Annotated in this window: 45 protein-coding genes and 2 pseudogenes (1 of these 47 cut by a window edge); 22 read left to right on the forward strand and 25 right to left on the reverse strand. The window is 72.6% G+C overall.

Annotated elements, in window-relative coordinates; all coding sequences use genetic code 11:
* From ACIF9R_RS16025 to gndA, 12 genes are all read right to left on the reverse strand, one after another.
* Nucleotides 1-1,227, reverse strand: partial view of a TOMM precursor leader peptide-binding protein gene (locus tag ACIF9R_RS16025; protein WP_399979995.1) — the 5' portion only. Its footprint begins 699 nt before the window's first position; only the first 1,227 of its 1,926 coding nucleotides appear in the window; the start codon lies at nt 1,225-1,227; its stop codon lies off the left edge, out of view.
* A gap of 29 nt (nt 1,228-1,256) precedes the next feature.
* On the reverse strand, nt 1,257-2,012 hold the full coding sequence (locus ACIF9R_RS16030; protein WP_399979779.1) for an ABC transporter permease: 756 nt from the start codon (nt 2,010-2,012) through the stop codon (nt 1,257-1,259).
* A complete protein-coding gene (locus ACIF9R_RS16035; protein ID WP_399979782.1) occupies nt 2,009-2,980 on the reverse strand; it encodes an ATP-binding cassette domain-containing protein in 972 nt (323 codons plus the stop codon). The genes ACIF9R_RS16030 and ACIF9R_RS16035 overlap by 4 nt, the downstream gene beginning before the upstream one ends.
* Nucleotides 2,981-3,028: 48 nt before the next feature.
* Complete coding sequence (locus tag ACIF9R_RS16040) at nt 3,029-4,273, reverse strand: metalloprotease (protein WP_399979784.1); 1,245 nt, start codon at nt 4,271-4,273, stop codon at nt 3,029-3,031.
* Nucleotides 4,270-5,400 carry a lantibiotic dehydratase C-terminal domain-containing protein gene (locus ACIF9R_RS16045; protein ID WP_399979786.1) on the reverse strand — a complete coding sequence of 377 codons (1,131 nt, stop codon included), beginning with the start codon at nt 5,398-5,400 and terminating at the stop codon, nt 4,270-4,272. Before ACIF9R_RS16045 ends, ACIF9R_RS16040 begins: the two co-directional genes overlap by 4 nt.
* Complete coding sequence (locus tag ACIF9R_RS16050; protein ID WP_399979789.1) at nt 5,388-8,273, reverse strand: lantibiotic dehydratase; 2,886 nt, start codon at nt 8,271-8,273, stop codon at nt 5,388-5,390. The genes ACIF9R_RS16045 and ACIF9R_RS16050 overlap by 13 nt, the downstream gene beginning before the upstream one ends.
* Before the next feature lie 18 nt (nt 8,274-8,291).
* Nucleotides 8,292-9,914, reverse strand: coding sequence for a nitroreductase family protein (locus ACIF9R_RS16055; protein WP_399979791.1), 1,623 nt, complete (start codon nt 9,912-9,914; stop codon nt 8,292-8,294).
* 75 nt (nt 9,915-9,989) lie between these two features.
* A complete protein-coding gene (locus ACIF9R_RS16060; RefSeq protein WP_399979794.1) occupies nt 9,990-11,945 on the reverse strand; it encodes a TOMM precursor leader peptide-binding protein in 1,956 nt (651 codons plus the stop codon).
* Complete coding sequence (locus ACIF9R_RS16065) at nt 11,935-14,217, reverse strand: TOMM precursor leader peptide-binding protein (protein ID WP_399979797.1); 2,283 nt, start codon at nt 14,215-14,217, stop codon at nt 11,935-11,937. The genes ACIF9R_RS16060 and ACIF9R_RS16065 overlap by 11 nt, the downstream gene beginning before the upstream one ends.
* 97 nt (nt 14,218-14,314) lie before the next feature.
* Complete coding sequence (locus ACIF9R_RS16070) at nt 14,315-16,198, reverse strand: BTAD domain-containing putative transcriptional regulator (RefSeq protein WP_399979799.1); 1,884 nt, start codon at nt 16,196-16,198, stop codon at nt 14,315-14,317.
* Between the two features lie 338 nt (nt 16,199-16,536).
* Nucleotides 16,537-16,707, reverse strand: coding sequence for a thiazolylpeptide-type bacteriocin (locus tag ACIF9R_RS16075; protein WP_031128743.1), 171 nt, complete (start codon nt 16,705-16,707; stop codon nt 16,537-16,539).
* A 154-nt stretch (nt 16,708-16,861) separates the two neighbouring features.
* Complete coding sequence (gndA, locus tag ACIF9R_RS16080; RefSeq protein WP_399979801.1) at nt 16,862-18,301, reverse strand: NADP-dependent phosphogluconate dehydrogenase; 1,440 nt, start codon at nt 18,299-18,301, stop codon at nt 16,862-16,864.
* A 441-nt stretch (nt 18,302-18,742) separates the two neighbouring features.
* Between gndA and ACIF9R_RS16085 the strand changes: the two genes are divergently transcribed.
* The gene (locus tag ACIF9R_RS16085) at nt 18,743-20,020 is read left to right on the forward strand and encodes a transglycosylase family protein (protein ID WP_399979803.1); all 1,278 of its coding nucleotides are present in this window, start codon (nt 18,743-18,745) and stop codon (nt 20,018-20,020) included.
* On the opposite strand, the gene ACIF9R_RS16090 is transcribed toward ACIF9R_RS16085, so the two are convergent.
* Nucleotides 20,010-21,173 carry a DMT family transporter gene (locus ACIF9R_RS16090; RefSeq protein ID WP_399979806.1) on the reverse strand — a complete coding sequence of 388 codons (1,164 nt, stop codon included), beginning with the start codon at nt 21,171-21,173 and terminating at the stop codon, nt 20,010-20,012. The genes ACIF9R_RS16085 and ACIF9R_RS16090 overlap by 11 nt on opposite strands.
* 325 nt (nt 21,174-21,498) lie before the next feature.
* Between ACIF9R_RS16090 and glgA the strand changes: the two genes are divergently transcribed.
* The 4 genes from glgA to ACIF9R_RS16110 all read left to right on the forward strand — a co-directional run bounded on the left by glgA (nt 21,499) and on the right by ACIF9R_RS16110 (nt 27,238).
* Nucleotides 21,499-22,650 carry a glycogen synthase gene (gene glgA, locus ACIF9R_RS16095; protein WP_399979809.1) on the forward strand — a complete coding sequence of 384 codons (1,152 nt, stop codon included), beginning with the start codon at nt 21,499-21,501 and terminating at the stop codon, nt 22,648-22,650.
* A gap of 50 nt (nt 22,651-22,700) precedes the next feature.
* Nucleotides 22,701-23,921, forward strand: coding sequence for a glucose-1-phosphate adenylyltransferase (gene glgC, locus ACIF9R_RS16100; RefSeq protein ID WP_399979812.1), 1,221 nt, complete (start codon nt 22,701-22,703; stop codon nt 23,919-23,921).
* 292 nt (nt 23,922-24,213) lie between these two features.
* The gene (locus ACIF9R_RS16105) at nt 24,214-25,641 is read left to right on the forward strand and encodes a wax ester/triacylglycerol synthase family O-acyltransferase (RefSeq protein ID WP_399979815.1); all 1,428 of its coding nucleotides are present in this window, start codon (nt 24,214-24,216) and stop codon (nt 25,639-25,641) included.
* Between the two features lie 103 nt (nt 25,642-25,744).
* The gene (locus ACIF9R_RS16110) at nt 25,745-27,238 is read left to right on the forward strand and encodes an SDR family NAD(P)-dependent oxidoreductase (protein ID WP_399979818.1); all 1,494 of its coding nucleotides are present in this window, start codon (nt 25,745-25,747) and stop codon (nt 27,236-27,238) included.
* 22 nt (nt 27,239-27,260) lie between these two features.
* On the opposite strand, the gene ACIF9R_RS16115 is transcribed toward ACIF9R_RS16110, so the two are convergent.
* The gene (locus tag ACIF9R_RS16115; RefSeq protein WP_399979998.1) at nt 27,261-27,713 is read right to left on the reverse strand and encodes a hypothetical protein; all 453 of its coding nucleotides are present in this window, start codon (nt 27,711-27,713) and stop codon (nt 27,261-27,263) included.
* Between the two features lie 469 nt (nt 27,714-28,182).
* On the opposite strand from ACIF9R_RS16115, the gene ACIF9R_RS16120 reads away from it, so the two are divergent.
* On the forward strand, nt 28,183-28,356 hold the full coding sequence (locus ACIF9R_RS16120) for a hypothetical protein (protein ID WP_399979820.1): 174 nt from the start codon (nt 28,183-28,185) through the stop codon (nt 28,354-28,356).
* Nucleotides 28,357-28,454: 98 nt separating this feature from the next.
* On the opposite strand, the pseudogene ACIF9R_RS16125 reads toward ACIF9R_RS16120, so the two are convergent.
* Nucleotides 28,455-28,679 (reverse strand): annotated as a pseudogene (locus tag ACIF9R_RS16125) (VOC family protein); the annotation flags it as partial.
* Between the two features lie 159 nt (nt 28,680-28,838).
* On the opposite strand from ACIF9R_RS16125, the gene ACIF9R_RS16130 reads away from it, so the two are divergent.
* Entirely contained in the window at nt 28,839-31,853 is a 3,015-nt protein-coding gene (locus ACIF9R_RS16130; protein ID WP_399979823.1) for an alpha-mannosidase, read from the forward strand.
* A 50-nt stretch (nt 31,854-31,903) separates the two neighbouring features.
* On the opposite strand, the gene ACIF9R_RS16135 is transcribed toward ACIF9R_RS16130, so the two are convergent.
* Nucleotides 31,904-33,325: a lipase maturation factor family protein gene (locus ACIF9R_RS16135; protein ID WP_399979826.1), complete on the reverse strand. Its 1,422-nt coding sequence runs from the start codon at nt 33,323-33,325 to the stop codon at nt 31,904-31,906.
* Nucleotides 33,326-33,472: 147 nt separating this feature from the next.
* Between ACIF9R_RS16135 and ACIF9R_RS16140 the strand changes: the two genes are divergently transcribed.
* Both ACIF9R_RS16140 and ACIF9R_RS16145 read left to right on the forward strand, forming a co-directional pair.
* Nucleotides 33,473-35,569 (forward strand): SpoIIE family protein phosphatase, encoded by a 2,097-nt coding sequence (locus ACIF9R_RS16140; RefSeq protein ID WP_399979828.1) that lies wholly within the window; start codon nt 33,473-33,475, stop codon nt 35,567-35,569.
* Between the two features lie 50 nt (nt 35,570-35,619).
* The gene (locus ACIF9R_RS16145; protein ID WP_399979830.1) at nt 35,620-36,483 is read left to right on the forward strand and encodes an Fpg/Nei family DNA glycosylase; all 864 of its coding nucleotides are present in this window, start codon (nt 35,620-35,622) and stop codon (nt 36,481-36,483) included.
* Nucleotides 36,484-36,550: 67 nt separating this feature from the next.
* Here ACIF9R_RS16145 and ACIF9R_RS16150 read toward each other — a convergent pair whose 3' ends face one another.
* From ACIF9R_RS16150 to ACIF9R_RS16160, 3 genes are all read right to left on the reverse strand, one after another.
* Nucleotides 36,551-37,213: a zf-HC2 domain-containing protein gene (locus ACIF9R_RS16150; RefSeq protein WP_399979832.1), complete on the reverse strand. Its 663-nt coding sequence runs from the start codon at nt 37,211-37,213 to the stop codon at nt 36,551-36,553.
* Nucleotides 37,214-37,363: 150 nt separating this feature from the next.
* Nucleotides 37,364-37,885: a hypothetical protein gene (locus tag ACIF9R_RS16155; protein WP_399979835.1), complete on the reverse strand. Its 522-nt coding sequence runs from the start codon at nt 37,883-37,885 to the stop codon at nt 37,364-37,366.
* Nucleotides 37,886-38,021: 136 nt separating this feature from the next.
* Entirely contained in the window at nt 38,022-38,567 is a 546-nt protein-coding gene (locus ACIF9R_RS16160) for a sigma-70 family RNA polymerase sigma factor (protein ID WP_399979837.1), read from the reverse strand.
* Nucleotides 38,568-38,778: 211 nt separating this feature from the next.
* On the opposite strand from ACIF9R_RS16160, the gene ACIF9R_RS16165 reads away from it, so the two are divergent.
* Nucleotides 38,779-39,927, forward strand: a complete 1,149-nt coding sequence (locus tag ACIF9R_RS16165; protein ID WP_399979839.1) for a CapA family protein — start codon at nt 38,779-38,781, stop codon at nt 39,925-39,927.
* A gap of 232 nt (nt 39,928-40,159) precedes the next feature.
* Nucleotides 40,160-40,996, forward strand: coding sequence for a polysaccharide deacetylase family protein (locus ACIF9R_RS16170; RefSeq protein WP_399979841.1), 837 nt, complete (start codon nt 40,160-40,162; stop codon nt 40,994-40,996).
* A gap of 29 nt (nt 40,997-41,025) precedes the next feature.
* On the opposite strand, the gene ACIF9R_RS16175 is transcribed toward ACIF9R_RS16170, so the two are convergent.
* The gene (locus tag ACIF9R_RS16175; RefSeq protein WP_399979843.1) at nt 41,026-41,691 is read right to left on the reverse strand and encodes a class F sortase; all 666 of its coding nucleotides are present in this window, start codon (nt 41,689-41,691) and stop codon (nt 41,026-41,028) included.
* A gap of 334 nt (nt 41,692-42,025) precedes the next feature.
* Between ACIF9R_RS16175 and ACIF9R_RS16180 the strand changes: the two genes are divergently transcribed.
* Nucleotides 42,026-42,523: a hypothetical protein gene (locus tag ACIF9R_RS16180; RefSeq protein ID WP_399979846.1), complete on the forward strand. Its 498-nt coding sequence runs from the start codon at nt 42,026-42,028 to the stop codon at nt 42,521-42,523.
* A gap of 93 nt (nt 42,524-42,616) precedes the next feature.
* Here the strand turns inward: ACIF9R_RS16180 and ACIF9R_RS16185 are convergent, their stop codons facing one another.
* Nucleotides 42,617-43,381, reverse strand: coding sequence for a DUF4239 domain-containing protein (locus ACIF9R_RS16185; protein ID WP_399979848.1), 765 nt, complete (start codon nt 43,379-43,381; stop codon nt 42,617-42,619).
* 36 nt (nt 43,382-43,417) lie between these two features.
* Nucleotides 43,418-43,546 carry a hypothetical protein gene (locus ACIF9R_RS16190; RefSeq protein ID WP_399979851.1) on the reverse strand — a complete coding sequence of 43 codons (129 nt, stop codon included), beginning with the start codon at nt 43,544-43,546 and terminating at the stop codon, nt 43,418-43,420.
* Between the two features lie 644 nt (nt 43,547-44,190).
* On the opposite strand from ACIF9R_RS16190, the gene ACIF9R_RS16195 reads away from it, so the two are divergent.
* The 3 genes from ACIF9R_RS16195 to ACIF9R_RS16205 all read left to right on the forward strand — a co-directional run bounded on the left by ACIF9R_RS16195 (nt 44,191) and on the right by ACIF9R_RS16205 (nt 48,417).
* Nucleotides 44,191-45,135 carry an SCO0930 family lipoprotein gene (locus ACIF9R_RS16195; RefSeq protein ID WP_399979854.1) on the forward strand — a complete coding sequence of 315 codons (945 nt, stop codon included), beginning with the start codon at nt 44,191-44,193 and terminating at the stop codon, nt 45,133-45,135.
* A 331-nt stretch (nt 45,136-45,466) separates the two neighbouring features.
* Nucleotides 45,467-46,279, forward strand: coding sequence for an SAM-dependent methyltransferase (locus tag ACIF9R_RS16200; RefSeq protein ID WP_399979856.1), 813 nt, complete (start codon nt 45,467-45,469; stop codon nt 46,277-46,279).
* Nucleotides 46,276-48,417 (forward strand): putative bifunctional diguanylate cyclase/phosphodiesterase, encoded by a 2,142-nt coding sequence (locus tag ACIF9R_RS16205; RefSeq protein WP_399979859.1) that lies wholly within the window; start codon nt 46,276-46,278, stop codon nt 48,415-48,417. The genes ACIF9R_RS16200 and ACIF9R_RS16205 overlap by 4 nt, the downstream gene beginning before the upstream one ends.
* 449 nt (nt 48,418-48,866) lie before the next feature.
* Here ACIF9R_RS16205 and ACIF9R_RS16210 read toward each other — a convergent pair whose 3' ends face one another.
* On the reverse strand, nt 48,867-49,757 hold the full coding sequence (locus ACIF9R_RS16210) for a LysR family transcriptional regulator (protein WP_399979862.1): 891 nt from the start codon (nt 49,755-49,757) through the stop codon (nt 48,867-48,869).
* Between the two features lie 120 nt (nt 49,758-49,877).
* On the opposite strand from ACIF9R_RS16210, the gene ACIF9R_RS16215 reads away from it, so the two are divergent.
* The 6 genes from ACIF9R_RS16215 to ACIF9R_RS16240 all read left to right on the forward strand — a co-directional run bounded on the left by ACIF9R_RS16215 (nt 49,878) and on the right by ACIF9R_RS16240 (nt 56,116).
* Nucleotides 49,878-50,549: a succinate dehydrogenase gene (locus ACIF9R_RS16215; protein WP_399979865.1), complete on the forward strand. Its 672-nt coding sequence runs from the start codon at nt 49,878-49,880 to the stop codon at nt 50,547-50,549.
* A gap of 2 nt (nt 50,550-50,551) precedes the next feature.
* Nucleotides 50,552-52,501, forward strand: coding sequence for a fumarate reductase/succinate dehydrogenase flavoprotein subunit (locus ACIF9R_RS16220; protein ID WP_399979867.1), 1,950 nt, complete (start codon nt 50,552-50,554; stop codon nt 52,499-52,501).
* Nucleotides 52,498-53,247 carry a succinate dehydrogenase/fumarate reductase iron-sulfur subunit gene (locus ACIF9R_RS16225; RefSeq protein WP_399979869.1) on the forward strand — a complete coding sequence of 250 codons (750 nt, stop codon included), beginning with the start codon at nt 52,498-52,500 and terminating at the stop codon, nt 53,245-53,247. The genes ACIF9R_RS16220 and ACIF9R_RS16225 overlap by 4 nt, the downstream gene beginning before the upstream one ends.
* Before the next feature lie 176 nt (nt 53,248-53,423).
* Nucleotides 53,424-54,200 carry a GNAT family N-acetyltransferase gene (locus ACIF9R_RS16230; RefSeq protein ID WP_399979872.1) on the forward strand — a complete coding sequence of 259 codons (777 nt, stop codon included), beginning with the start codon at nt 53,424-53,426 and terminating at the stop codon, nt 54,198-54,200.
* The gene (locus ACIF9R_RS16235) at nt 54,197-55,033 is read left to right on the forward strand and encodes a lysophospholipid acyltransferase family protein (RefSeq protein WP_399979874.1); all 837 of its coding nucleotides are present in this window, start codon (nt 54,197-54,199) and stop codon (nt 55,031-55,033) included. The genes ACIF9R_RS16230 and ACIF9R_RS16235 overlap by 4 nt, the downstream gene beginning before the upstream one ends.
* A gap of 102 nt (nt 55,034-55,135) precedes the next feature.
* Nucleotides 55,136-56,116 carry a DUF2382 domain-containing protein gene (locus tag ACIF9R_RS16240; protein WP_399979876.1) on the forward strand — a complete coding sequence of 327 codons (981 nt, stop codon included), beginning with the start codon at nt 55,136-55,138 and terminating at the stop codon, nt 56,114-56,116.
* Between the two features lie 67 nt (nt 56,117-56,183).
* On the opposite strand, the pseudogene ACIF9R_RS16245 reads toward ACIF9R_RS16240, so the two are convergent.
* Nucleotides 56,184-56,699 (reverse strand): annotated as a pseudogene (locus tag ACIF9R_RS16245) (hypothetical protein); the annotation flags it as partial.
* On the opposite strand from ACIF9R_RS16245, the gene ACIF9R_RS16250 reads away from it, so the two are divergent.
* A complete protein-coding gene (locus tag ACIF9R_RS16250; protein ID WP_399979879.1) occupies nt 56,686-57,177 on the forward strand; it encodes a hypothetical protein in 492 nt (163 codons plus the stop codon). The pseudogene ACIF9R_RS16245 and the gene ACIF9R_RS16250 overlap by 14 nt on opposite strands.
* A gap of 13 nt (nt 57,178-57,190) precedes the next feature.
* Here the strand turns inward: ACIF9R_RS16250 and ACIF9R_RS16255 are convergent, their stop codons facing one another.
* A complete protein-coding gene (locus ACIF9R_RS16255; protein WP_399979882.1) occupies nt 57,191-57,406 on the reverse strand; it encodes a dodecin in 216 nt (71 codons plus the stop codon).
* Between the last annotated feature and the right edge of the window lie 97 nt (nt 57,407-57,503).

Raw genomic sequence — 57,503 nt, forward strand, 5'->3', positions numbered from 1 at the left:
GCCGACCGTCTCCAGGTCGATGCGGGGCAGCCGGACCGCGCCGTACCAGCCGATCAGGAACGAGTCGCGCTCGACGAGTTCGAGCAGGCCGCCGAGGACCGCCTCCTCCAGGCAGCCGCCGATCGCGCAGCCGTTGGAACACTCGAAGACGAAGTCGTCCCCGGCCGTCGGGAGGCTGTAGTAGACCAGCCGCGACGGCACCAGCACCGGACGTTCGTCGCGCAGCGACCACCCCCACTCCCAGGGGATGGCCCGGTCCGGGTCGAAGGGCGTGACCGACGGGTCGGTGCGGTAGGTCTCCGCGCTGTAGAGACCGCACACGGCGGGGTCGACCGCGTCGGCTCTCAGCTCGGCGTACGAGCCGACGACCGGTGCGACACCGCCGCGCCGGTGGGTGCCCGCGAACCGTTCCAGGCCCTCCAGGAAGGCCAGCCGGCGGCTGGTGGCGAAGGAGTTCTCCTGCCCGCTCCAGGTGACGTCGTGGAGCCCGGCGTACCCCCGGATGAACGCACTGCCCGCCACCGGGGCGGTGGTGGACGAGGTGACGTCGGTCCAGGTGCCGGCCCCCAGCGCACCGCAGACCGGATTGGCCAGGGCGTCGGTGGGCAGCGGGTGGGCGGACGCCGGGCGGAGCCGGTAGCCGCCGGGGTCCGGCTTGGGGCGGGGGAGCGGGGTGAGCGGCGGGACGCTCTCCCGGGTCTGTGCCCGGGGCGGCGGGCCGCAGTCGGGGCAGAGCGGGTCGGCGAGCAGCGGATACGTCCTGACCAGCAGGTCCGCCAGACCGATCCGGGTCACCTGGGGCAGCGCGCGGTCCGCCGGGTGGGTGGCGGGCGGGACCGGGCGGGGCCCGTGCCGCAGGGCCTCGCAGAGCGCGGCGACGGTGTCCTGCACCGGGTCCGGCAGCAGGGGCCAGTCGCCGGCCGGGCGGGGCCCGTCGGGGCCGCCGGTCTCCAGCGCGTTGCGTTCGCTGCGGCTGCGCAGCCGCTGCCACCGTACGGCGAGACACGTGCCGCAGGCGGGGGCGCTGCCGTCGCCTCCCCAGGGGCCGAGCAGGATCGCCGAGGCGCTGACATGGATCAGCGCCGTCGGCCGGTCCGCCGCCCAGGGGTCCGGCGCCGCGCCCGCCCCGGCTCCGGCACCGACGGCACCGAGCGGCACGACACGCGGGGCACCGGGGCCGAAGCGGCCGTCCAGGAATGTCTGCAGCGTGTCCCGGGCCCGCGCCATCGGCTGCGGCAGCGCCCGGGTCGCGGTGCTCACGAGGTCTTCGTCCAGCGGAAGGTGCGCACCGCGAGGGCACCGAAGAGCGCGGCGAACACGAGGAGACCGAGGCAGCCCAGGCCGATGTCGGACAGGTCGCCGCGGCCGGTGAGAGCGGACGCCACCGCGTCGTTGAGGTAGCGCAGCGGCAGGACCAGGGACACCTTCTGCAGCCAGCCGGGCATGGCGTCCAGCGGGAAGAAGGACCCGGACAGGAAGGCCATGGGCAGCATCAGGAAGTTGGCGATACCGGCCACCGACTCGGGGGTGTCGGCGATGCTGCCGATGATCACTCCCAGCAGCAGGAACGTGGTGATGCCGAGGACCATGACGGGGATCAGCAGCGGCCACCTCGACGCCGGGACCAGGCCGAAGCCGGGCAGCATCGCCACGCCGACGAACAGGACGGACTGGGCCACTCCCACGCCCAGGGCGAGGACGTAGCGGGAGCCGATGACGGCGGACAGCGGGGCGGGTGACATCCGGATCATCCGCAGGATGTCGTCCGCCCGCCACTGCATCAGGGTGAACCCGATACCGAACACGGCGGCGTTGGCGACACCCCAGGAGAGCACTCCGGCCGCGGTGTAGGACAGATAGGACAGGCCGCTCTCCTCCACGTCACGGCCCCGGAAGATCAGGCCGAAGACGACGAGGAAGATCAGCGGGAAGGCGAAGGTGAAGAAGACGGTCGTCTTGTCCCGGACCTGGGCACGGTAACCCGCCCCGGTCAGCGCGGTGTAGGCACTCATGCCTGCTGCTCCTGGTTGTTCGCGGCGAGCGGGGTCCCCGGGCGTCGCCCGGCGGTGATGTCGAGGTAGACGTCCTCCAGGCTGGGCGTGCGGGTCTGCACCCCGTCCAGGCCGGTGGCGGTGTCGAGCGCGGCGAGGACCCGCCCGGTGGCGCGGGTCTCCAGGACGAGGTGTCCGCCCTGCACGGTGACGGTGTCCACGCCGGGCAGGGCCGCGGCCCGCTCCTCGTCGATCCGGCCGAGCGGGACCAGGAGGCGGGCGGCGCCGCCGAACGTCCCGATCAGGTGCTGCGGTTCGTCGACGACGACCAGCCGGCCCTCCACCAGGATGCCGACCCGGTCGCACAGCGCCTCGGCCTCGTCGAGGTGATGTGTGGTGTACACGATGGTGCGGCCCTGGGCCTTGAGACCGCGCAACACCTGCCACAGGTCCCGGCGGCCCTCCGGATCGAGCGAGGCGGTCGGCTCGTCCAGGAAGATCAACTCGGGTCCGTGGACCAGCGCGGAGGCGATGGCGAGCCGCTGCCGCTGGCCACCGGAGAGACTGTCCACGCGGACGTCGTGCCGCCCGCCGAGCCCGACGGCCTCCAGGGTGGCGTCGACGGCCGCGCGCTCCGCGCCGAACAGGGCCGCCACCGTGCGCAGATGCTCGTGGACGGTCTGCCGCACGAAGAACGCCGACGACTGGGTCTGCACGCCCATGCGCGGCAGCAGTCCGGTGTTGCGCGGCCACGGCGACTCGCCGAACACGGTGACCGTTCCGGAGTCGGCCCTGCGAAGCCCTTCCATGATCTCCACCAGGGTGGACTTGCCCGCCCCGTTGGGGCCGAGCAGCCCGAAGAACTCGCCACGCCGGACGTCGAGGGTGACCTCGTCGACGGCACGCCGGCCGTCGTAACTCTTCGTCACACCGCTGACGGCGACGGCGGGCCGGACGCCGTCGTCCGGGGTGGGGGAGGGGGAGCTCATAGCGGTACCTCATTCATGAGTCGCGTCTTCTTCCGGAGCGGGGGGACGTCATCGCGGGATCAGCAGGACGACGGCGGTGCAGGTGCCGGCCGCGGCGAGCAGCACCAGCGTGGCCGCCGCGACGGCATAGGCCGTGTAGAGACGGCGGGCGCGCGGCGGGTAGGCGGCGACGGCGTCCCGCCCGCGGCGGCGCAGAGCCAGGTAGGCCATGGCCTCCGGAGCGAGGTTGGCGGTGGCCAGGAGGTGGCTGAGCATGCGGTATCCGTCGAGCGGGGGTAGCGGTACCAGATTGCTCAGGGCCTGGACGACGCCGACGAGGAGCATCCCGGTGAGCGCGGCCCGGTTCGGGTCGGCCGGGTCCAGCAGCGCCCACCAGAGCGCGAAGGGCAGCAGCAGCACCAGGTTGACGTACGCGCCCGCCGCGGCGACCACCAGTTTCGCCCGCAGGCCGGGAAGGAACAGGTAGTCGTCGACCGTGCAGTACATCATCAGGGCGGGGAACCGCCAGCGCACTCCGATCTCGGAGACCGTACCGCCGTAGTGCCGGGCGGCGACGCCGTGGGCGAGTTCGTGCAGACAGATACTGATCCAGAGGAAGACCGCGAACGGGACCAGCAGAGCGGGCCGGCTCAGCAGGTCCCGTGTCCCGCCGAGGAGCGCCGACGGGTCCGCGAACAGGGCGCCGGTCATGGCGAGTACGGCCGCCACGAGCGGGAGTTGGACCCAGGGGCGGAGCAGGGGGCGCAGCAGCCGGTGGAGGCGTCCGGTGGTCGCGTGGGCGTCGGCGACGGTCCGCCGGCTGCCCTTCCAGAAGGTGCCGGTGCGGGCCGGGGGCGGCGGGGTCGGGGCGGGGTCGGGGGAGCCGGCGAGCAGGCCGCGGGTGCCGAGCAGGCCGAGCAGCCGGGTCCACTGTTCCTCGGGCAGCCGCCGCCGGTACCGGGCCGCGTACTCGTCCACCATGTCGTCGAGGTTCCGGGTGCCGTCGAGCCGGCTGAGCACGAAGTGCTCCTTCGTGCCGATCTCGAACGCGGCGCCACTGACCGGATGTCTGACCAGGTGCACGGTGCGCGGGCCGCGCGACAGCGCGGGCCCGATCAGCACCCCCGGCCGCAGCTCGGGGCGGTAGGCACGGACGGCGGCGGAGCGGTCGGTGCCGGAAGGGCCGGGGCCGGCGCGGTCGGCGGCCCGGTGGCCGGCGGTGCCGTGTCCGCCGCCGGAGCGGCCGGTGCCCGCGCCACCCGCCCCGCCCGCAGTCGCCGAACTGCTCGCGGCAGAAGAGCCGTCGGTGCTCATGAGGCGTCCGCCCGTCCGGCGGTCGGCTCGCGCAGGACCTGGCCCAGGACGAAGGCGAGATACGCCTCGTCCCTGATGGTGACGTGCAGCCGGTTGTTGGTCATATGCATGTACGGCGACAGCAGCCGGGGCAGGACCGCCGGCAGGTGGGTGACGGTCACCAGGGGCGCCGCGTCCTCCGTCTCGGTGCGCTGCTGTCCGCTGTCCTCGCGGGCCGGGCCGTCCCAGGCGGGGAAGGCCAGTTCACCCCGCTCGGTGAGGGCGGCCACGCGCTCGCGCAGCTCCAGGCAGTGCTCGGCCCAGCCGCGCAGGAACGCCGGGAGCCGGGACAGGTCACCGCTCGCCACGGCCTGCCGCAGATGGGCGAACCGGGCTCCGAGCGAGGGCGCCATGTGCGCGTAGGACCTCTCGTACTCGGCGGAACCGATGAAACCGGTGCCGGGGAACAGCCGGTGCCAGAACGCGTAGTAGGAGTCGAGGTAGTCCGCGAGCCGTTCCTCGTCGGGGAGGAAGCAACTCGCCATGACCATCATCAGCTGGGCCGAGGTGCCGAGCAGCACGGTCCGCAGATGCAGGTTCATGCTCCGGTACGCCTCCAGCACCAGGTCGCTGGAGCGCCGGAAGTGCCACTCGGCGAGTTCCACCCCGGCCGGGCCGCCGTACTTGGCGTACTCGGGCGCGTAGACCTCGTAGGAGAAGGAGTTGTTGGGCCGGAGGTTCATCCGGCCGTCCGGGCCCAGGTAGGCCGCTCGGTCCTCGCCCGGGAACTCGATGTCGAAGAGGGAGTTGTAGAAGTCCTTCAGGAAGCCCGAGTCGACCTGGTAGAGGGCGGGGCGGGCCTTCAGGAAGCCGCCGACCGCCTCCTCCGCACGGCGGCGCACCTCGGCCTCGGCACCGGGGCCGCTGGGACGCAGCCGAAGCCTGACGTGCGGTCCCTCCAGCCAGTAGTTGATGAAGAAGTAGCCGGAGACCAGGCCCTCTTCGCTGAGCCGGGCGACCAGCGGGCGCACGCAGTCGACCAGCAGCGGCTGGGGGTTGGCGGCGTAGAAGATGTGCATCGCCAGCCAGGGCGAGCCCTCGTCGCCGGGGCCCGGCCGGAAGGCCGCAGGTTCGGTCAGTTCGGGCATGAGGAGGCGACCTCCCGGTCGGGACGGGCGGGGCGGCGGGTGGTGAAGGTCTCCACGGCGAGCTCGGCCACGTGCCGGCCCCGCCGGGAGGTGAGGTGGAGGCCGTCTTCGGCGGGAAGCATCTCCCGGAACGTCACCCGGGTTCCCGGCCTGCGCTCCAGCAGGGCGTCGAAGGCGGCCAGGGAGAGCGGGCTGTCGAAGTCGACGTACACGGGCTTGGCACCGATCGGGCCCTGGTCCGGGTGGGACACGGTGGCGAAGCAGCGGTCGGGCAGGCCGTGGGCGCGCCGCCAGCGGCGCCAGCCCAGGAAGTGCTCCTCCTCCCCGGACCCATGACCGCGCACCGGCAGCACCTGGGCGTCCGCGGTCCAGGAGCGCCGGGCGACCACCAGGTTGCCGTGCCGGACCCGGGGCCTGCGGGTGACGCCGTCGCTCCCCTCGCCCTCGGGCACACCCGCCCAGAGGTCGAACGGGGCCATGGTGCTCGGTGAGAGCAGCAGCAGGGTGCGCGGGATCTCGGGGAGCGCGAGCGGCACGAGGTAGCCGAGGTAGACCGGCACCACCTCACGGCCGAGCCGATGGGAGCGGAGCACCAGGCGGCCGGCCCGCTCGTCGTGCTCGACGTAGAGGTCGTCGAGGTGGATCCGGTCCTCCTCCGGCACGGAGCCGGTCTCACCGGGGCAGACGATCTGGTGACCGGTGAGCCTGCCGTGCAGGTTCAGATTGCTGGTGACCGGACCTCCGGTGATCTCCGCGAACACCGCGCCGTCCGGGCGGCGGGCCGCCATCTCCTCGCGCAGTACGTCGGAGAATCCCGGTGCGGCGTCCGGACCGGTGCCGTCGTAGAGATGGGTGAACCGGCTGAAGGGGAAGGCCAGTCCGCCGTAGGACTTGTTGAGGACGACCAGGGGAGGGCCTCCGGCGGGCCGGGACAGCTGGACATGGTGGCTCTGGGGCGTGAAGTGACCTATGAGCGGGTCGAGTTCGGCGGCGGTCTCGTCCAGCAGAGGGCCCGGCAGTTCGATCTCCCCGGCGTCGTCCCTTCGCGCGCCGTGCCGCTGCCACAGCTCACGCATGCCGTCGTGGAAGCGGCGGCGGGCCCGGTCGAGGATCGTCATCTCGCTCTGCCCGAGCCAGTTCTCCTCCGGCACGTAGGCGCCGTTCTCGTCGAAGGAGCGGCGCTTGGCCGTGAAGGAGACGTACTGGTCGAAGAAGTCCTCGTGGAAGTCGTGGATCAGGCCGAGCAGATCGTCGCAGCGTCCGCCGCGGCCGTACCGGGCGGTGAAGAACCCGAGCAGGGTGATGCGCTGGGGGAGCGTCAGGTCGAACAGGGGCAGGACGCCCTCCACGGCCCGCAGGGCGCGGCCGGTCTCCCCGCCCAGCACCGCGGGTCCGCAGCGCAGGTCGTCACCCGTGTCGACGTCCTCGTACACGAGGGTCTGCGGGAGAGCGGGTGCGTCCGCCCCCAACTCACGCTGGGCCGACAGGAGATGTTCGCGCAGTGTGTCCAGCAGGGTGCGGCGTTCGGCGACACCGGCTCCGGGGTAGCGGTCGAGGCAGTCGGCCGGGCCGTCGAGCAGGCCGGCCAGCCGGTCGGCCCAGGCCGCCCCGAGCGAGCGCAGGGCAGCCTGGTAGGAGGCGAGCGGGTCGCCGCTGTGGACGTCGACCCGGAGCAGCGGTACCTGCACCATGCCGAGGTCCAGCAGAGCGGAGGCGTACCGGTCGCACTCCTCGCGTCCGGCGTCCTGATGCTCCTTCTCCAGCCAGTCCACCAGCTCCCGGTGGCGCACCGTGGTCCCCTGGCCGCCGAGCCATGCGAGGAGTCGCTCCAGGGTGCCGCTGCCGCGCAGGTAGAACAGCCGGTCGCGGACCGCGTCGAACGTGACGGCGGCGCTGTCGTCGCCGACTGTCGTCTCCTGGCGCACATAGCGGATGCGGCCGTCGTCGCGTCCCCAGCCCGGGGAGAGGACCACCGGCAGATCCTGACGGCGGCGAGGGTCGGCCCTGATCAGTTCGGTCAGCCGGTTCAGGACCACCACATTGAGCCGTACCCGGCTCACCCAGTTCTCACCGGTGTGCAGCGCGGCCCCGTCGTCCGTCGCCTCGCCCGCGAAGACGCCGCGTCCGATGCCGGTGAGGGTGCTGAAGGGGCTGGTCTTGCACGCGGTGCGGTACAGGTAGGTCACCGCCGAACGCTCGATCTTGCGCAGCCGGTTGTTCGGCCGGGCAGAGGTGTCGCGCAGATAGGCGTCCAGCCGGCCGTCGAGCGCGGGTGAGGCGAGCAGCAGCCCGAGGCGCAGCCGGTCGTCGGCCAGCGCCTCGCGCAACGCACGGCGGCTGCTGAGGAGTTCACCGGCCAGCAGGTCCGCTCCGGTGGCCCGCAGCGCGTCGAGCCGGGCGCGGTCGCGCAGCCAGTCGGCGGTGCGCCGGCCGGTCTCCGGGTCCCGCTCCGTCACCAGGCGGACGGCGGCCCGCGGGTCGGCGGGAAGCCGGTTGTTGAACACCTGGCGTCGCAGGTTGATCAGATTCCGGCGGTCGGCGGCGTCCCCCGGTGCCTCGTCGGGACCGGTGGTCGCCGCGACCAGCGTGTGCAGCAGCTCGCTGAGCTCTCCTCCGGCGCGGGCCAGGCGCTCTTCCTCGGCCAGGACGTCCTCCGCCCAGCGGCTGGTGCGGGGACAGCGCAGGCCGTGCACCGTCTCGACGGGCAGGCCGGCCGCGCGGAGCATGAAGCGCCGGCCGGGCTCCCAGTGGGTCCCGTCCGTGGACGTGGTGTCGGCGGGAGTGGCGGCAGGGGCAACGGCGGAGACTTCCGCGGGGGCGTCGGCGGGAGTGGCGGCAGGGGTGTCCGGTGTGCCGGAGCGCGTGGGTGTCATGGCGATCCTCTGCGGCCGTCAGGCGATGTCGTGGCGGAAGTCGGCGGGCCCGGGCCGTTCGTGACCGAGCGCCATGATGAGCAGCGGGGCCTCGTCGCCGCCGGACAGCTCCAGCCGCTCCACGAACGAGACGTTGTCGAAGCCCAGGGCCACCCCCGCACCCAGCCCCAGGGCGGAGGCCGCCAGATAGAAGGTCTGGGACACCGCCCCCGCGGTGCCGACGGCGAGCCGGTAGCCGCGGTCGCCGACCGCGTCCAGCACGGCGGTGGTCCGCACGGTCGGCACCAGGACGGCACCGGCCTGTTCCAGGTTGTAGTTGGCCAGGAAGTAGTTCCGCTGCAGGAAGGCCCCCTGCGGGCCCTCGGCGACCAGGCGCAGGTCGCCCCGGTCGGGATCGTAGGCGTACGCGCCCGGCTCGACCCCCTCCACATGGTTGACGAAGACATACAGCCGGGCCAGCCGGATGTCGCCGGTGGGATCGGTGTCCCCGGCCAGCCGGGTCCCGGCGCAGGCGGCCAGGACCGCCGACAGGGACCCGGCGCCGACCGGGCGGCGGGCGTCGAACCTGCCGAAGCTGGAACGGCGTTCGCGCAGGGTCCGGCGCAGACCGGTGTCCGGGAAGGCGGGCGCGGGCAACGGTGTGCGGACTCCGCCGGCGCCGACGGGCAGTGCCGCGGCGGCGGTCAGCGCGCCGGGGGCAGGCCGGTCGGCGGCCCGCTCCGAGGTCGCTGCGTGCATGGCGGTCAGGGACGCGAAGTCAAGGAGCGTACGGGAGCGTTCACGGTCGCGGTGCCGTACGCGGGGCCGGTGGCGGGGGTCGGTGCGCGCGGTGTCCGGGCGGGGCGCCGGTCCGTCCCAGTGCAGCGGAACGACGGCGAACACCGTCTCCTCCTCGCCCGTCACCCCGAGGATCTCGTTCAGGGCGGGTTCGTCGAACCACAGCACCGGAGCGATCCGCAGTCCCCGGGCCGCGCCCCAGATCCGCCAGGTCTGCACCAGGGTGCCGAGGTCGGTGCAGACCACGTGGAACGAGAAGCTGTTGTACTTGAAGGAGTTCTGCCAGTACTTGACGCCGAGGATCAGATACTGGTCGCTGTCCAGCGCCTCGGCCGGCGCGTCCGGGCCCAGCGCGTCGCGGATCCGGCCGGTGACATCGCCGGCCAGCAGCCGGGTCAGCGCGTGCCGGTGGACGTCGTAGTGGTGGAGGCCGGGCAGGACGGGCGCCGAGGGGCCGGACGCCCAGTGGACGGTCATCGGGTAGAGTCCCCCGCCGCCCGCGGTGCCGCGCGACCAGTTGGCGTGGGTGTAGAACGGCAGCCCCGGCAGGTCGGAGTTGGCCTGGATGCCGAGCCGGCGCCCGGTCAGCCCGTAGGAATCCTTCAGCATCGCCGACAGCAGCGGGAGCGTGAACCCGGCTGGGCCGCCGGCGCCCCCGCCCGGAGCCCCGGCACCGGTCAACAGACCCGGCGCCACCGGGACATCGGGGAGATCCTCGGTGCCGGGCAGCGCGAACGCCTCGGCATGCGGGTAGTACTTCCCCTTGCGCGGGCCGTCGGCCCAGTTCACGACATGGTCGGTGGGCTCCATCGGAACGCGGCCCCGGTGCAGGACGGCGTGCGCGTACTCATGGGCGTACCTCATGGGACTCCCCCTCTCCTCGCTGATTCGGGCATTGCCGGGTTCTTCGTCGTTCCCCCGCCGGGGAGTGCCGGCCGGTCATGGGAACGGGTGCGGGCCGGGGTTGAGACCGGCCTCGGTCAGGTCGTCGGACCGCAGCCCCGCCTCGCGCAGCGCGGTGCGCGTCCGGGGCAGGTGCCGGGCGCGCTGGCGTGTCCAGCCGAAGTCGAGCGGCAGCAGACCGGGTACCAGCACCTTCACGGTGTGCAGGCCGAGCGCGCGCTGCTCCGGCGCGGTCTGGTCGACGACCACCACATCGAATCCCGCGGAGATCACCGCGCCGGCCGCGGCGAGCAGGTCGTCCCGGATGTCCGGGCCCAGGCCGTCGGCGCGGGACCAGCGCAGCGCGGCCACGGCCAGTGGCGCGGGGGGCGTGGGCCGGCGGAGCAGGAAGTCGGCGTGGCGGCCCATCTCCGGCACCGCGTAGACCAGCGGGTGGTCGTGCAGGCTGGTGATCTTCCCGAAGTCCCGGGCCATGGCGCGGTATCCGGCCTCGTCGCGCCGGAACCGCTGCGGCAACTGCACCGAGTCGGTGGCGATCTCGCACAGCGCCGCGGCGAGCGCCGCCTCGGGATCGAGGGCGGCGCCGGCTCCGAAGCACATCCGGGCGGGGCCGCCGTCGAAGCGTTCGGCGACCGCGGTGACCACGGGAACGGGGAAGGTGATCCGGGTGTCGAAGAACCTGGCCCGGTACCCGTACAGGGCCATCCGCTCGACCATGACCATGGTGTGCGGGTCGGTGCTGGTCGCCGGGTCGATCTCGGGCAACGGCTGCATCCCGTGCCAGGCGAGCAGGAACGCGTCCCGCTCCACGACCTCCATCAGTCCGCTCAGCACCGCCTCCTCCAGACTCCCCCCGGAGGCACAGCCGTTGGAGCTCTCCTGGACGAACCGGTGCTCGATGCCCGGCTTGTGGTAGTAGGCGAGGACTTCCGGCACCGGGCGGGGGCGGGCGTCCCGCAGCGACCAGCCCCACACCCAGGGGATCGGGCGGTCCTCGGTGAACGGCGGCACCCAGGGGTTCGCGCGGTGGAAGTCGTCCGTGTAGAGGCCGGTCTCGCGCGGGTCGACGGCGTCGGGACCGAGGTCGTCCAGGGAAGCGGTCAGGGTGACGGCGCGACCCCGGGCGCGCATCCCGGCGAAGCGCTCCAGCCCTTCCAGGAGGCCGATACGGGTACTGGCGTGATAGGTGTCGGCATGACCGCCCCAGAACGTCTCCCGCAGGTAGTCGCCGGACCGGCTGGAGAAACAGCCCACCGTGGCCGAGGTCGTCGGAGAGGTCACGTCGCACACGACCGAGGGGCCGACCGCACCCCAGTGGGGGTTGGCGAACGCGTCCACCTGGAGGCCGTAGGAGTCCAGCGGCCGGACTCTGCTGATCCCCGGCCGGTACTTCGGCGCCGGCCGCAGCTCCAGTGCGGCCGACTCGGCGGTCACCGGCAGGGGCGTGCCGCAGCCGGGGCAGTCGGGCTCCGGCACCAGCGGGAAACGGCGCACCGTCAGCCGGTCGAGGTCCACCAGCCACACGTCCGGGAACGGCCCGTCCCCCACAGGCGTGGCGGCCAGGCGGGCGATCAGCGCGGCGACCGCCTGTGCCGCGAACGGCACCCGGTACGGCCAGGGCCCCGACTCCCGTGTGCCGCCGCGCAGTTCGAGCCCCTCCCGCAGCGCGACCGACCGCACGCCCTGCCAACGGCGCCGCAGACAGCCGCCGCAGCCGGCCCGTCCGGCCACCGGCCAGGGCCCGACCGCCACCTGACGGCCGTACAGGTGCACGGGCAGCGCGGACCGTGCCGCGTCGTCGGCGGGGAGGGCGGGTTCGCTGAAGGCGTCCCGTGTCCCGAGGGCGGAGACCTTGATACGAGGGGCCGGGCGACCCGGCTCGACCGGCAGTTCGGCCAGGGCGCGGCGGACGTCCTCCTCGAAGAGGCGGCACGCCGCGCGCCGTGGTTCGACGACCGCGTCGGCGCCGGCCTCGACGGTGTCAACGGTCATCGCCGGCCGCCTCGGTGAGCGGGGTCCGTACGGTGCCGCCGGCCGCCTCGGTGAGCAGGACCCGTACGGTGTGGAGCCCGGCGGCGGGCAGATCCTGCGCGTGGGTGGGCACCACGAACGCGTCCCGTCCGGCGGCGGCCAGCCGCTCCAGGACGTCCGCCCAGGTCACCGGGCCCGGCCGCGCCGCGGAGCCGTCCGGCGCTGTGACCGGTATCAGCGCCGCGTCCAGGTCCGCCAGCAGCGGATCACCCGTGTCGGGGGCGCCCAGGACGCCCTCCGCGGCGAGCTGGACCGCGCCGAGCAGATCGCGCAGCGCGTCGGTGGCCGCGGCCGTCCGGTCGAGGGCGGCCCCGGCGGCCCACCGGCACGGCTCACCGGGGCGGTCCGGCCCGGTCCTGGCCAGCACCACCGACACACCGGTGTGCTCGGCCTCGCCCAGGTCCAGCAGTTCGACGTCCAGACCCAGATGCCCGGCGGACCGCAGCAGGAAGCCCGCCTCGGGGTCCTCGGCGAACTCGTCCGGGGCGAGCACCGTGGTGCGCCCCGTCCCGCGCACCGCGCGCCGCAGCGCGTCGTGGGAGAGTGCGGACAGCAGCCCCGCCGCCGCGGCCTCCGCCGGGCCGCCGCCCGCGCCGGCCCCGGCACGGGACGGCTCGAACCGGCGGCCGAGGTTGTCCGGACCGAAGGGCCGCACCGCGCCGGCCGGGATCCGTACCGGTTCCTTGGTCAGCAGCGACGTGCCCAGGACCCAGGCGGCAACCGCGTCGGCGCCCGAGCCCGTGGCCGTGGTCAGCCGGTCCGGGTCCACGACCGGTGCCGCGCCCCCGGCGTCCTGCGGGGCAAGGGCCCCGGGCACCACGTACTCGGCGTACACCTCGGCGGCGGCGTTGAGCGCCCGCAGCCGGGCACCCGCCGTGTGATGCACGTCGAACGCGGCGACGGTCCGCACTCCGGCAGCGCCCAGCGGCACCTCGCATGCGCCGACCTTCAGGGGTGTCTGGGTGACCGGTTCGTCGGCGAACCGGGTGAACACGCCGACCGACGGACGCATCGCGGGCGAGCGCCGGTCGAGGTCGGCGAGCGGCCCCTCGGTCGCGTCCTCCTCCGGGGCGGCGGCCACGACCGGCTGGAAGGCGGGCCGCTCCGGGGCCGCCGTCAGGTCGACGGGCTCGGGAACAGGGGGCCGGGTCCGGCACAGCGGACAGCGGGGATGAGGCAGCAGCCGCTCCGCGAGGACGTCGAACGAGGCCATGTCCTGGAGCAGGACCTGCCCCCGGGTCTCGGCCGGCAGCGCCTTGACGATCAGCCGGAACACCTCGTAGCCGAGCAGATTGCCGAGCATCGCCGCCAGCGGCCCCCGCGGCCCGGGACGGCCGTCGAGCCCCAGCGCGAGCCCGCTCCAGAGGTCGGCCGCGACCGCCGCGTCACCGCCTGCCCCCAGCCGCAGCGCCGCACACGCCACACACCCCTCGGTCTCCGCCGCACCCACCGGACCCACCACCGCCGTGGAGCCGAACGTCCAGGCGGGCAGCAGCAGACGGCCCTGAGGCACGCCCGCGCCGAGCAGCGAGACAGCGGTGCGCAGCGCGTCCCGGCCACAGGCGACGACGACCGCGCCGTACTCCTCGTACGTGCCCCAGTCGCCCGTCGTAAGGGGGCCGGTGTCCGGCAGCACCACCAGCTCGGCCGGGCTGCCCTGCGCGGTGAGCGCCGCCGCCTCCTCGCGCAGGGCGTCCGACTCCGCGCTGGTGGCGGCGCTTTCGGTGAGCGACCGCTGCACGCCGACGACGGCACAGCCGTTGCGGATCAGCGAGCGCGCGCACCACAGGGCGACAGGACCGTCCCCCAGCACGGCGACCCGGGTGGCGCGGAACGCGGCGAACCTGCCGTCTGCGTCGTCGGCGTAGTGGTCGATGTACGCGATCTGCGGTGCGAACCGGGCGGCGACCGCCGGTTCCACCGCCGGGCCGCCCGGTCCCTGCGCGGGGTCCGGCACCGGGCGGGCGAAGCCGCGGGCGTAGAGCGCCTTGACCAGGCTGCCCACCATCGCCCGCTGCGGATCCCCGAAGCCGGCGCAGATCTCCGCCACGGTCCGGCTCCCGTCCAGATGCGGCACGAGCAGCGTGGCGAACCGGTAGGCGGAGGGGGAGCCGACCTGGAAACCCCCGTCGGCGTTGTGGAAGATCACACCGCCCGGCGTCTCGGTGAACAGCACGTCGCGGCGCACCCGGGGCCGGGTGCCGGCGGTCTCCTCGTACGGTGTCATGGGCATGCGGGGTCGCACCTCCGGGTCGCGGCCGATGGCCGCTCGGTGTCAACGGGCGGTCGTTGTGGGGATGTTCGTGGCGCGGGACGCTCTCGCCCGGACTTCAGACGGCTCCCGAGGGAAGTGCGCGCCGGGCGGGTCCGGCGGTTGGCCGAGCGCCGAGCGACCGGGCGGACCGGTGCAGGGCATGAGCGCGGAACAGCGGGTTCATCCGGAGGATCCCGGGCTTCTCCTCGTCGACGAGCCCGGTGTCCAGGAGACGTTCGAGCAACTCCTCGACATGGGACTCGGGGACGTCGAGCGCGGCGGCCGCCTCCGGCGCGGTGATCCGGCCGGTGAGCCGGGCCAGCCGCAGATGCGCCTCGGCCAGCGGGGCGGGCAGCCGCTCCAGCGCCCGGTCGAGGGCCTGGGGCACGGACATCCGGATGTCGTCGGGCAGCGTCAGCCGGGCCGGGAGATCCTTGCGCAGCCACTCGGCGTAGTCGGCCAGGCCCAGCCTCGGCCGGGTCAGCAGCCGGGCCGCGACGATCCGCAGGGCCAGCGGGACGTGTCCACACAGTTCGGCGAGGGTGCGCGCGGCCGCGGCCTCCGCCGTGACGCGCCGCGTACCGAGGACGGCGGTCAGCAGGTCGTGGGAGTCCCGCGGGGACAGGGCGCCCAGCTGCAGCACCGCCGGTCCGTGCGTGGCCACCAGGGCGGCAAGACCCATACGGCTGGTCACCACGACGGCGCCGCAGTTCGTCAGATCGAGCAGCGCGCGCACCTGGTCGGGGTGCACGGCGTCGTCGAGCACCACCAGGCACGACGCGGGGTCGACATCGGCGGGGAGAGCGGCGCGCAGTGCGGCGGCCGCGTCGTCGGCGAGCCGCGGCGCACCGTCGGGTCCGGTCAGCGGCAGCAGCACCCCCACCGGGTAACGGTCCGTCACCAGGTGCGCGGCGTGCAGCGCCAGCGCGGTCTTGCCCATGCCGGGACCACCGGAGACCACCGCGATCACCGGAGCCGGGTCCGGGCTCGTCCGCGCGTCGCCCCGCAGATGCGCCACCAGGCAGGCCGTCTCGTCGCCACGCCCGGTGAAACCGGGGACACGGGGCAGCCGGGGACCCGCCGGGAGGGCCGCGACGGCGGAATCCGGGCCGGGGGAGGGAGAGCCGGAACCGTCCGCGGCCGGTGACGGCTCGGGCCCGGAGCGCGGGGTGACGGCGACCGCGGCGGCCGCCCCGGGGGTACGGGGCTCCTCGCCGCGCAGGATGGCCAGCTCCAGCCGCTGCAGCTCCGCGCCGGGATCGACACCGAGCTCGGTCCGCAGATGCGTCCGGATCCGCCGGTACTCGGCCAACGCCTCGTTCTGCCGCCCCGCCTGGTACAGCGCCCGCATCAACTGGCCGCTGAGTCCCTCGTGCTGGGGATGGGCCCGGGTGGCCTCCCAGAGGTCCACCAGGACCTCGCGACATCGCCCCTGGGCCAACTCGATCTCGCCGACCCGTTCCAGGACCCGCAGCCGTTCCTCGGCCAGCCGGGGAACCTCGTCACGGTGCAACAGGTCCGAGGGCACGTTGGCCAGAAGCGGACCCCGCCACAGACTCAGCGCGCTGCGCAGCAGGGACAGTTCGGACTCCCCGGCACCGACGGCCCGGGACACCAGGCCGCGGAAGTGCAGCAGGTCCAGGGAGTCCTCCTGCACCGGGAGGCGGTAGCCACCGGCGACCGCGACCACCGCGTGCTGTTCGATGTCGTACTTCGCGAAGAGCCGCCGCAGCCGCAGTACGCAACTCTGCAGCGCCGCCTTGGCCGTCGCCGGCTGTGCCTCTCCCCAGACGGCCTGCCGGAGACGGTCGGTCGGGACCACCTCACCGGGGCGGAGCAGCAGTGCCGCCAGCAGCGAGGTGGGTTTGGCGGCCGGAAGGACGACCGCTTCCGTTCCGTCGGTGACGGCGAGCGGGCCGAGCAACTGGAACCGCATGGAGATCCCCCGTACCTGGAACACGCGCCGGAACGAACCGTCGCCGCCGTCCTCACCCCCAGGTCACGGGGGACAGGACGGACGTGGAGGAAACCGATGTGCGGGTCGCTCATCGGCCTCTTGGCACTGGCGGTTGTCTACCTGCGTAGATATGGGCGTGTCAAGGGAGGATCCGGTAACCCGCGGTTCGACGTTCGACGCAGTGATGCATCGTCAAACACCGTATTAAGCAAGGTTGTTGCGAAATAGGCCCCCGCCCGAGGGGCTTCCGAAGAAGCGTCCCGGCGCGGGCATGCCGAGGGCCCGGCCGGCGCCCTCGGGTCGGGAGCGCCGGCCGGGCCGATGTCGCACCGGCCCCGCTGTCAGGCGGAGCAGGAGGTGGTGCTGCAGGTGGAGCTGGAGGTCGACGTGGAGCTGGTGCTGGTGCAGCCGGCCAGCACGACCTCGCTGGCGTCCGAGTAGTCGGAGATCTCGAAGGTCTCCGCCTCCAGCTCGAGGATCTCGTCGGCGAGGGTGCTCAGGTCCTTGTTCATGGTGTCTCCCGAAGGTCTCAGGGCCGCCGTGACCGGCGGCCGCGGCGTGCGGCGGAACCATTCCAGCGCCCCGCGCTCACCGTTCGGCATGCGTTCCGCTGGCACATCGCTGGCATGCGCCGCCGGCGGAACGGAGCCACCCCGGACACGTCCGCTACTGCGCCACCTCCGACCGGTCGCCGCCCCACAGCGTGTGGAACGAGCCGTCGCGGTCCGTACGCCGGTAGGTGTGCGCGCCGAAGTAGTCGCGCTGCCCCTGGGTGAGCGCGGCCGGCAGGCGCTCCGCGCGCAACGCGTCGTAGTAGGCGAGGGCCGCCGCGAAACCGGGGGTCGGCACGCCCTGCCGGGTCGCCGCGATCAGTACCTCGCGCCAGTCCTCCTGCGCCTGGGCGATCTCCCGCGCGAACGTCTCGTCGGACAGCAGGCTCGGCAGGTCCGCCCGCGCGTCGTAGGCGGCGCGGATCCGGTCGAGGAACGCCGCCCGGATGATGCAGCCGCCGCGCCAGATCGCCGAGACCGCGCCGAGGTCGATGTCCCAGCCGTACTCCTCGCTGCCGGCGGCGACCTCGTGGAAGCCCTGCGTGTACGACACGATCTTCGACGCGTACAGCGCCTGCTCCACCCGGTCGGCGAACGCCGCCGCCTCCGCCTCGCCCATCGGCGTGGCCTTCGGCCCGGCCAGCCCGCGTGAGGCCGCACGCAGTGCCGCGTGGCCGGAGAGCGAGCGGGCGAAGACGGCCTCGGCGATCCCGGACACCGGCACGCCCAGGTCGAGAGCGATCTGCACGGTCCAGCGCCCCGTGCCCTTCTGCTCCGCCTGGTCCACCACGACGTCCACGAACGGCTTGCCCGTGGCCGCGTCCACGTGCGACAGCACCTCGGCCGTGATCTCGATCAGGTACGAGTCCAGCCGGCCGGTGTTCCAGGTCCGGAAGATCTCCGCGATCCGCGCGGGCGCGTACCCGGCGACATCGCGCAACAACTGGTAGGCCTCACCGATCAGCTGCATGTCGGCGTACTCGATGCCGTTGTGCACCATCTTCACGAAGTGCCCGGCACCGTCCGGGCCGACGTGCGCGACGCACGGGGAGCCGTCCTGCGCCTTCGCGGAGATCTTCTCCAGCATCGGGCCGAGCGAGTCGTACGACTCCTTCGGGCCGCCCGGCATGATGCTCGGCCCGTGCAACGCGCCCTCCTCGCCGCCGGAGACGCCCATGCCGACGAAGTGGATGCCCTGCTCGCGCAGCGCCCGCTCCCGGCGGCGGGTGTCGGCGAAGTGGGCGTTGCCACCATCGATGATCATGTCGCCGGGTTCCAGCAGCGGGGCGAACTCCTCGATCACCGCGTCCGTCGGCTCCCCGGCCTTCACCATGACGACCAGCCGCCGCGGCCGCTCCAGCGCCGTGACGAACTCCTTGGCCGTCTCGGCCGCCACGAAGCTTCCCTCGCTCCCGAACTCCTCCACCAGCGCGTGCGTGCGCGCCGCCGTCCGGTTGTGCACGGCGACCGTGTAGCCGTTGCGGGCGAAATTGCGCGCGAGGTTGCGGCCCATGACCGCGAGCCCGGTGACGCCGATCTGCGCTGAACTGCTCATAGGGGTGGCTCCTAGTGACCTTGCTATCGGTACTGCCGGTGCGCCGGTGCTGCCGGTCGGCGCCCGTCAGTCCTGCCATCGACCATCCTGACGTGCCGCACTTGCGTGTGCATGCGCGGGTCGCTCGGACACCGCGCAGGCACATACGAGCGAAGACACCCGTCGTACTCAGCGCCGTACCCGGCATCCCCGCCCGGCATCCCCGCCCGGCATCCCCGCCCGGCATCCCCGCCCGGCGCGCCCGCCCGGCGCACACGTCCGCGTGCGCCCCGCGGTCGGGCGCACGCGTCCGCGCACCCGCCCCCGCGGGCGCCAAGGGGGGGCGCAACGGGCGAAAACTCCCGGCCGACCGGCGCATCCGTGCGGCCGATAGCCGCCTTGTCACGGCTGGTTCGCAGCGCTTACTTTTGCCCCTCCTGACGCATTGTCGAGGGGGATTCCATGGCCGTGCGCGGCCGGCACCGCCGGTATCAGCCGAACAGGATCAACCGGGCCTCGCTCACCGTCACCGCGGGCGGTGCCGGGATGGCGCTCCCGCTCATGGGCACCGCCCAGGCCGCCGACGTGGAGACCTGGAACAAGGTCGCCGCCTGTGAGTCCACCGGCAACTGGGACATCAACACGGGCAACGGGTACTACGGCGGGCTCCAGTTCAGCCAGTCCACCTGGGAGGCGTTCGGCGGCGCCCGGTACGCGCCGCGTGCGGATCTGGCCACCAAGGATCAGCAGATCGCCGTGGCCGAGAAGGTCCTCGACGGACAGGGCCCCGGCGCCTGGCCGGTCTGTTCGGTACGGGCCGGGCTGACCCGGGGCGGCGACACCCCCGACATCCAGCCGGCCACCGCCAGGAAGTCCGACGGCAAGAAGAGCGAGAAGAGCGAGAAGCGCGAGAGCGAGCAGAGTACGGGCAGGAAGTCCGCCCGGCCGTCCGTCGAGGACGTCAAACCGCACACCACGCCCCAGTCCCGCGCCGGCCGCGCCGAGATGTACACCGTGGTCCGCGGCGACACCCTCTCCGGCATCGCGGAGGACGAACGGCTCCGGACCGGCTGGCGGGGACTCTACGACGCCAACCGCTCGACCATCGGCGCCGATCCCGACTTCATCGTGCCCGGCCAGCGCCTCACCCTGCCGGACGGCGCGGCGAAGGCCCCCGCGCGTCCGGCGAAGCCGGCGGAGAAGAAATCGGCCACGCCGAGCGAGAAGCGCACGGACAGGAAAGCGGCCGAGAAGCCCGGGAAGCAGCCGGACAAGCCCGGGAAGCAGGCCGAGAAGCGCACCGAGGACCGTGCCGACCGTTCCACCAAGACCGGCGGCGAGCGGGTCGCGCCCGTCAGCGCCCCCCTCGGCACGCCGTATCACAAGGCGGGTTCCTCCTGGTCGAAGGGCTATCACACCGGCGTGGACTTCCCCGTCCCCACCGGTACGACCGTGAAGTCGGTCGGGGCGGGCACGGTCGTGAGCGCGGGCTGGGAGGGCTCGTTCGGCTACCAGGTCGTGGTCCGGCACGCGGACGGACGCTTCAGCCAGTACGCGCACCTGTCGGCGATCTCCGTGAGGAGCGGCCAGTCCGTCGGCGCGGGTCAGCGCATCGGGCGCTCCGGTTCCACCGGGAACAGCTCGGGCCCGCATCTGCACTTCGAGGTGCGGACGGGGCCCGGCTTCGGATCGGACATCGACCCCGTGGCCTACCTGCGGGCGGGAGGGGTCAGGATGTGACGCGGGACCGGTGCCGGTCCACCGCCGGCACTGGTACGTACGGGCCACCGTAGAAGGGCGCGTACGTCACCACCGGCACCAGGGCTTGCTCCGGGACGGCCGCCCGGCCGCCCGCCGACGGGACGGGGAGCACCGGAAGCCGTACGTCCCCGGGAAGCGTGAGTCCGGCCAGCAGCAGCTCGGCGGGGTCCGGCGTGGTCCGCCCGCCGGGCTCCGCCCCCGGCCGTACGGCGGGAACCGACTCGGACCGGACGGCGGGAACCGCCCCGGACTCCGGTACGCGGACCCCGGCGTCGGCCGCCCGGGCCACCTCCCGCTGCTCGCGTGCCAGCCGCTCCGTCGTGAGCAGGATCAGCCCGCCGGCCGCCACCACGCCACAGCTCAGTGCGAGCGCCGTGCCCGTCGTGCCGTAGCGGAAGGTCTCGCCGAACATCGTGATGCCGACCGCGGCCGCCACCACCGGGTTCACCACCGTCAGCGTGGCCAGCGGCGCCGCGAGGCCGGCCCCGCGGTAGGAGGCCTGGGACAACAGCATGCCGGCCGTGGCCAGGACGCCGATCACCGTCAGGGACGGCAGGTCCGCCGCCGAGATCCCGCCGGTCCAGTCGACCGCCACGGTCTTGGTGAAGACGGAGGACATACCGAACGCGACACCGGACGCGGTGGCCAGCAGGATGCTGCGCACCGCGGGATGCCGGTGCACGGCCCGGGCCGCGATGATCAGTGCCACGATCGCACCGGCCGTCGCCAGCGCCGCCGCCACCCGCTGCGGGGTGTCCAGCGACCGCGCGTCGGCCGAGCCGACCAGGGAGAGCAGGCCCGCGAGGCCCGCCGTCGCCATGATGGCACCCCGCCACGCGGTCGCCCCGGCCTTGCGGCCGACGAACAGCGCGGCCATGGGCAGCGCGAACACGATGGTCAGCGCGCCCAGCGGCTGTACGAGGCTCAGCGGGCCGTAGGCGAGCGCCACCACGTGGAGCAGACCGCCGAGGCCGTTGAGCGCGACCGCCGCCCACCAGCCCGGCCGGCGCAGCGGCGCGTACTGCTGCGTGCCGGGGGAGGACACCGCGACCTGCTCCTGCACGATCGCTCCGCCGGCGTACGCCACGGCCGAGACGAATGAGAGCAGCACGGACAACGCAAGGGCGCTCATCGGCTGCTCCTCTGCGTGGGACCGGAGCGGTGGACCCGGCGCGGCGAACGGTCGGCTTTCATACCCAACACGATGCCGTCTCGGGCTGTTCCCGTCGTCGTCCCTGAGCACCCAATGAGTCCTACTGCCGATGGAGTACGACGACCGCCCCGTCATCCCCTGGGTGGGTGCCTCGCGAGGAAGGGCCCTTGGTTGCTCCCCCTAGGGGGCCTGCGCGGGAGGCCCGGCCACCGCTCTGTTGCCTCGTACGGCCGCCCCGCTCTTCCCCACGCGCCCCATCTGGGTGACCATGAGGACAACGTCCGCTCAGACAGGGGGTTCACGGGTGCGAGTGGGACTGCTGACCAGGGAGTACCCCCCGGACGTGTACGGCGGCGCGGGCGTCCATGTGGAGTTCCTCGCCCGGGAGCTGAGGCCCCTGGTGGACCTGGAGGTGCACTGCTGGGGCGAGGGCCGGACGGACGGCGTGCTGCGCCACCGCCCCTGGTCCACGCTCGACGGCTCCAACGACGCGCTGCGCACCTTCGCCGTGGATCTCGCCATGGCCGCCGCCCTGCAGGGCCGTGAGCTCGTCCACTCCCACACCTGGTACGCCAACCTCGGCGGCCACCTCGCCAAGCTGCTGTACGGCATCCCGCACGTGATGACCGCCCACTCCCTGGAGCCGCTGCGCCCCTGGAAGGCGGAGCAGCTCGGGGGCGGCTACGCGCTGTCGAGCTGGGCCGAGCGCACCGCCGTCGAGGCCGCCGACGCGGTGATCGCCGTGTCGGCGGCCATGCGCGAGGACATCCTCGGCTGCTACCCGGCCCTCGACCCCGGCCGGGTGCACATCGTGCACAACGGGATCGATACCGCCCTGTACCGCCCCGACCCCGGCATCGACGCCCTGGACCGGATCGGCCTGGACCGCTCCCGCCCGTACGTGCTGTTCGTCGGCCGGATCACCCGGCAGAAGGGCGTGCCCCATCTGCTGCGGGCGGTGCGCGGCATCGACCCGGCCGCGCAGGTCGTGCTGTGCGCCGGCGCGCCCGACACGCCGGAGATCGACCGGGAATTCCGCGAGCTGTACGAGGAGCTCGGCCGGGTCCGCGAGGGGGTGCACTGGATTCCGCAGATGCTGCCGCGCCCGGAGGTGATCCAGCTGCTGACCCACGCCGCCGTGTTCGTGTGCCCCTCGGTGTACGAGCCGCTCGGCATCGTCAATCTGGAGGCCATGGCGTGCGGCACCGCGGTGGTCGCCTCCCGGGTCGGCGGTATCCCGGAGGTCGTGGCGGACGGCTCCACGGGGGTACTCGTGGACGCGGACGACGACTTCGAGGCGGGCCTCGCGCGGGCACTCGACTCGGTCCTCGGCGACCCGGCCACGGCGCGGCGGATGGGGGAGGCGGGACGGGAGCGCGCGGTCACCGAGTTCGGCTGGGACGCGGTGGCCCGGCGCACGGCCGGTCTCTACGAGGAGATCCTCAAACAGGCTTAGCCCCGTCCGTCCGGGGCAGTCTTGGGAAAATCGGCGTGAGGGGAGCGGCCATGCGTCGTGGTGGTCCTTCGGTCCTGGGAATCGTGCTGGCCGGCGGGGAGGGCAAGCGCCTGATGCCCCTCACGGCGGACCGTGCCAAACCGGCGGTCACCTTCGGCGGCACGTACCGCCTGGTCGACTTCGTGCTGTCCAACCTGGTCAACGGCGACATCCTGCGTGTCTGTGTGCTCACCCAGTACAAGTCGCACTCGCTGGACCGGCACATCACCACCACCTGGCGGATGTCCAGCCTGCTCGGCAACTACGTCACCCCGGTCCCCGCGCAGCAGCGCCTGGGCCCGCGCTGGTACCTGGGCAGCGCCGACGCCATCCTGCAGTCGCTGAACCTGGTCCACGACGAACAGCCCGAGTACGTGGCCGTGTTCGGCGCCGACCACGTGTACCGCATGGACCCGCGCCAGATGCTGGCCCAGCACATCGAGAGCGGCGCCGGGGTCACGGTGGCCGGGATAAGGGTGCCGCGCTCGGAGTCCTCCGCCTTCGGAGTGATCACCCCGGGGTCGGACGGGCGGAGCGTGGAGCGCTTCCTGGAGAAGCCGGCCGATCCTCCGGGCCTCGCCGACGATCCCGAGTGCGTGTTCGCCTCCATGGGCAACTACCTCTTCACCACCAAGGCGCTCGTCGAGGCCCTGCACCGGGACGCCGAGGACGAGAACTCGGTGCACGACATGGGCGGTTCGATCCTGCCCCAGCTCACCGAGCGGGGCGAGGCCCACCTGTACGACTTCAGCTCCAACCACGTGCCGGGCGAGACCAGCCGCGACCAGGGCTACTGGCGGGACGTGGGCACGCTGGACGCGTACTACGAGGCGCACATGGATCTGATCGCCGAGCGCCCCGCCTTCAACCTCTACAACCGGCAGTGGCCGGTCTACACCCACTCCGGCCAGCTCTCCCCGGCCCGTTTCAACGCGGGCGGCATGGCCAGTGAGTCGATCATCAGTGCCGGCTGTCTGATCCGGGGCCAGGTCACGCGGTCCGTGCTGTCGCCGGGTGTGGTGGTGGATCCGGGGGCCGTGGTGCAGGGGTCGATCCTGCACGACAACGTGCACGTGGGACGGGGCGCGGTGGTGCGCGGGGCCGTCCTCGACAAGAACGTCGAGGTGCCGCCGGGCGCGACCATCGGGGTCAATCCGGAGCGGGACGCCGACCTGTACACGGTGTCCAAGGGCGGCGTGATCGCGCTGGGCAAGGGACAGCGGGTGTCGTAGCCGCGGGGGGGGGTGTGCGGACTCCGGCGTGTCGCGGCGGCGGCGTGCGCGCACTCCGCGAGACCGAGCGGTACCCCCCCCGGCGGGCCGCGCCCGCACGGGTGACGTCCGTCACCCGTGGAACGGCGTGCGCGCCACCGTGGACCCGTCCGTCCGCCGCGCCGCGGTACCGGCGGGAGGAGCGGAAACGTCACATGCTGTTAACTATGTGTAGCCAGATCGTACTTGACCGTAATCGGTCGAGAGCGATTGACTGCTGATCCGTTCCCGTCGTCCACGCGAGGCTTCTCCCATGACCGCAGGCCCGCTCGCCCCTCTCGACCTGGCGTTCTGGAACATCGAGTCCGCCGGTCACCCGATGCACCTCGCGGCGCTCGGTGTCTTCTCCGCCGGTTCGCCCTCCGCGGCGGCCCACGCGGCGGACCTGCTGGCCTCCCGGGCCGCCGCCGTGCCCGGACTGCGGATGCGCATCCGGGACACCTGGCAGCCGCTCGGCCTGAGGCAGTCGCTGTCGGCGCTGCGCAGGCCGTGGCCGGGTCCCGGCGCACCCCTCACCGCCGCGTTCCGGCAGCCCTTCGCCTCCGCGGTGCGCCGGTCGCTCGCCTTCGGCGGCGCCACCCGGGAGACCGACCCGGGCTTCGACCCCCTCGACCACGTCCGGCTGCACCCGCCGGCCGCCGACTTCCACACCGCGGCCGGCCGGCTCATGGGCCGCCCGCTGCAACGCACCCGGCCCCCCTGGGAGGCCCATGTGCTGCCGGGGGAGGACGGTGTCTCCTTCGCCGTCCTGTTCAAGTTCCACCACGCCCTCGCCGACGGACTGCGCGCCCTCACCCTGGCCGCCGCGCTGATGGATCCGATGGACCTCCCCACGCCCCGGCCCCGACCCACCGCACCCCCGCGCGGACTGCTCCCCGATGTGCGCGAGGTGCCGGGCCTGGTCCGGGACGCCCTGTCCGACGCGGGCCGGGCCCTGGACATCGGCGCCGCCGTCGCCCGCTCCACCCTCGACATGCGCTCCTCGCCCGCGCTGAGCTGTGCGCCCAGCGGCACCCGCCGCACCGCCGGCGTGGTGATCGACCTCGACGACGTGCACCGCATCCGCAAGAGCGCGGGCGGCACCGTCAACGACGTCACCATCGCGGTCGTCGCCGGCGCGCTGCGCCGCTGGCTCGACGAGCGCGGCGACGGCAGCGAGGGAGTCGCCCCGCGTGCCCTCATCCCCGTCTCCCGGCGCCGTCCGCGCACCGCCCATCCGCAGGGCAACCGGCTCTCCGGGTACCTGATGAGGCTGCCCGTCGACGAGCGCGACCCGCTGGCCCGGCTCACCCGGGTGCGCACCGCCATGGACCGCAACAAGGACGCGGGGCCGCACCGGGGCGCGGGCGCGGTCGCCCTGCTCGCCGACCATGTGCCGCCGCTCGGCCACCGGCTCGGCGGACCGCTGCTGGGCCAGGCGGCCCGGCTCTGGTTCGACGTCCTGGTCACCAGCGTGCCGCTGCCCGGCTTCGGGCTGAGGCTCGGCGGCGACCCGCTCGGCGCCGTGTTCCCGCTCGCGCCGCTGGCCCCCGGCCACTCCCTCGCGGTCGCGGTGTCCACCTACCGGGGGCGCGTCCACTACGGCCTGGTCGCCGACGGTGCGGCCGTCCCGGACCTCGACCGCCTGGCCTGCGCGCTGACCGCGGAGGTGACGACGCTGGCCGCCGTCTGCGATCACTGAGAGACGCTGTTTGGTGCCGCGGCCCGTCGCTGAAGTAAAATCCGGCGTTCGACAGCGGATGCGAACGGAGCGCCGCGACAGCAGAGCGGGAACGGCAGCGGCGATGACGGTGACACAGGACGGCCCCGGGGCCACGGACGCGGTGGCGCACGGGCCCGGCATCGACCCGGAGCGGCTCGCCGTCTGCCTCGGTGTGCTCGAGGAACTCGACAAGCTCGACGTCGACCACCCGGACGCGATCCTGGTCCGCCGGGCCACCTCGCACATCTACCGCACGGTCAAGCAGCGCCGGCGCCAGGAGCGCCGGGCCGCCAAGACGGCCCACGACAAGGCCGTCACCGAGGCCACCGCCACCGGCTCCGCCGAGCGCATCGACGACGAGACCGAGGGCATCCTGCCCTCCTCCCGCGTGGAGCCGGGCCGGATCGCGGGGATACTCCAGCGCCCGCGCTCCTGCTACACCTGCAAGACCCGCTACGTCGAGGTCGACTACTTCTACCACCAGCTCTGCCCGGGGTGCGCCGCCGAGAACCGGGCCCGGCGCGACGCGCGCGCCGACCTCACCGGCAAGCGGGCACTGCTCACCGGAGGGCGCGCCAAGATCGGCATGTACATCGCGCTGCGGCTGCTGCGCGACGGTGCCCACACCACGATCACCACACGCTTCCCCAAGGACGCCATCCGCCGTTTCAAGGCCATGGACGACTCCGCGGACTGGCTGCACCGCCTGGAGGTCGTCGGCATCGACCTGCGCGACCCGGGTCAGGCCGTCGCGCTGGCCGACCAGGTCGCGGAGCAGGGCCCGCTCGACATCCTGATCAACAACGCCACCCAGACCGTGCGCCGGCTGCCCTCCGCCTACGCCGCGCTCGTCGAGGGCGAGAGCGCGCCGCTGCCGGCCGGTGAGCTGCCCTCCCACCACGTCATCGGCGCCTTCAACTCCGGCGCGGTCGACGGACTGACCGCGCTGCCGGTCGGGGTCAGCGGACTCGACGCGCAGAAGGTGGCCGACCTCGCCCTGGTCGCGGGCAACGCCAGCGTGGACCGGCACCGTGACGGCACGGCCATCGACGCGGGCGGCCTGGTCCCGGACGTCGTGGACTCCAACACCTGGGTCCAGACCATCGAGCAGATCTCCCCGGTGGAGCTGCTGGAGACCCAGCTGTGCAACTACACGGCGCCGTTCATTCTGATCAGCGCGCTGCGTCCGGCCATGGCCGAGGCCGCGCGCCGTGCGTCCACGGGACGCGCCTATGTCGTCAACGTCTCCGCGATGGAGGGTGTGTTCGACCGCGGCTACAAGGGCGCCGGGCACCCCAACACCAACGCGGCCAAGGCCGCCATCAACATGGTGACGCGGACCAGCGCGCAGGAAATGTTCGACACCGACCGCATCCTGATGACCTCGGTCGACACCGGCTGGATCACCGACGAACGCCCCCACTTCGACAAGCTGCGTCTCGCCGACGCCGGCTTCCACGCCCCGCTCGACCTGGTGGACGGCGCGGCCCGCGTCTACGACCCGATCGTGCGCGGCGAGGCGGGCGAAGACCTGTACGGCGTCTTCCTGAAGGACTACGCGCCCGGCCGGTGGTGACCGCGGCGGCCCGCGTGGGCCGTCAGTCGACCATGCCCAGCCGCGCGTTGCGCGCGGCCAGCAGTTCCAGCACGGTGCGCCAGTCCTCCAGTACACCGGCGTCGAAACAGGCCGTGCGGGCCTCCTCGTCCGCCGTGCGCAGGGCGAGGAGATCGTCCCCGGCCGGCAGGTCGTGCCGGGGACGGTGGCGGATCAGCCCGGCGACGCGCTCGCCGAGCAGCTCCCGCACCGCGTCCGCCGCCCGGTCGGCGTCCGCCGCGGGTTCGCCGGGCCCCAGCAGCCGGCCGACGGGCCGCACCAGGCCGGCCACCTGAAGCTCCTTGTCCGCGGGCCGGCCCCGGCGCAGCAGCGCGGCGGTCCGCAGGGCGTGCTCATGCGCGTCGACCGTGGGGCGGCCGCGGCCGCCCCGGTCGTCCCGCGTGCCCCGGCACGCCCGCAGCAGGTCCATCAGCTCCTCGACGGTGCGCAGTTCCATGCGCCGGTCCTCCCGGGAGACAGCCGTTGCCGTGCGGCAGCACACCATGGCGAGCTTGCGGGCCGGCCAACGGGATCTGAACTGCGCCATGACCACACGTCCATGTCGGAAACGCCGAGGCCCATGTACTCCGATCGAGTGAAGGGAGACGCCGTACTCCTGCCGAATTTGCCCTACATTGAGGCTGATTGCGTACGCCTTGTCGCATGATTGTTACCTGCTGTTTCGAGCCCCATCGAGCGGGGGTCCGCTCATTTGGTTACCCTGAGGCGGACGGACAGCAGCAAGGGTCCTACCCGCACCCACGGTCCGTCTGGGACAGCCGGTTCACGACGGCCCGCTCTTCCCCGAGTTACCGGCGCCACCGCGTCCGAACGGCATGCGACTCAGACCCGAGCGGACGTCAGACGCCAGGCGCAGGGCCTACGCCAGTACGTCCCCAGGGTGACCGACACATAAGGAGTGCGCGGTGACACCGGAGCAGACGAAAAGCGAACAGCGCCCCAAGGAACGCCCCGAGCGTCCCGGCCGCCGGCCCGGGGAGCTCGGGAGCCTCGAGGTGTGGGCCCGGTCGGCCCCGATCCGCCTGGCCGGCTACGAGGACGACCTCGCCGAGCCGCACATCCTCCCCAGCGTCGACTGACACAGGGGCACGCGCCGCCGCCGGCGAGAACCGCGCCCGGGACCCGGGGACCTCCGAGGAGGCCGCCCGGGTCCAGCGGATTGCGCCGCCGGACGTCACCGCTCCTCCGGCACGAGGACCGCGTAGTGCTGGGACCGGACCGGCTCGTCCCGCTTCTCGTAGTGGTCGAGGGTCACGCCGTTGCCCAGGTCGACCGGGAGGAACGGGCCGGAGGGGGCGCCGACCTCAAGCCCCAGGATCCCGGCGAGGAACCCGGCGGAGGTCCGGCGGGCGCTGGCGTGGACGGCGGTGTGGTTGAGCTCGATGTGCGGTGCTTCGGGTATGGCTGGACATGTCTCCGGTCTCGGTTTCCACGGGGTGGGTCCGCGCGAGGGGCGCGGGACGACGCCGCACACCGAGCCGCTCGCTGGTTCGAACGGGTGCGCCCCGGGGGAGTGGTACCCGTGGTGTGACCACCCGCCCTCAACCATGGAGCGCCCCGCATGCATGACGACCGCACCCTGGTCGAAGCCCGCCTCAGGCGCGTCCTCGACGAGCGCGTCCGCCCCGCCGTGTACCCCGAGTCCGTGCCCCTCGAGGTCGCGGTGTGGCACGCACCCGGAGAACCCGTCCCCGTCGCCGAGGGCCTCGCGGCCGAACCCCGGCCCGTCGAGGTGGGCACCCGCTGGGGCGCCCCCTGGGGGACCAGCTGGTTCCGGGTCACCGGGGCCGTCCCCGAGGCCTGGGCCGGGAAGACCGTGGAGGCCGTCCTCGACCTCGGCTTCGACGAGAACATGCCCGGTTTCCAGTGCGAGGGACTGGTGTACCGGCCCGACGGCACCCCCGTGAAGGGTCTCAACCCCCGCAACCAGTGGGTGCGGATCGCCGCGCCCGCCCGGGGCGGGGAGGAGGTGCGCCTGCACATCGAGGCCGCCTCCAACCCCGTCGTCCTGGACTACCACCCCTTCCGGCCGACCCGGCTCGGCGACAGGGACACGGCCGGCAGCGAGCCGCAGTACCGGCTGGCCCGCATGGACCTCGCCGTGTTCGACGAGGGCGTGTGGCAGCTGGTGATCGACCTCGAGGTGCTCGGCGAGCTGATGGCCGAGCTGCCGGCCGACGCGCCCCGCCGCTGGGAGATCCTGCGCGCGGTGGACCGGGCCCTGGACGCCGTCGACCTCCAGGACGTGAACGGCACGGCCGCGCAGGCCCGTTCGTGTCTCACCGCCGTGCTGTCCGCGCCCGCCGTCCCCTCCGCGCACCGCATCAGCGCCGTCGGCCACGCGCACATCGACTCGGCGTGGCTGTGGCCACTGCGCGAGACCGTGCGCAAGGTCGCCCGTACGACCGCCAACATGACCGCCCTGCTCGACGACGAGCCGGACTTCGTCTTCGCCATGTCGCAGGCCCAGCAGTGGGCGTGGGTGAAGGAACACCGGCCCGAGGTGTGGGCGAGGGTGAAGAAGGCGGTCGCCGGCGGGCGGTTCGTGCCGGCCGGGGGCATGTGGGTGGAGTCGGACACCAATATGCCCGGTTCGGAGGCGATGGCCCGGCAGTTCGTGCACGGCAAACGGTTCTTCCTCGACGAGTTCGGCGTGGAGAACGACGAGGCGTGGCTGCCGGACACCTTCGGATTCGCGGCCGGACTGCCCCAGATCATCAAGGCCGCGGGCGCCAAGTACCTGCTGACGCAGAAGATCTCCTGGTCACGGACGAACACCTTTCCGCACCACACCTTCCGCTGGGAGGGTGTCGACGGCACCCGGATCTTCACCCACTTCCCGCCCGTCGACACCTACAACTGCTCCATGAAGGGCAGCGAGATCGCCCACGCGGTCCGCAACTTCAGGGACAAGGGCGCGGCCCGCCACTCCCTCGCGCCCACCGGATGGGGCGACGGGGGAGGCGGCACCACCCGCGAGATGATCGCCAGGGCGGCCCGGCTCCGGGACCTGGAGGGCTCGGCGACGGTCACCTGGGAGACACCGTCCGCGTTCTTCGCGAAGGCCGAGGCCGAGTATCCCGAACCGCCCGTCTGGGTCGGCGAGCTCTACCTCGAACTGCACCGTGCCACCCTCACCAGCCAGGCCGGCACCAAACAGGGCAACCGCCGCAGCGAACACCTGCTGCGCGAGGCCGAACTGTGGGCGGCCACGGCCGCCGTCCGCACCGGATTCCCCTACCCCTACGAGGAGTTGGACCGGATCTGGAAGACGGTGCTGCTGCACCAGTTCCATGACATCCTGCCCGGCTCCTCCATCGCCTGGGTGCATCGAGAGGCCCGCGCCACCTACGCCCGGATCGCCGGAGAACTGAACGGTCTCATCGACTCGGCCCAGCGCGCCCTGGCCGGAGAGGGGACGGTCCCGCTGGTCTTCAACGCGGCCCCGCACGCCCGCTCGGGCGTTCCGGCGGGCGGTGCGCGTCCGGCCGTGCGCGAAGGCCGAACGGGCGTCGAGGCCCGCCCCGGCGGCGGGCACATCCTCGACAACGGCCTGCTCCGGATCGAGGTCGACGCCCGCGGCCTGCTGGTCTCCGCCCATGACATCGAGGCGGACCGGGAGACCATCGCCCCGGGACGCGCCGGCAACCTCCTCCAGCTCCATCCGGACCTGCCGAACATGTGGGACGCCTGGGACGTCGACGCGTTCTACCGCAACACGGTCACCGATCTGACCGACGCGGACGAGGTGGCGGCCGGCCGGGACGGCGCCTCGGTACGCGTCGTCCGCTCCTTCGGGACGTCCCGGGTCGTCCAGATGCTGTCGCTGCCGCCGGGGGAGCGACGTCTTGTGGTGGACACCGAGGTCGACTGGCACGAGACGGAGAAGTTCCTCAAGCTCGCCTTCCCGCTCGACCTGCGCACCGAACGCTACGCGTCCGAGACGCAGTTCGGGCACTTCTTCCGCCCCACCCACACCAACACCTCATGGGAGGCGGCCAAGTTCGAGGCGTGCAACCACCGCTTCGTCCACCTCCAGGAACCGGGGTGGGGCGCCGCACTCGTCAACGACTCGACGTACGGCCACGACGTGGCCCGCACGGTCCGCGGCGACGGCGGTACGACCACGACGGTCCGGCTCTCCCTGCTGCGCGCCCCGCGCTTCCCCGACCCCGAGACGGACCAGGGCGTGCACCGCTTCCGGCACGCGCTGGTGCCGGGCGCGTCCATCGGTGACGCGGTGCGCGAGGGCTGGCGGGTCAATCTGCCCGAGCGGCGGCTCACCGGCGCCGCCGAGGTCGCCCCGCTGGTGACCGTCGCTCCGGACGCGGTCGTGGTCACGGCGGTCAAGCTGGCCGACGACGGCAGCGGTGACGTCGTCGTCCGCTTCCACGAGGCGCACGGCGCCCGCGCCCGCGCCACCCTCACCACCGGGTTCGCGGCCGCCGGCGTCGAGGTGACCGACCTGCTGGAACGTCCGCTCGCGGACGCGGAGGCGCCTCCGCTCGCGGGCGACCGGATCACCGTACGTCTGCGTCCCTTCGAACTGATGACGCTGCGGTTCAAGCGGCACTGACCCGGTCGCCCACCCGCGTCCACCGCCTGTGAAACGCCCGCGACCCGGGCCTACGGCCCCTGATCCGTCCCCGTCAGCCGGGTCGGCGGCCAGAACTCCCGTACGTAGGTCCGCTTCCAGTACGCACCCGTCTCCCGCAGCTCCCGCCAGGTCGTGTAGCGGTAGCGGAAGAGGCGGGCGCGGATGTGCCGGGGCGGCGTGTCCGCGGGGAACGGGGAGCGGCGCAGCAGTCCCAGGGTGGCCCGGTCGTTCTCCAGCAGACGCTCCACCAGCACCCCGAACCACGGACCGGCGTAGGCGGGCGACAGCGCGGCGAACCACATCAGCCAGTCGAGCCGCAGATGGTACGGCGCGAACTGGCGCGGCCGGCGCCGCGGATCACCCGGCTTGCCCTTGAACTCGTACTCCCGCCAGTCGCCGTCCTCCCGGGGCACCTCGTCCGCCGTGCCCTCCACCACCACCTCGTAGCGGATCCGGCTGACGCTGCCGAACGCCCCGTAGGTGTTGACCAGGTGCAGCGGGTCGAAGGAGCGGTTCATCACCTGGCGGCGGGAGAGCATGTTGCGCACCGGCTGCCAGGAGAGACCGAGCAGCAGCGCGGACACCGCCAGCACGACCACGACGTACCACAGCGGCGCCCCGGGCACCGGGGGCGGATCCGCCGGGAACGCGATCACCGGCAGGGCCAGCCCGATGGTGAGCCAGTTCAGCCACGCGAAGTTGCCGGACAGCACCAGCCACAGCTGGGTGACGATCATCAGCGCGGCGGCGGCCGAGGCCACCGGCTGGGGAGCGAACAGCAGGAACGGCACGACCAGCTGGGTGACATGGTTCGCCGCCACCTCGATCCGGTGCAGCGGCTTCGGCAGATGGTGGAAGAACCAGCTCAGCGGCCCCGGCATCGGCTGCGTCTCGTGATGGTGGTCCAGACAGGTCAGCTTCCGCCAGCACGCGTCGCCGCGCATCTTGATCAGCCCCGCGCCGAACTCCACCCGGAAGAGGACCCACCGCAGCAGGAACAGCACCACGACCGGCGGCGCCACCTCGTCGTTGCCGAGGAACACGGCGAGGAATCCGACCTCCAGCAGCAGCGACTCCCAGCCGAACGAGTACCAGGTCTGCCCCACATTGACGATCGACAGATACAGCGCCCACGGCACCAGCCACAGCAGCATCCCGCCCCACAGCGGAAGCAGTGAGTCCAGCCCCGCGAGCAGCGCCGCCGACACCGCACAGCCCGTCCAGGCGCACACCGCGAAGAACCGGTCCGAGTAGTACCGGTGGAACAGGCTCGGAGACCGGCGCGCCGGCACCCGCTCCACGAAACGCGGCACCGGCAGCATGCCGCGCTCCCCGATCAGCGCGCGGAACTGCAGCGCCGCCGTCAGGAACGCCACCAGATACAGCCCGGCCAGCGCCCGCTGGAAGACGAGCCGGCTCAGCCAGTACTCGGATGCGGCGAACCACTCCACGGACCCGTGCTCCTTCCACCGTCGTCCCGCCCGTGCTCTGCGACTCTCCGTATACCACCGTGCGGAGCCGGGAACCCGTGTGCGGAAGCGGACGCCGGGGAACGTCCAGCGGTCGAAGAATCGCGTGAATCCTGGCAAGGTGGGCCCATGCCTGATCGGGGAGCGAGCCCCCTGTCACTCCCGGACGACTGGCCGGACCACCCGGATCCGATCCTGGTGCTCAACCACATGGGCAGCTTCGACTGGGACCTGGACGCCGGGGTACTGCAGATGGACGCCCAGGCGCACGAGATCTTCGACGTGCGCCCCGACGAGTTCGACGACCGTCCCGAAACACTGTCGGCGCGGGTACCGCCGGCGGAGGCCCTGCGCCTGGACGCCACCGTCTCCCAGGCGATGAAGAACGGCAGCGAGAACTACGGCGCCTACTTCCGCGTCCGCCGCCGCGACGGCGTGCTGCGCTGGACCCACACGCAGGGCTACATCCGCCGGGACGCGACCGGCCGGCCCCACCGCATCATCGGCATCGTCCGGGACGCCACCCAGGAGCTCAGCGACACCGAGGGGCGGCGGGCACAGGCCGAGCAGGAGGACGCACGCCGCAGGCAGACCAACATCGTCCAGCTCACCACTGCCGCGCTCGCCCACGCCCGCACCGTGCGGGAGGTCATCGACGCTCTCAAGGACACCCACGGACTCACCCATCTGGGTGCGACCAGTCTGGTCATGGGACTGGTAGAGGCGGGCCGGATCCGGCTCATCGCCGAGGGCCCCGAAGGCAGCTTCGTCGAGGGCACCCGTATCACCCGGATCGACGAGCCCTACCCGATGAGCGAGGCGGTGCGCACCCTCGGTCCGTGCTTCATCGAGTCACCGGAGGAGTTCTCCGAGCGCTATCCGGGACTCTGGCAGGGCATCACCGGACTGAACATCACCTCGGCCGCCTACCTGCCGCTCATTGTCCAGGCCCGCCCGATCGGAGCGATGGGCCTGCTCTACAGCGACCGGCGCGGTTTCTCCGCCGAGGAGCGCAACATCCTGGTCGCCCTGGGCAGCAGCATCGCGCAGAGCCTGCAGCGCGCGATGTTCTACGAGCAGGAGATGGACCTCGCGCAGGGGCTGCAGCAGGCCATGCTGCCGCGCACCATCCCCAGCGTGCCCGGCGCCGATCTCGCGGTGCGCTACCGCGCCGCGACCATCGGCGGCACCTTCGGACGGGACATCGGCGGGGACTGGTACGACCTGATCCCGCTGCCCGGGGGCCGGGTCGGTGCCGTCATCGGCGACGTCCAGGGCCACGACACGCACGCCGCCGCCGTCATGGGCCAGCTGCGCATCGTGCTGCGGGCCTACGCCGCGGAGGGCCACCCGCCGGCCACGGTGATGGCCCGCGCCTCCGTCTTCCTGAACGAGCTGGACACCGACCGCTCGGCGACCTGCCTCTACGCCGAGGCCGACCTGTCCACCGGTGTGCTCCAGGTGGTGCGGGCCGGCCACATCGACCCCCTGGTACGCCGTACCGACGGCTCCTGCGAACGGCTCCCCGTCCCCGGTGGGCTGCCGCTCGGGCTGTCCGCCGAGTTCGGCGGGCTGGACTACCCCGTCGGCACGATAGAGCTCGACCCCGGCGACACTCTCCTGCTGTGCACCGACGGCCTGGTCGAGCAACCCGGCGCCGACCTCGACGACGGCATGGAAACCCTGTGCGCGCTGATCACCGTCGGCCCCGACGACGTACGCGACCTCGCGGACCGGCTCATCGACGTCGCCGAGGAACGCCGCGGTGACGACGACGTGGCGCTGCTCCTGCTGCGCCGCCGCGCCCTGGACAGTCCGCGCACCGGTGGCCGGCTCAAGAGTCATGTGCCGCCCGGTGAGCCGGGAGCCCTCTCCGAGACCCGGCGCATGATCCGTACCGCGGCCGAGGCGTGGGGCGCGCCGGACCGGGCCGATGAGATCGAACTGGTGGCCGACGAGATGATCACCAATGTGCTGATGCACACCGAGGGCACGGCGGTCGTCACCGTCCGGGTCCTCACCGGCGAGGACCGGCGCCTGCGCGTGGAGGTCGAGGACTCCTCCAGCGCCCTGCCGCGCCGCCGCGAGGCCGGCGAGTCGGGCGTCTCCGGCAGGGGCCTGCTCCTGATCGACATGCTCACCGACGTCTGGGGCGTGGAGGCGCGGGGCGGTGGCAAGTGTGTGTGGAGCGAGTTCGTGGTGGCCAAGGGAGCGGATCCGGCCTGACACCCTCGCGGACGGCCGGGCGGGCGCGCGGGCGGTGGCACCCTTGACGTATGCCGGAACTTCCCGAGGTCGAAGCGCTCAGGGACTTCCTCTCCGAGCACCTGACCGGCCATGAGATCGTCCGGGTGCTGCCCGTGGCGATCAGCGTCCTGAAGACCTACGAGCCGCCCCTCACGGCCGTCGAGGGCCGTACGGTCACCGCCGTGCACCGCTACGGCAAGTTCCTCGGCCTCCGCACGGACGGCGGACCGTACCTCGTCACCCATCTGGCCCGCGCGGGCTGGCTGCACTGGAAGGACCGCCTTCCCAGCGGCCCGCCCCGCCCCGGAAAGGGACCGCTGGCCCTGCGGGTCGCCCTGGAGACCGGCGCGGGCTTCGACCTCACGGAGGCCGGAACCCAGAAGCGGCTCGCGGTGTACATCGTGGCGGACCCCGAGGAGGTCCCGGGCATCGCCCGGCTGGGCCCGGACCCGCTGGCCGACGACTTCGACGAAAGCCGTCTGTCGGACCTGCTGTCGGGGGAACGCCGTCGCCTCAAGGGCGCCCTGCGGGACCAGAGCCTGATCGCGGGGATCGGAAACGCCTACAGCGACGAGATCCTGCACGCGGCCCGCATGTCCCCCTACAAGCCGGCCGGTTCCCTCACCCCGCAGGAGACCGCTCGCCTGTACGAGGCACTGCGCGGCACCCTCGCCGAGGCGGTGGAACGTTCCCGGGGGGTGGCCGCCGGACGGCTGAAGGCCGAGAAGAGGAGCGGCCTGAGGGTGCACGGCCGGACCGGCGAGGCCTGCCCGGTGTGCGGGGACACCATCCGCGAGGTCTCCTTCAGCGACTCCTCGCTGCAGTACTGCCCGGCCTGCCAGACGGGCGGCAGGCCGCTGGCCGACCGCAGACTCTCCCGCCTGCTGAAGTGAGCCCCGGGCGGGCTCGGCCGCGTCCCGCGTCCGCGGCACGATCCGCCGGACGGGTCACCCGGTGCCGTCAGCCGGTGTTCAGGTTGTCCAGCGTCACCAGGTGCTCGCCGTCCGCCGTGCGCACCTCGTAGTGGTCGATCTCCTCGGGGTGCAGGGCGGAGCCGCTCACCATGGTGTTGGGGCGTGCGTCGTGCCGGGGCACCTTCCAGCTGGTCACCGTCTCCTCGGAGCCGTCCCGGCCGATGATCACCAGACGGCAGACACGAGGCCCCGCGCCGTCCTTGATCTTCAGTTCCACGTCGCTGCCCCAGGCCTTGTCCTCCGCCGTCACCTCCGCCCACACCCCGGAGCGCTCGTCGGTGGCCTCGACGCTCACGGCGCCCTCCTCCCCGTCCCGCGCCGTCACCGTGATCGCCGAGGCCATCACCGCGATCACCACCGACGCGGCCAGCGCCAGCAGCAGCCGGCGACGCCCGGCACGGTTGCGGACCGCGACCTCGGACAGCAGCCGGTCCAGCATCCTCGGGCCGGGCTTGGCCAGCGGGTGCACCGGTCGCGGAGTGGCGCTCCGGTACAGCATCAACTGGCGTGCCGCAGGGCCGAATTCGGTCACCTGGACAGCGCAGCTCGGGCACTCCATGAGGTGGTCCTCGAAGCGGAACGCCTCCGCCTCGTCCAGCACACCGAGTGCGTAGGCGCCGACGTCGCGATGCCTCTCCAGGGACCTCATGCCGAATCCTCGTGCCTTTGGGTGCGGGTGGGGTTACTCCTTGCTCCCACCGGTACGCACCAGTCGGCCGAATCACTCAAGTGGCATGCCGAATCGTAACCAAAGGATTCGGAGCCCTCCGGCCCGCGGATTGGTCGGATTCCGAGGAACCTAGAAGAGGTGGATGGCGAGGTGACCGAGCGGCAGCCCGAGCTGCCAGGCCGGCGTCCACACCTTGGGCCCCTCGTCCTCGCCGCCCGCCGCGGCGCCCCCCGGCACGGCGTTCAGGTCCGGTGCCAGCAGCTCCGTCTCCCGCAGCCAGCGCCAGGCGTCCCTGGCCAGCTCCAGGTCCGGGTTTGGCGCGGACCGCCCGGACGCGACGGCGTCCACGGCCAGGTCGGCCAGACGCCCCTGTACCCACTCCTGCCACGGCTGCTCGTACGCGGTCAGCGACAGCCAGGTCTCCAACTGGGTCACCACCCGGATGCCGGACAGCTCGCCGTCGGTGTCGGACAGGAAGACGGTCAGCGCCAGCGCGTCCCGGCCGGCCCGGAACTCGAAGGACGTCGGCGGCATGAGATCGCCGCTGCGCAGCAATTCGTCGGCGATGTACTCGGCGTACAACCAGGCCATGGGGACGGCCAGTTCGCCGTCACCGGTGCCGTCCGCGCTCTCTCGGTCTCTGTCCCGCATCCCTTCCCGCCTTCCTCCGGTACGTGCGCGTCGCCCGAACCGGAGTCCCCGGTCCGCGACACGGATGAGGACAGCCGATTACCCAACCGGGGTCGTCGGCAAGGCGCTTTACGGAGGCTTGACCCGACACTTGGTTTCACCGCATGTCGGAGGCGTATCCGGGAAGCACTCGGCGAAGGGCACGCAGCGCGTAGTACGCGCGGGACTTCACGGTACCGGCCGGGATGCCGAGGGCCGTCGCGGCTTCCGCCACACTCGCCCCCTGGAAGTACACGAGCACCAGGACTTCACGGTGCTCCGGAGTGAGTGTCTTCACAGCCTCGCGGACATCGAGCGCCGCGGCCGCCCGTTCGGCGTGGTCGGAGATCACCCGCGCGTTCTCCAGTACGGCGTCCCCGACCTCGGCCGGACGGGCCTGCCGTGCCCGGCGTGCGTCGATCGCGAGCCGCCGTCCCACGGTCAGCAGCCATGGCCGCACGGAGTCGAAGTTCTCCGCGCGCAGCGCCTCGGGGTGCTGCCATGCGCGCACCAGCGTCTCCTGGACCAGATCCTCCGCGCGCTGCCGGTCCCCGTCGCAGAGCCGGAGCAGCAGCGAGAAGAGAGGCCGGCCGTGCTCGCGCTGCAGTGCGGCGAGCTCGTGCTCGGCGGTCGTCCCGTTCGTGAGTGTGATTCCGGCCGTCATGGCCGTATGCCAGCGTACGGCGCCCCTCGGGGACAGGGCGTGCACAGCAGCATGCGGCGGACGGTCGATCGCGTCGACGAACGGTCCGACGAACGGTCGAGGTGACCGTTCACGCACGCCGGACGGCCTAAAGAGCGTGTCGGAACAGCCGTGGTCGGGATGTGGCTTCTTACCTGTTCATCCATAAATACGACTACAGCGAGGTGACGTGATGATTGCACGCAGTCGACAACTGGCCCTCGTCCTGGCCGTCGCCCTCGCCGCGGGCGCCGCCTGCCAGGCCCGGGACCACCAGCCCCCGGAACCGGGGCGTCCGGCCCCCTCCGTGGCGCGCGGCTTCACCCTGGTCGCCTCCGGCGATGTGCTGCCCCACACCTCGATCATCGAGCGCGCCCGCTACGACGCCGGCGGCACCGGGTACGACTTCGGGCCGATGCTCTCCGGCATCCGCTCGGTCGTCGCCCCGGCGGACGTGGCGCTGTGCCACATGGAGACCGTCTACGGTGCCGACGGCGACTACACCGGCTACCCGCTGTTCAGATCCCCGCCCGAGATCGCCCAAAGCCTCGCCGCCACCGGCTACGACGGCTGCTCCACCGCCTCCAACCACACCCTCGACGACGGCGCGGAGGGCATCCGCCGCACCCTCGACGCCCTCGACCGGGCGGGCGTACGTCACGCCGGCTCGGCACGCACCGAACAGGAGGCCGGCACGGCGACCGTGCTGCGCGCGGGCGCGGCGCGCGTCGCCCATCTCGCCTACACCTCCGACACCAACGGTCTCCCGCTGCCTCAGGACCGGCCCTGGGCGGTGCGCCTCGTCGACGAGGCGCAAATCGTCGACGACGCGCGGGCCGCCCGGAAGGCCGGAGCCGATGTCGTCGTGGTCTCCGTGCACTGGGGCACCGAATGGCAGGACGCCCCGGACCTGCGGCAGATCGACCTGGCCCGTTCGCTCACCGCCTCGAACACCGGCGGCCGCCCCGACATCGACCTGATCCTCGGCACCCACGCCCATGTCCCGCAGGCGTACGAGAAGGTCAACGGCACCTGGGTGATCTACGGGATGGGAGACCAGATCGCCGGCGAGATGACCAACCACGAGGGCGTCCATGACCCGCGCGGCAACCAGTCCACCCTGGGCCGCTTCACCTTCGCCCCGCCGAGGCGCCCCGGCGGACGCTGGGAGGTGACCCGCGCCGAGTTCGTCCCGCAGTTCTTCGACGTGGACGCCGGACGCGCCGTCAACCTCAACCAGGCGCTCGCCCGGGGCGCCGAGGTGCAGGCGGTGCGCGACCGGATCCGGGACGTGGTGCTGAGCAGGGGAGCGGCGCAGGACGGGCTCGTGATGGGGGAGTGAGGACCTGTCACCGTCACCGGGCCGCGGCACCACACCTTCGGGCCGTCCGTGCCCCGTTCGCACCGACCGGACCGCTGTTCCCTCCCGGCAGCGAGGCGATCGGACCGCGTGGCCCCGGCCGCCACGCGGCCGGCGGGATCCACCGCCCCGCAATGCGCCGACCGGGTGGAATCATGCCGCCGCACCGGTGTCGCGGGGGTGCGTCGGCCCTCCACGGGGCGACTGATGAGTCATGCAGAAGGATCAGTTGCTCACCCGGCGCCGGGCCCTGCTCACCGGTGCCGCCACCCTGGGCGCGGCGGGTGTCGCCGCGGCCCTGTTGCCGGGCACCGGGGACCGGGCCGCCTCCCCGGCGCCGCCCGCCGCCGGCGCCCGGGCCGCCCGTCGGCCGCTCAGGCCCTCCGAGTACCGCCTGCGGCCCCTGACCGGCTACGGACCGCCGCGCACCACCCGCAGCACGCCGGTGCGCAAGGAACCGCTGCTGCGGGTGAACGGGCGCGGTCGCACCATGGTGCTGACCTTCGACGACGGACCCGACCCCCGCTACACCCCGCACATCCTGGACACACTGGCCCGCTACGACGTGCGCGCGATGTTCTTCGTGTGCGGGGAGATGGCCGCCGGGAACCGGGACCTGCTGGCCCGGATGGCCGACGAGGGGCATGTCGTCGGCAACCACACCTGGAGCCACCCGCTGCTCACCCGGCTCAGCCGCCGCCGGATCCGCTCCGAGATGGAACGCACCTGCGACATCGTCGAGGAGGCCTACGGCGAACGCCCCGAATGGTTCCGCGCCCCCTACGGCGCCTGGAACCGCGCCGCCTTCCAGCTCGGGGCGGAACTGGGCATGGAGCCCCTGGCCTGGACGGTCGACACCCTCGACTGGACCGCGCCGGGCACGGCCACCATCGTCGACCGGGTGGCGGACGGCGCCGCCCCCGGCGTCGTGGTGCTCTCGCACGACGCCGGGGGCGACCGCTCACAGAGCGTGCGGGCCCTGCGCGCCTATCTGCCCGGGCTGCTGGACTCCGGGTACCACATCACCGTGCCCCGCCGGCAGTACGCCTGAGCGCCCCCGCCCGCCCGGACGGGGCCCGCTCAGCGGACCTCGGTCAGGCGGGCGAAGGCGACGACGTTCCCGTCGTACCCGTTCTGCTGGGTGAAGCCGCCGCCACAGGTGATGACCCGCAGCTCCGCCGTCCCCTTGGAGGCGTAGACCCGGTCGCCGGGGAAGTCGTTCTTCGAGAAGACCTCGATGCCGTAGATCTCGAACACGGCCGTCTTCCCGTCCCCCCGCGCGATCTCGACGCGGTTCCCCTTCTTCAGCGCTCCGAGCGCGTAGAACACCGCCGGCCCCTGTGCATTGTCGACGTGGCCGACGACGACCGCCGTGCCCTTCTCGCCCGGCGAGACCGCGCCGGTGAACCAGCCTGCCAGATTCGGGTCCTGGGGCGGTGGCGCGTCCACCCAGCCCTCGGCGTCCAGACCCACCGGCAGGACCGGCGCGTCCACCTGGATCGCCGGGATCCGCACCCGCTGCGGTACCGCGTACGGCACCGGCGGCACCGCGTCGGCCACGATGCCGGGAGTCCGGCTGTCGGCGGCGGCCGCGCCCGCCGGCTGGGGCGGGCCCACGTCGAATTCCCCCGAGCCGTTCCGGATCAGCGCGAGGCCGGTCAGCAGCACCAGCGCTATCACGCCCCACGGGGCGCGCTTCCTCGGCCGGGCCTCCCATTCGGCTTCGTCCGGCTCGACAGCAGACATGGGCCTTCCCCTCTCGACACGGCCGTCGCCGTACCACTCGCGCATGATCAGAACGCTAGGCGTCGCGCGCGCGACCGGCGACGGGGCGGCGGCGAACGGGTGGCGCGGACACGGTCGGGTCCGCCATCCGGGGCAGGGTCCGACGAAGATTTTCTGACGGTCCGTGACCTGCGGCGATATCCCCTCGCACGGTGCGCGCGAGGGGCCGTCCTCACCGGTACGGACCAGCGCCGAAATGCGGGTCGGCGCAGGGCAACTGAGGGTCTTTCCGGGAGGCGCTTTCTCGCCGATCGGACCGGGGACGGGACCCGGGGCGTCTTCCGCGGAGGATCACATGCGCAACTCACGTGCCCTGGCGGTCGCCGGAGCCGCGGCCGCCGTCCTCGGGGTCGCCGCCCCGGCGGCGGTCGCGGATTCCGGCCGGGTGCCCAACCCGTCCAACATCGTCGCCCTGCCCAGTGTCATCGCCCGCGGCGGCCAGCTGACCATCACGGTCGACGGCTGCCCCAACGGCGGCACCGCGACCTCCAACGCGTTCCAGAGGACCAATCTGACGCCCGTCCACGGTGCCAACCACACCTCCAAGGGCACCGCCACCATCTACGACGACGCCCGCCCCGGTTCCTACGACATCACGGTCCACTGCTCCGGCAGAAGCCTGACCCGCCCGGCCGCGTTCACCGTCATCGGCGGCGTCCGCGGCGGTATCGGCGGGAGCAGCACCAGCGGTGCCACGCCCACCGACGTGGCGATCGGCGGCGCGCTGGTGGCGGCCGCGGCCGTCGGCAGCGGTGTCTTCTGGATGCGCCGCCGCGCCGAGAAGCGGATCTGAGCCGCTGTTCCCCTCGCCCCCGTTTCGCACCTGCCCGAAAGGCCGGGCCCCGGATCCCGAGGGATCCGGGGCACAGCTCTGCTCGCACAGGCCCTAGGCTTCGAGGTGCGGGAAGAACCTCAGGAACGGGTCCGCCGACGCGGCGAGACCACGGCCGTACGGCGCGTCGAAGTCCCAGATGAGGAAGAGAAGGAAGGCGATCAGCGCGGAGAACAGGCCGGCGAGGATCATCTCCCGGGCGGTGCGCCGGATCTGCAGCGCGAAGATCATCCCGATGGTGATGACGGCCCCCGCGACGAGCCCGAACCACACCACGCCCGGCATGGTCTCCCCGGTCGACTCGGCCCGAGCGCTGCGCGCCTCGTGGGCGGCGGCCACCTGGTCCACGAGTGGCTGGTAGGTCTGTGCCTCGAAGTCCGTGCGCGGCTCGTAGTCGGTGACGTCCCGGCGGAGCCGGTCGAGCAGCTCCGTGCCGCGTTCGGTGACCTCGCCGTCGTCGGCCATGGCCCGCCACTCGGTGGTGACGACGTGTCCGACATAGGCGTTGACATCGTCCCGGATGCGGTCGCGCACCTCCGCGGGGTAGACCCGTACCCGCTCGCTGACCTCGTGCAGCGCCACCGCCTCCGCCCGTACGTGCTCCTCGGCGGCGCTGCGTCCCTCCCAGACACCCGCGATGGCGAGACCGAGGACGATGGCGTACACGACACCGATCCACATCGTCATGTACTCGATGACGTCGGGGGTCTCGCTGGTGTCCTCGTCGTCGGCCGCCCTGCGGTGCCGCAGCAGGGTGATGACCACCACGACGACACCCGCGGCGAGCATCGCGAGGGTGAGAACAAGCCATTCCGGCAAGAGATACCTCCAGAAAGGGGCGGGGCGGGGCGGTCCTCAGCGCGGGCGCAGCGCGGCGATGGCGACCACCGCGGGCGTCGTGATGAGCAGCACGAAGGTGAGTGGTGAGGTGGCGCCGCCGGCCGGCTTCCGGGGCGGGGCCGCGCGATACGCCGGGTAGCGCACGGGCGTCGCTGACGGCCGCGGTTCCGGCGTGACCGACGGCGTCGGCGTCGGGGCCGGTGGCGGAGGCGGTGCGGGCCGGGTCGGGGGGCGCGGCGGCGGTGTGGGGGCCGGACGGGGTGGCGGCGGCGCCGGACGGGCCTTGGGCGGGGGAGGGGGCTCCGGGGCCGGGCTGGGGCTCGGCGGGGGAGGCGGGGCCGGGGTGGGCTCGGGCGGGGGTGGCGGCGAGGGCGAGGGCGTGGGGGTGGGCGTGGGGGACGGGGGAGGCGGCAGACAGGGCGGGGGGTCCGTCCAGGTGACGACTCCCGCGACCGCCACCGCCTCCGTGCCGCCCGGTCCCGTCGACGCGTACGCGCAGGCGTCGGCCACCGCCGCGCCGGGCGCCCCGACCAGCGCCCAGAGCAGCGTCGTCGCGGCCAACGCGCGGGCCGCGACGCCGGATTGGTTCGGTACGAGAGGGTGCACGACGAGGATCATGAGTCGCCAGGCACCCGGTCACGCGCGGGAGCCCGGTGATTGCCCCGAAGGAGTTAAAGAGAAGAAAACCGGTCCGCCGTTGAACACAACCCGTGCCTTCGTGCGTACCCCTCGTCGAGCGGCGGCACAGCAGGGCGCTGCAGGACCCTGGCGATGATGTGGAGTTGACGATGAATACCTCCTGGCGGACCGCCTCACTGGTGGCGAGCGCCGCGGCGGTGCTGGCCCTGACCACCGCGTGCGGTCAGGACACCCCGCAGCCCCCGCCCAGCCAGAACGTGGGTGCCACGGCCGCGGCCGGGGACTACGGAAACGCCGGAAACGCCGGGAACGCCGGCGGCAACAAGGCGGGCGGCGGACAGGCCGTCGCGGGCACGTCCGGCACCGCGGGCGAGCTGAACGTCTCCACCAACGCCGAACTGGGCAAGGTGGTGACGGACAACCTCGGTCTGACCCTGTACCGCTTCGACCAGGACACCGCCGAGCCGCCCGCGACGAACTGCGAGGGCGACTGCGCCAAGACCTGGCCGCCGGTGCCCGCCGACGACGCCTCGGCCGGCGAGGGGATCGACGAGGCGCTGCTCGGCGAGGTCGCCCGGGCCGACGGCACCAAGCAGCTCACCATCGGCGGCTGGCCCGCCTACCGCTACGTCAAGGACGTCAACGCCGGTGACGTCAAGGGCCAGGGCGTGGGCGGCAAGTGGTTCGCGCTGACACCCGAGGGCAAGAAGGCACAGGCCGCCGTGCAGGCCGGTCTGTCGACCCGCAAGGACCCCAAGCTCGGTGAGATCGTCGTCGACAAGAACGGCATGACGGTCTACCGCTTCATGAAGGACGAGGCCTGGCCGAAGCCCGTGTCGGCCTGCACCGGCGAATGCGTGAAGAAGTGGCCGGTGGTGGCGCCGGTCGACTTCGAGGACACCAAGGGCATCCAGAAGAAGAACTACATGGTCTTCACCCGCCCGGACGGCGCCGCCCAGCAGACGATCAACTGCTGGCCCATCTACACCTTCGCCGGTGACAAGGCTGCCGGCGACACCAACGGTCAGGGAGTCGGCGGCACCTGGTACGCCGTACGCCCCGACGGAAAGCCGGTCGGCGCTTCGGAGAAGTAACAGCCTCCCAGGGTGTCGTCCACTCCGGATGCCGCCGGGCCGGGTCCGCCCCTCCGCAATCCGCGGAGGGGCGGACCGTTTTGCTGGGATTCACTGGGATTCACCTGAACCCGTGGAATCATGGGCACTCGTCTCCGCGTACTTCTCGGCGTGTCGGAACTCTCCGGAATGCCGCGGGCACTTTTCGTCACTCATGGGGACATGGCGATTCGGCACGTGCCACTGGCAGTGACCGGGAACGGATGGTCAATTTCCGTTTGGGGTCGCTCCTTTGGCGGGCGATCAGTAGCCTCTGCTCGAACACCGGATCGCCTACGCCTTGGAGAGATACATGGAGCGTCCCGCCTGGGCCCCCCGGAGCATCGATATCTCGGTGCCCAGCGTCTCCCGGATGTACGACTACTACCTGGGCGGTTCGCACAACTTCGAGGTCGACCGGGAAGCGGCCCGCAAGGCCATGGAGTTCATGCCGGGACTGCCCAAGATCATGCAGGCCAACCGGGCGTTCATGCGGCGGGCGGTACGTTTCGCCGTCGCCGGGGGCATCACCCAGTTCCTGGACATCGGCTCCGGCATCCCGACCTTCGGCAACACCCACGAAGTGGCCCAGGCGGCCGACCCGGACGCACGCGTGATGTACGTCGACCACGATCCGGTGGCGGTGGCGCACAGCCAGGCGGTGCTCGAGGGCAACGACGGCGCGGACATCCTCGCCGCGGACCTCCGCAAGCCGCGGGAGATCCTCACCAGTCCCGATGTGCGGCGGCTGATCGACCTGAATCGGCCAGTGGCCCTGCTTCTCGTTGCGATACTGCATTTCGTGGAAGACGCGGACGACCCGTACGGGGCGGTGACCGAACTGCGCGAGGGGCTCGCGCCCGGCAGCATGCTCGTGCTCACCCATGCCTCGTACGACGGAGTCCCGCTGCCGCCGGAGCGGGCCGAGGGGGCGGTGGATGTGTACCAGAACATTCGCAACCCGCTGATCATGCGCACGCGCGACGAGATCGCGCGGTTCTTCGAGGGGTACGACATGGTGGAACCCGGACTGGTGCCGATGCCTCACTGGCGGCCGGACACCGCACCGGAGGACGAGGATCCCTACGCCTTCTCCGGTTTCGCGGGCGTGGGGCGTACGGCGTGAGCGCGGAGCCGGACGGGCCGGAGGACAGACTGCGCCGGTTCGCGACGATCTGGAGCCGGGCGGTCTTCCCGGTGACCTCGACCTCGTCGACCCGCCCGGAGTTCGAGGCGCGCCTGGTGCCGCTGGCCCGCCGGCTGAGCGAGGCGCTTCGGGCCAGGGCGTTCGACGCGGACGCGGGCCGGGCGGTCGGCGCCGCCCTGGTGCGGGCGCACTGCACCGATCCGGAGGCGCTCAGCCGGACCCTGGACTGCGTGGACGCCTATCTCGTCCTGTACTGCGGCGAGGACGGCGACCGTGAGGACCTGAGGGCGCGCAGCGCGAGGCTCCAGCACGCCATGGCCGCCGGGTACGCGCAGGCGCTGCGCGAGCGGACGCTGGCCGAACAGGAAGCCATCGCGCAGGCCGCGCTGAAGGCACAGGGGGTCGTGGCGCAGGCGCTGCACGCCACCGAGGCCCGGTTCCGCGCGGTCTTCGAGGGCGCGGCCATAGGCATCGGCATCGCCGATCTGAAGGGCAACATCCTGCAGGTCAACGGCGCGCTGCGGCGCATGTTCGGCCTGTCCGAGCAGGGTCTGCTCGGCCGCGACGTCAAGGACTGGGTCCACCCCGACGACGCCCCGCACACCTGGCGGCTCTACGACGAGCTGGTGAGCGGCGAACGCGAGCACTACCACCTGGAGAAGGCGTTCTACCGCCCCGACGGAACGGTCCTGTGGACCAATCTGACGGTGTCCCTGCTGCGCGACGCCGACGGTGCCCCGCAGTACCAGCTCGCCCTCATGGAGGACACCACCGAGCGGCGGCTGCTCAATCTCCGGCTGCGCTACGAGGCCACCCACGACGCGCTCACCGGTCTGCCCAACCGGACGTTCTTCTTCGAGCGCCTGGAGAAGGCGCTCGGTGCGGGGGAGGGCCAGCGGTTCGGGCTGTGCTACCTCGACCTGGACGGCTTCAAGACCGTCAACGACAGTCTCGGGCACGCGGCGGGCGACCGGCTGCTCGTCGAGGTCGCCGACCGGCTCCAGGCCTGCGCCACCGCGCCCGGCGAGATGGTGGCCCGGCTCGGTGGTGACGAGTTCGTGGCGCTGACCACCGGCCCCGACACCCAGCGCAAGGTCGACGCGCTCGCGGCCCGCATCATGAACGCGCTGCTCGCCCCGATCAGCATCGACGGCCGTGAACTGACCGTGCGCGGCAGTATCGGCATCGTCGAGGGACCGGCCGGGGAACGCAGCGCGGCGGAGGTGCTGCGCAGCGCCGACATCACCATGTACCGGGCGAAGTCGGCGGGCGGCAACCGGTTCGAGCTCGCCGACGAGGAGGCCGACGCCCGGGCCATCACCCGGCACGGGCTGACCACCGCGCTGCCGACGGCCCTGGACCGGGGCGAGTTCTTCATCGAGTACCAGCCTCTCGTCCACCTCGGCGACGGCAGCGTCCGGGGAGCCGAGGCACTGGTGCGCTGGCTGCACCCGCAGCACGGGGTGCTGTCCCCCGACCGGTTCATCCCGCTCGCCGAGGACACGGGACTCATCGTGCCGCTGGGCCGCTGGGTGCTGGAGCAGTCCGTGCGGCAGGCCCGCGACTGGCGGGACCGCCACGGGGGCGAGGCGCTGGGCCCGCTGCGCATCAACGTGAACCTCTCGCCCTGTCAGCTCACCCACCCCGGCCTGGTCCAGGACACGCTGGACATCCTGGAGCGTACGGGTGTGGCCCCCGACGCGCTGTGCCTCGAAGTGACCGAGTCGGCGCTGATCGGGGCGGACGACGACCTGCTGAAGCCGCTGCGCCGGCTCGCCGAGATGGGCGTCGACATCGCCCTGGACGACTTCGGCACCGGCTACTCCAACCTCGCCAATCTGCGCCGTCTGCCGGTGAGCGTGCTGAAGCTGGACCGTTCCTTCACCCAGAGCATGCAGCAGTACCCGGCCGACCCGGTGGATCTGAAGATCGTCGAGGGCATCGTCTCCCTGGCCCACAGCCTCGATCTCACGGTCACCGTGGAGGGCGTGGAGACCGGGGCCCAGGCCGAACAGCTCCGCATCCTGGGCTGCGACACGGCTCAGGGCTGGTACTACGCCCGCCCGGGCCCACCGGACCGGCTGCACGAGCTGGCGCTGGTGGACGCGACGGGCTAGGGCCTGTCGCGGAAGCGGCGCCTGCCGCGCGACGCCCGGCGCACCTCGGTCGTACGGTGGCCGCGGGTGCGTCGTGGTCGCTCGCGCAGTTCCCCGCGCCCCTGGGGGCGAAGCCCTCACGGACGGAGAGGGCCAGGTGGGAACAGGTCAGGAGAGGGACGCGGTGAGCGCGGGTGAGTCACGGCTCTCCGGCCGGCACTCCACCTACGCGTGATCGCCGGACCGCACGACCACCCGGGCAGTTCGGCGGACGGCGCCGTGCACGAACCGTCGGGCATCGCCCGCCGCGTGTACTGCCACCAGGTCACCCCCACCTCCCGAGGGGTGCGGGGCCGTGCCCGGTGTGCGGCTCCGCCGCGTGGGCGCACGGGGGTCCGGGGGCGGAGGCCCCGGGGACGGGCGGGGAAGGGGCGGCGGGGGGCGAAGATCCCCGTGTGTCCACGCTCGCGTCAGCGCTCCAGCAGCATCCGCTGCAACTCCCGAGCCGCCCGGGGCGGAGCCACGTCACTGCGGTGGGCCAGCGCGATGGCGCGGTGAAGCCCCGGCCGCGCCAGCGGAGTGACCCGCAGCCCGTGCCCTGCCCGCGCCGCCACCATACGCGGCACCACGGCCACCCCCAGCCCCGCCCGCACGAACCCCAGAACCGCGTCCATCTCCCCGCCCTCCACCGCGAACTCCGGCTCGAACCCCTCCGCCCGGCACGCCGCCACCGTCAGCTCCCGCAGGTCGTACCCGTGCCGGAACATCACCAGCCGCTCACCGTCCAGATCGGCGATCCGCACGGTCCCCCGCCCTCGCCCCCGTCCCGGTCGCGGCGCGTCCGGGGACGACACCACCACCAGGTCCTCGCGCAGCAACTCCACCGTGGTCAGCGCGGGCGACGGCGTCGGCAGCGGCAGCACCACCAGGGCCAGATCCAGCGCACCGCGGGCCAGTTCCCGTACCAGGTCGTGGGAACCGCCCTCCTCGACCAGCAGCCGGACCCCGGGATACCGGTCGTGGAACGCGCGCAGCACATCCGGCAGCAGACCGGTGCACAGACTCGGCGTCGCCCCCAGCCGGACCCGCCCGCTGCGCAGCTGTGCCACCTCCTGGACCTCGTGCCGTGCGGTGTCCGCGTCGGCCAGGATCCGCCGCGCCAGCGGCAGCAGCGCCTCGCCCGCGTCGGTCAGGGTGATGTTGCCGCGCGCCCGCCGGAACAGATCCGCCCCCAGATCCCTCTCCAGCGCCTTGATCTGCTGCGACAAGGACGGCTGTGCGACATGGACCAGCTCCGCGGCCCGGGTGAAGTGCCGGGCCTCGGCGACCGCCACAAAGTACTGGAGCTGCTGAAGCTGCATGGCCCCAGCATAGGCTTCCTCTATCAAAACGAGGCAGACCATGTCTTGGACCGATGGGGCCTTCCGGCCCTAGCGTCTGATCTCATGGCTCTGGCAACGCGGACGGACCGACGGCCGTCCATGGCACGCACCGTGTGGGACTCGACCGTCGGCAAGAAGACGGTGATGGCGGTCAGCGGCATCGTCATGCTGCTCTACCTGGTCGCCCACATGATCGGGAACCTGAAGATCTTCTTCGGGGCGGAGGAGTTCAACCACTACGCCCACTGGCTGCGCACGATCGGCGAGCCGGTCATGCACTACGAGTGGACGCTGTGGCTGATCCGCGTGGTCCTCGTCGTCGCCGTGATCGCCCACGCCGTCTCCGCCTACCAGCTGAGCCGCCGCGACATCAAGGCACGCCCCAGCAAGTACGTGCACAAGAGGCCGAGGGCGAGCTACGCCACGCGCACCATGCGCTGGGGCGGCGTCATCCTCGCCCTGTTCATCGTCTGGCACCTCCTCGACCTCACCACCGGCACCGTGCACTCCGGCGGCTTCGAGACCGGCAAGCCCTACCAGAACGTCGTGGACACCTTCTCCACCTGGTACGGCAACACCGTCTACGTCATCGCGATGCTCGCCGTCGGACTGCACATCCGGCACGGCTTCTGGAGCGCCGCCCAGACCCTCGGCGTCGGCAGCCGCACCCGGGACCGCGCCCTCAAGACCATCGCCCATGCCCTCGCGCTGCTGCTCACGGCCGGCTTCCTCGCCGTCCCCGTGGGCGTCATGACCGGAGTGGTGAGCTGACCATGACTTCCTACACCGCGTACACCACCGGCGCACGGGTCGCCGACACCAAGGCCCCCGCGGGCCCGATCAACGAGCGCTGGGACAAGCGCCGCTTCGAGGCCAAGCTGGTCAACCCCGCCAACCGGCGCGGCAAGACCGTCATCGTCGTCGGCACCGGCCTGGCCGGCGGCTCCGCCGGTGCCACCCTCGCCGAACAGGGCTACCGCGTCGTCCAGTTTTGCTACCAGGACTCGCCGCGCCGCGCCCACTCGATCGCCGCGCAGGGCGGCATCAACGCGGCGAAGAACTACCGCAACGACGGCGACTCCGTCCACCGCCTGTTCTACGACACCGTCAAGGGCGGCGACTTCCGCTCCCGCGAGTCCAACGTCCACCGCCTCGCGCAGATCTCCGTGGAGATCATCGACCAGTGCGTCGCCCAGGGTGTGCCCTTCGCCCGCGAGTACGGCGGACTGCTCGACACCCGTTCCTTCGGCGGCGTCCAGGTCTCCCGGACCTTCTACGCCCGCGGCCAGACGGGCCAGCAGCTCCTTCTCGGCGCCTACCAGGCGCTGAGCCGGCAGATCGCCGCCGGCAACGTCGAGATGCACCCGCGCACCGAGATGCTCGACCTGATCGTCGTCGACGGCCGGGCCCGCGGCATCGTCGCCCGCGACCTGATCACCGGGAAGATCGACACCTACTTCGCGGACGCCGTCGTCCTCGCCAGCGGCGGCTACGGCAACGTCTTCTACCTGTCGACGAACGCCATGAACTCCAACGCCACCGCGATCTGGCGGGCGCACCGGCGCGGTGCCTACTTCGCCAACCCCTGCTTCACCCAGATCCACCCCACCTGCATCCCGCGCACCGGCGACCACCAGTCCAAGCTGACCCTGATGAGTGAGTCGCTGCGCAACGACGGCCGGATCTGGGTGCCCAGGGCCAAGGGCGACACCCGCCCGGCCCACGAGATCCCCGAGGACGAGCGCGACTACTACCTGGAGCGCGTCTACCCCTCCTTCGGCAACCTCGTGCCCCGCGACATCGCCTCCCGTGCCGCCAAGAACGTCTGCGACGAGGGCAGGGGAGTGGGCCCCGGCGGCCAGGGCGTGTACCTGGACTTCGCCGACGCGATCCAGCGCCTCGGCCGCAAGGCGGTCGAGGCGAAGTACGGCAACCTCTTCGACATGTACCAGCGGATCACCGACGAGGACCCGTACCAGGTGCCGATGCGCATCTACCCCGCGGTGCACTACACGATGGGCGGGCTGTGGGTCGACTACGACCTCCAGACCACCGTCCCGGGCCTGTTCGCGATCGGCGAGGCCAACTTCTCCGACCACGGCGCCAACCGGCTCGGAGCCTCCGCGCTCATGCAGGGCCTGGCCGACGGCTACTTCGTCCTCCCGGCCACCATCAACGACTATCTGGCCCGCAACCCGCACCAGGACGCGGTGTCCGACGAACACCCGGCGGTGCGGGAGGTGCTGGCCGAGACCCGGGACCGGCTCGATCTGCTCCTGTCGGTCGACGGCGACCGCACCCCCGACTCGTTCCACCGCGAGGTCGGCGAACTCATGTGGGAGTTCTGCGGCATGGCCCGCACCGACACCGGCCTGCGCAAGGCACTGGAGCGGATCCCGCAGATCCGCGAGGAGTTCTGGCGCCGTATCAAGGTCCCCGGCACCGGCGAGGAGTTCAACCAGTCGCTGGAGAAGGCCAACCGCGTCGTCGACTACCTGGAACTCGCCGAGCTGATCTGCCTCGACGCGCTGCACCGCTCCGAGTCCTGCGGCGGCCACTTCCGCGAGGAGTCCCAGACCCCGGACGGCGAGGCCGCCCGCCGGGACGAGGAGTTCTCCTACGCCGCCGCGTGGGAGTTCTCCGGCACCGGCGAGGCTCCCGTCCTGCACAGGGAAGACCTGGTCTTCGAGTACGTCCACCCCACTCAGCGGAGCTACGCATGAAGCTCAACCTGCGCGTCTGGCGGCAGAAGAACGCCGACGCCGACGGCGCCATGTCCACGTACGAGGTGGACGGCATCTCACCCGACATGTCCTTCCTGGAGATGCTCGACACCCTCAACGAAGAGCTCATCCTCAAGGGCGAGGACCCGGTCGCCTTCGACCACGACTGCCGCGAGGGCATCTGCGGTGCCTGCTCGCTGGTCATCAACGGCGACGCCCACGGCCCCGAGCGCACCACCACCTGCCAACTGCACATGCGGTCCTTCCAGGACGGCGACACCATCGACGTCGAGCCGTGGCGGGCGTCGGCCTTCCCCGTGGTGAAGGACCTGGTGGTCGACCGCTCGGCCTTCGACCGCATCATCCAGGCCGGCGGCTACATCACCGCCCCGACGGGTGCCGCGCCGGAGGCGCACGCGACGGCCGTACCCAAACCGGCCGCCGATCTCGCGTTCGAGCACGCGGAGTGCATCGGATGCGGCGCATGCGTGGCGGCGTGCCCCAACGGGGCGGCGATGCTGTTCACCTCCGCGAAGGTGAACCACCTCAACGTCCTGCCGCAGGGTTCTCCCGAGCGGGAGACACGGGTGCTGGACATGGTGGCGCAGATGGACGCGGAGGGATTCGGGGGCTGCACGCTCACCGGCGAGTGTGCCACCGCGTGCCCGAAGGGCATTCCGCTCATGTCCATCACGGGGATGAACAAGGAGTGGCTGCGGGCCACTCGCAAGGTGAGCAAGCGGTAGCACCGCGTCGTACGCGGGGCCGGGAGAGGTGCTCCTCCCGGCCCCGTCCGCTTCCGGCTCCCGCCATTCAGCATCTCCACATCCGTACTCCCGGCTTTGGTCACGCACACGCCAACCCCGCTCGGAAGAACAGGGGTGTCCCCACTCCAGCTCCGGTGCGTGATCAGGAGAGAGCCATGACCGGCGTGCTGATTGTCGACCACCCCCCGCAGCCCACCACACCCCCGCGCTACACCGTCACCCTCGCCCGCGACGAGGAGGATGTGCGGACCGCGCAGCGGTTGCGGTACGACGTCTTCGCGGGGGAGATGGGCGCCCTGCTGTCCGGTCCGCAGCCGGGTCTGGACGTCGACCCCTTCGACGCCTACTGCGACCACCTGCTCGTGCGTGAGGAGACGACCGGGCAGGTCGTCGGCACCTACCGGCTGCTGCCGCCGGAGCGCGCCGGGATCGCCGGACGGCTGTACGCGGAGAGCGAGTTCGAGCTGTCGGCGCTCGACACGATACGGCCGTCACTCGTCGAGGTCGGCCGCTCCTGCGTGCACCCGGACCACCGTGACGGCGCGGTCATCGGCCTCATCTGGGCAGGCATCGCCCGCTACATGACCGACCGGGGGCACACCTGGCTGGCCGGCTGCTGTTCCGTGCCGCTCGCCGACGGGGGCGCGCTCGCCTCCGCCACCTGGGACCGGGTGCGGGCCCGGAACCTCGCGCCCGAGGAGTACCGGGTACGCCCGCTGCTGCCCTGGCGGCCGCCGCGCACGGTCCCCGCGGCCGCCCCCGCCGGGCTGCCCGCCCTGCTGCGCGGCTATCTCCGGCTCGGCGCCTGGGTCTGCGGGGAGCCCGCCCACGACGTGGACTTCGGCGTCGCCGACTTCTATGTGCTGCTGCCGATGGACCGGGTCGACCCCCGCTATCTGCGGCACTTCCTCTCCCTCGTCCCCGCCCGGTGAGCGTCTGGCTGCCGGGCGCGCCCTGCACTCTCCGGGGCTGTGTGGACCCCGGCACGCACCACGCGGCCTTCGTGCCGGCCGTGCCGAGGCTGGCGGCGGCCGGGCTTCTGGTGCTCGCCGGGATCGTGCTGCTGCCGTTCGGACGGTGGATCCCCGACGGCCTGGTGCGCCCATGGTGCCGGTGGCTCGTGCGGGCCGCGGGAGTCCGGGTCCGTATCGCCGGGGCAGCCCCGCCCACGGGCGGACTGCTGCTGGTCGCCAACCACATCTCGTGGCTGGACATACCCCTGCTGGCCGCCGTCCGCCCGGCCCGCATGCTGGCCAAGTCCGAGATACGACGCTGGCCCGTGGCAGGGGCGCTGGTCGCGCGCGCCGGAGTGCTGTTCATCGACCGCGACCGGCTGCGTGCCCTGCCCGGCACGGTGGCCACCCTCGCCGGGATCCTGCGCGGCGGCGCGGCCGTCGCGGTGTTCCCCGAGGGCAGCACCTGGTGCGGCCGGGCCGGGGGCCACTTCCGCCGCGCGGTCTTCCAGGCGGCGCTGGACGCCGGAGTCCCGGTGCAGCCGGTCCGTATCCGCTACCGGGACCCGCGGGGCGGACCGGCCACCGCGCCCGCCTTCGTCGGGGACGACACCCTGCTCGCCTCGGTGTGGCGGGTGGCGTCGGCCCGGGGGGTGATCGCCGAGATCGAGGTGCGGCCCCCCGTCCCACCGGGACGTCACACCGACCGCCGCGCCCTGGCGTACGCGGCCCAGTGGGAGACCGTCCCGGACCATGTCCCGGACCATGCGAGCGGCCAGGGGCGCGGGGTCCGGCACGGTCACCACGAGTGAGCACTGTGGAAAATTAAGTTCGATTGTGGCTTTTGTACTGTTTTGGGTTAGCTGATCAGGAGAACCGGAGAGGAGCGACCCCCGAAGGGAGGGTGATGGAGGATGATCACCCGCGAAGAGATCTCGATCCTGCTGGAGCACCCCGTGTACGACGGGGACGGCAACAAGGTCGGCGACGCGAAGCACGTCTTTCTCGACGACGCGAGTGGACGCCCCGAGTGGGTGACCGTCAAAACCGGCGTGTTCGGTTCCAGCGAGTCGTTCGTGCCCATCCGCGACGCCGCTCTCGTGAAGGACCACCTCGAGGTCCCCTACGACAAGGAAAAGATCAAGGGCGCGCCCAGTGTCGACCTCGACGCGGGCGGACACCTGTCGGTGGACGAGGAGCAGCGCTTGTACGACTACTACGGCATCAACTGGGACTCGGTCCTGTCCGACGCGGGGGAGCGCGACCGCACCGACGACAAGGGCCCGGCCGGCAGGGCGGGCGCCGCCGGAGCCGCGGGAGCGGCGGGTGCCGCGGGAGCGGCGGGCGCGGCCGGGCGCCGGGGCGATGCCTCCCGGGCGGCCGGCGCGCCGGGCACCACCGGAAAGCCGGGCATGGCGGCCACCGCGGGAACCACGGGGACCACGGGCCACCGGGGCGAGGCCCGCACCGGACCCCGCGACGATGCGATGACCCGCTCCGAGGAGCAGATGCACGTCAGCGTCGAACGGCGCGAGTCCGGCCGGGCCAGGCTGCGCAAGTACGTGGTCACCGAGGAGGTCCAGCAGACCGTGCCCGTGCGCCACGAGGAGGCACGCGTGGAGCGCGAGCCGATCACGGAGGCCAACCGGGGCGAGGCCATGGCGGGCCCGGACATCTCGGAGGCCGAGTACGAGGTCACCCTGCACGAGGAACGCCCCGTCGCGACGACCGAGACGGTACCGGTGGAGCGGGTCCGGCTGACCACGGAGGAGAAGTCGACGAACGAGACCGTCCGCGGCCGGGTCCGCAAGGAGCGCATCGAGGCCGAGACCGAGCTGAACGACGACGCCGGACGCCGGGGCCCCGATGCCCCGAGGAAGGGCAGGGGACAGTAGCCCTCCTCCTTCGCACGACGCGCCGGTGCCCCGTCACCGGCGCGTCGTGCCGTTCCGGAGCCCGGCGAGCGAGGCGAGCCTCCGTCCGGTAGGAGTCCAGCAGCGCCTCCCGGTCGTAGGTGGTGGTGGCGACGGTAGAAGCCGCGTTCCATGGCGGTCATGGAGAGCGCCTCGACGTGCTCGGCGGGCGGCAGCGGCGGGAACGTGCCGTGCGTATGGGAGTACGCCATCGACCACGCCTCCGGGATCAGCAGCCGCCGGGCCCGCTCGGCGGTGCCGGCCACCGCGATCGTGCCCGAGACGACGACGTACGGCCCGGCGGCCCACGGCGAGGGACGGAACTGTTCGCGGTAGCGGTCGATCCCGGACCGGCGACCCCCGGCACCCCGTGGTGCTCGGACACCCGGAACCGGTGGTATCCGAGCCGCTCGATCTCCTGAGCCAGGGAGACTGTGTCGCGCAGCGCCTCGGGGCCGGTGTGCCCCGCGCCTGTACGGGACCGGTCGAGGACGGGTTCGACACCGGGCGGCCGGGGAGATCCCTCCCCGCCGGTGACTAAGGTGGGCTGCGTGACCGACCGCACCGAGCGGCCGCTGGCCGTGTTCGATCTCGACAACACCCTCGCCGACACCGCGCACCGGCAGCTCTTCCTGGAGCGCCGACCGCGCGACTGGGACGGCTTCTTCGCCGCGGCGCCGCAGGACCCCCCGCTCGCCGAGGGGGTCGCGCTGGTCCGGGAGAGCGCGAGGGAATGCGAGATCGTCTACCTCACGGGGCGGCCGGAGCGTTGCCGCCGGGACACGCTGGACTGGCTCACCGCCCAGGGACTGCCCGAGGGCGACGTGTTCATGCGTGGCAACACCGACCGCCGGCCCGCCCGTCACACCAAGCTGGCGATCCTGCGCCGCCTCGCCCGCACCCGGGAGATCCGCGTCCTCGTGGACGACGACGAACTGGTCTGCCTGGACGCCCGCCGGGCCGGTTTCACCGTCGTCCAGGCACGCTGGACCGCTCCGTCGGGGGAGCTGAAGGACGCTCAGGAGCGCGAAGGCCGGACCTGAGCTCAGGCCGGGCTCAGCCGGTCTCCTCCAGACGGAAGCCGACCTTCAGACCCACCTGCCAGTGCGCGATCCGCCCCTCCTCGATCTGGCCGCGCATCTGGGTCACCTCGAACCAGTCCAGGTGGCGCAATGTCTGCGACGCACGCTCGATGCCGTTGCGTACGGCCGCGTCGACGCCCTCGGGCGAGGTGCCGACGATCTCCGTGACCCGGTAGGTGTGCTCCGACATGCTGCCGCTCCTCTCCCCGGCGGGCCGTCCGACCGCACGGCGCGCCGCTCGTGTCCCACGTCCTTCCACCGTGCCCCACCGTGCCGCGGAGCGCGAC

The sequence above is a fragment of the Streptomyces sp. NPDC086080 genome (assembly GCF_044540255.1).
Taxonomy (GTDB): domain Bacteria; phylum Actinomycetota; class Actinomycetes; order Streptomycetales; family Streptomycetaceae; genus Streptomyces.

Coding starts and splice junctions, on each gene's coding strand:
- ACIF9R_RS16030 (WP_399979779.1), bottom strand. CDS start 2,012: ATGAGTGCCTACACCGCGCTGACCGGGGCGGGTTACCGTGCCCAGGTC.
- ACIF9R_RS16035 (WP_399979782.1), bottom strand. CDS start 2,980: ATGAGCTCCCCCTCCCCCACCCCGGACGACGGCGTCCGGCCCGCCGTC.
- ACIF9R_RS16040 (WP_399979784.1), bottom strand. CDS start 4,273: ATGAGCACCGACGGCTCTTCTGCCGCGAGCAGTTCGGCGACTGCGGGC.
- ACIF9R_RS16045 (WP_399979786.1), bottom strand. CDS start 5,400: ATGCCCGAACTGACCGAACCTGCGGCCTTCCGGCCGGGCCCCGGCGAC.
- ACIF9R_RS16050 (WP_399979789.1), bottom strand. CDS start 8,273: ATGACACCCACGCGCTCCGGCACACCGGACACCCCTGCCGCCACTCCC.
- ACIF9R_RS16055 (WP_399979791.1), bottom strand. CDS start 9,914: ATGAGGTACGCCCATGAGTACGCGCACGCCGTCCTGCACCGGGGCCGC.
- ACIF9R_RS16060 (WP_399979794.1), bottom strand. CDS start 11,945: ATGACCGTTGACACCGTCGAGGCCGGCGCCGACGCGGTCGTCGAACCA.
- ACIF9R_RS16065 (WP_399979797.1), bottom strand. CDS start 14,217: ATGCCCATGACACCGTACGAGGAGACCGCCGGCACCCGGCCCCGGGTG.
- ACIF9R_RS16075 (WP_031128743.1), bottom strand. CDS start 16,707: ATGAACAAGGACCTGAGCACCCTCGCCGACGAGATCCTCGAGCTGGAG.
- gndA (WP_399979801.1), bottom strand. CDS start 18,301: ATGAGCAGTTCAGCGCAGATCGGCGTCACCGGGCTCGCGGTCATGGGC.
- ACIF9R_RS16085 (WP_399979803.1), top strand. CDS start 18,743: ATGGCCGTGCGCGGCCGGCACCGCCGGTATCAGCCGAACAGGATCAAC.
- ACIF9R_RS16090 (WP_399979806.1), bottom strand. CDS start 21,173: ATGAGCGCCCTTGCGTTGTCCGTGCTGCTCTCATTCGTCTCGGCCGTG.
- glgC (WP_399979812.1), top strand. CDS start 22,701: ATGCGTCGTGGTGGTCCTTCGGTCCTGGGAATCGTGCTGGCCGGCGGG.
- ACIF9R_RS16105 (WP_399979815.1), top strand. CDS start 24,214: ATGACCGCAGGCCCGCTCGCCCCTCTCGACCTGGCGTTCTGGAACATC.
- ACIF9R_RS16110 (WP_399979818.1), top strand. CDS start 25,745: ATGACGGTGACACAGGACGGCCCCGGGGCCACGGACGCGGTGGCGCAC.
- ACIF9R_RS16115 (WP_399979998.1), bottom strand. CDS start 27,713: ATGGAACTGCGCACCGTCGAGGAGCTGATGGACCTGCTGCGGGCGTGC.
- ACIF9R_RS16130 (WP_399979823.1), top strand. CDS start 28,839: ATGCATGACGACCGCACCCTGGTCGAAGCCCGCCTCAGGCGCGTCCTC.
- ACIF9R_RS16140 (WP_399979828.1), top strand. CDS start 33,473: ATGCCTGATCGGGGAGCGAGCCCCCTGTCACTCCCGGACGACTGGCCG.
- ACIF9R_RS16145 (WP_399979830.1), top strand. CDS start 35,620: ATGCCGGAACTTCCCGAGGTCGAAGCGCTCAGGGACTTCCTCTCCGAG.
- ACIF9R_RS16150 (WP_399979832.1), bottom strand. CDS start 37,213: ATGAGGTCCCTGGAGAGGCATCGCGACGTCGGCGCCTACGCACTCGGT.
- ACIF9R_RS16155 (WP_399979835.1), bottom strand. CDS start 37,885: ATGCGGGACAGAGACCGAGAGAGCGCGGACGGCACCGGTGACGGCGAA.
- ACIF9R_RS16160 (WP_399979837.1), bottom strand. CDS start 38,567: ATGACGGCCGGAATCACACTCACGAACGGGACGACCGCCGAGCACGAG.
- ACIF9R_RS16165 (WP_399979839.1), top strand. CDS start 38,779: ATGATTGCACGCAGTCGACAACTGGCCCTCGTCCTGGCCGTCGCCCTC.
- ACIF9R_RS16170 (WP_399979841.1), top strand. CDS start 40,160: ATGCAGAAGGATCAGTTGCTCACCCGGCGCCGGGCCCTGCTCACCGGT.
- ACIF9R_RS16175 (WP_399979843.1), bottom strand. CDS start 41,691: ATGTCTGCTGTCGAGCCGGACGAAGCCGAATGGGAGGCCCGGCCGAGG.
- ACIF9R_RS16180 (WP_399979846.1), top strand. CDS start 42,026: ATGCGCAACTCACGTGCCCTGGCGGTCGCCGGAGCCGCGGCCGCCGTC.
- ACIF9R_RS16195 (WP_399979854.1), top strand. CDS start 44,191: ATGAATACCTCCTGGCGGACCGCCTCACTGGTGGCGAGCGCCGCGGCG.
- ACIF9R_RS16200 (WP_399979856.1), top strand. CDS start 45,467: ATGGAGCGTCCCGCCTGGGCCCCCCGGAGCATCGATATCTCGGTGCCC.
- ACIF9R_RS16210 (WP_399979862.1), bottom strand. CDS start 49,757: ATGCAGCTTCAGCAGCTCCAGTACTTTGTGGCGGTCGCCGAGGCCCGG.
- ACIF9R_RS16215 (WP_399979865.1), top strand. CDS start 49,878: ATGGCACGCACCGTGTGGGACTCGACCGTCGGCAAGAAGACGGTGATG.
- ACIF9R_RS16220 (WP_399979867.1), top strand. CDS start 50,552: ATGACTTCCTACACCGCGTACACCACCGGCGCACGGGTCGCCGACACC.
- ACIF9R_RS16225 (WP_399979869.1), top strand. CDS start 52,498: ATGAAGCTCAACCTGCGCGTCTGGCGGCAGAAGAACGCCGACGCCGAC.
- ACIF9R_RS16230 (WP_399979872.1), top strand. CDS start 53,424: ATGACCGGCGTGCTGATTGTCGACCACCCCCCGCAGCCCACCACACCC.
- ACIF9R_RS16240 (WP_399979876.1), top strand. CDS start 55,136: ATGATCACCCGCGAAGAGATCTCGATCCTGCTGGAGCACCCCGTGTAC.
- ACIF9R_RS16255 (WP_399979882.1), bottom strand. CDS start 57,406: ATGTCGGAGCACACCTACCGGGTCACGGAGATCGTCGGCACCTCGCCC.